This window comes from Micromonospora sp. NPDC005806, from assembly GCF_042871425.1.
Classification (GTDB): Bacteria; Actinomycetota; Actinomycetes; order Mycobacteriales; family Micromonosporaceae; genus Micromonospora.
Genome location: NZ_JBIAIL010000032.1, coordinates 1 through 55921, shown reverse-complemented (window position 1 = coordinate 55921; position 55921 = coordinate 1). Strand labels below are relative to the sequence as shown.

56 protein-coding genes and 2 pseudogenes (1 of these 58 cut by a window edge) are annotated in these 55921 nt (G+C 72.8%); 26 read left to right on the top strand and 32 right to left on the bottom strand.

Annotated elements, in window-relative coordinates; all coding sequences use genetic code 11:
- Together ACFYOS_RS27060 and ACFYOS_RS27055 are read left to right on the top strand one after the other, a co-directional pair.
- A protein-coding gene (locus ACFYOS_RS27060; protein ID WP_387147335.1) for a DUF418 domain-containing protein crosses the window boundary here: on the top strand, positions 1 to 1162 show its 3' portion. Its footprint begins 71 nt before the window's first position; 1162 of the gene's 1233 nt are visible here — the last part of the coding sequence; its start codon lies beyond the left edge, outside the window; the stop codon is at positions 1160 to 1162.
- A gap of 100 nt (positions 1163 to 1262) precedes the next feature.
- Complete coding sequence (locus ACFYOS_RS27055) at positions 1263 to 2444, top strand: YncE family protein (protein WP_387146988.1); 1182 nt, start codon at positions 1263 to 1265, stop codon at positions 2442 to 2444.
- Between the two features lie 70 nt (positions 2445 to 2514).
- Here the strand turns inward: ACFYOS_RS27055 and ACFYOS_RS27050 are convergent, their stop codons facing one another.
- Positions 2515 to 3006: a hypothetical protein gene (locus tag ACFYOS_RS27050; protein WP_387147333.1), complete on the bottom strand. Its 492-nt coding sequence runs from the start codon at positions 3004 to 3006 to the stop codon at positions 2515 to 2517.
- Positions 3007 to 3262: 256 nt separating this feature from the next.
- Here ACFYOS_RS27050 and ACFYOS_RS27045 point away from each other — a divergent pair.
- Positions 3263 to 3634: pseudogene (locus tag ACFYOS_RS27045) on the top strand (RNA polymerase sigma factor); the annotation flags it as partial.
- Positions 3635 to 3809: 175 nt separating this feature from the next.
- Positions 3810 to 4637 (top strand): hypothetical protein, encoded by an 828-nt coding sequence (locus ACFYOS_RS27040; protein WP_387147330.1) that lies wholly within the window; start codon positions 3810 to 3812, stop codon positions 4635 to 4637.
- Positions 4638 to 4674: 37 nt separating this feature from the next.
- Here ACFYOS_RS27040 and ACFYOS_RS27035 read toward each other — a convergent pair whose 3' ends face one another.
- Positions 4675 to 5268 carry a hypothetical protein gene (locus ACFYOS_RS27035; RefSeq protein ID WP_387147327.1) on the bottom strand — a complete coding sequence of 198 codons (594 nt, stop codon included), beginning with the start codon at positions 5266 to 5268 and terminating at the stop codon, positions 4675 to 4677.
- A gap of 220 nt (positions 5269 to 5488) precedes the next feature.
- On the opposite strand from ACFYOS_RS27035, the gene ACFYOS_RS27030 reads away from it, so the two are divergent.
- Positions 5489 to 6004: an SRPBCC family protein gene (locus tag ACFYOS_RS27030; protein WP_387147324.1), complete on the top strand. Its 516-nt coding sequence runs from the start codon at positions 5489 to 5491 to the stop codon at positions 6002 to 6004.
- A gap of 19 nt (positions 6005 to 6023) precedes the next feature.
- Here the strand turns inward: ACFYOS_RS27030 and ACFYOS_RS27025 are convergent, their stop codons facing one another.
- Complete coding sequence (locus ACFYOS_RS27025) at positions 6024 to 6731, bottom strand: DUF2786 domain-containing protein (RefSeq protein ID WP_387147321.1); 708 nt, start codon at positions 6729 to 6731, stop codon at positions 6024 to 6026.
- Between the two features lie 50 nt (positions 6732 to 6781).
- Positions 6782 to 7171: a hypothetical protein gene (locus tag ACFYOS_RS27020; RefSeq protein ID WP_387147318.1), complete on the bottom strand. Its 390-nt coding sequence runs from the start codon at positions 7169 to 7171 to the stop codon at positions 6782 to 6784.
- Between the two features lie 166 nt (positions 7172 to 7337).
- On the opposite strand from ACFYOS_RS27020, the gene ACFYOS_RS27015 reads away from it, so the two are divergent.
- Complete coding sequence (locus ACFYOS_RS27015; protein ID WP_387147316.1) at positions 7338 to 8687, top strand: ABC transporter substrate-binding protein; 1350 nt, start codon at positions 7338 to 7340, stop codon at positions 8685 to 8687.
- A gap of 64 nt (positions 8688 to 8751) precedes the next feature.
- On the opposite strand, the gene ACFYOS_RS27010 is transcribed toward ACFYOS_RS27015, so the two are convergent.
- Positions 8752 to 9495 (bottom strand): enoyl-CoA hydratase/isomerase family protein, encoded by a 744-nt coding sequence (locus ACFYOS_RS27010; protein ID WP_387147313.1) that lies wholly within the window; start codon positions 9493 to 9495, stop codon positions 8752 to 8754.
- 52 nt (positions 9496 to 9547) lie between these two features.
- Positions 9548 to 10405, bottom strand: coding sequence for a 3-hydroxyacyl-CoA dehydrogenase family protein (locus tag ACFYOS_RS27005; RefSeq protein ID WP_387147310.1), 858 nt, complete (start codon positions 10403 to 10405; stop codon positions 9548 to 9550).
- A 163-nt stretch (positions 10406 to 10568) separates the two neighbouring features.
- Here ACFYOS_RS27005 and ACFYOS_RS27000 point away from each other — a divergent pair, with 163 nt between their 5' ends.
- Positions 10569 to 10856 carry a hypothetical protein gene (locus ACFYOS_RS27000; RefSeq protein WP_387147307.1) on the top strand — a complete coding sequence of 96 codons (288 nt, stop codon included), beginning with the start codon at positions 10569 to 10571 and terminating at the stop codon, positions 10854 to 10856.
- A gap of 42 nt (positions 10857 to 10898) precedes the next feature.
- Here ACFYOS_RS27000 and ACFYOS_RS26995 read toward each other — a convergent pair whose 3' ends face one another.
- A complete protein-coding gene (locus ACFYOS_RS26995) occupies positions 10899 to 11675 on the bottom strand; it encodes a class I SAM-dependent methyltransferase (protein ID WP_387147304.1) in 777 nt (258 codons plus the stop codon).
- Between the two features lie 54 nt (positions 11676 to 11729).
- On the opposite strand from ACFYOS_RS26995, the gene ACFYOS_RS26990 reads away from it, so the two are divergent.
- Complete coding sequence (locus tag ACFYOS_RS26990) at positions 11730 to 12110, top strand: PPOX class F420-dependent oxidoreductase (RefSeq protein WP_387147301.1); 381 nt, start codon at positions 11730 to 11732, stop codon at positions 12108 to 12110.
- A 95-nt stretch (positions 12111 to 12205) separates the two neighbouring features.
- Here the strand turns inward: ACFYOS_RS26990 and ACFYOS_RS26985 are convergent, their stop codons facing one another.
- The gene (locus ACFYOS_RS26985) at positions 12206 to 12415 is read right to left on the bottom strand and encodes a BldC family transcriptional regulator (protein WP_007073996.1); all 210 of its coding nucleotides are present in this window, start codon (positions 12413 to 12415) and stop codon (positions 12206 to 12208) included.
- Between the two features lie 253 nt (positions 12416 to 12668).
- Positions 12669 to 13508 carry a hypothetical protein gene (locus ACFYOS_RS26980; RefSeq protein ID WP_387147299.1) on the bottom strand — a complete coding sequence of 280 codons (840 nt, stop codon included), beginning with the start codon at positions 13506 to 13508 and terminating at the stop codon, positions 12669 to 12671.
- 173 nt (positions 13509 to 13681) lie between these two features.
- On the opposite strand from ACFYOS_RS26980, the gene ACFYOS_RS26975 reads away from it, so the two are divergent.
- Positions 13682 to 14764 carry a Leu/Phe/Val dehydrogenase gene (locus tag ACFYOS_RS26975; protein ID WP_387147296.1) on the top strand — a complete coding sequence of 361 codons (1083 nt, stop codon included), beginning with the start codon at positions 13682 to 13684 and terminating at the stop codon, positions 14762 to 14764.
- Between the two features lie 303 nt (positions 14765 to 15067).
- Positions 15068 to 15283, top strand: coding sequence for a DUF3073 domain-containing protein (locus ACFYOS_RS26970; protein WP_265005172.1), 216 nt, complete (start codon positions 15068 to 15070; stop codon positions 15281 to 15283).
- A gap of 149 nt (positions 15284 to 15432) precedes the next feature.
- Here ACFYOS_RS26970 and amcA read toward each other — a convergent pair whose 3' ends face one another.
- From amcA to ACFYOS_RS26945, 5 genes are all read right to left on the bottom strand, one after another.
- Complete coding sequence (amcA, locus tag ACFYOS_RS26965; protein ID WP_387147293.1) at positions 15433 to 15669, bottom strand: multiple cyclophane-containing RiPP AmcA; 237 nt, start codon at positions 15667 to 15669, stop codon at positions 15433 to 15435.
- A complete protein-coding gene (gene amcB, locus ACFYOS_RS26960) occupies positions 15638 to 16741 on the bottom strand; it encodes a cyclophane-forming radical SAM peptide maturase AmcB (protein ID WP_387147404.1) in 1104 nt (367 codons plus the stop codon). The genes amcA and amcB overlap by 32 nt, the downstream gene beginning before the upstream one ends.
- 122 nt (positions 16742 to 16863) lie before the next feature.
- The gene (purM, locus tag ACFYOS_RS26955) at positions 16864 to 18018 is read right to left on the bottom strand and encodes a phosphoribosylformylglycinamidine cyclo-ligase (protein ID WP_387147290.1); all 1155 of its coding nucleotides are present in this window, start codon (positions 18016 to 18018) and stop codon (positions 16864 to 16866) included.
- Positions 18019 to 18078: 60 nt separating this feature from the next.
- Positions 18079 to 19668, bottom strand: coding sequence for an amidophosphoribosyltransferase (purF, locus tag ACFYOS_RS26950; RefSeq protein ID WP_387147287.1), 1590 nt, complete (start codon positions 19666 to 19668; stop codon positions 18079 to 18081).
- Positions 19669 to 19830: 162 nt separating this feature from the next.
- Positions 19831 to 20184, bottom strand: a complete 354-nt coding sequence (locus tag ACFYOS_RS26945; RefSeq protein WP_387147284.1) for a sterol carrier family protein — start codon at positions 20182 to 20184, stop codon at positions 19831 to 19833.
- A gap of 103 nt (positions 20185 to 20287) precedes the next feature.
- On the opposite strand from ACFYOS_RS26945, the gene ACFYOS_RS26940 reads away from it, so the two are divergent.
- Complete coding sequence (locus ACFYOS_RS26940) at positions 20288 to 22324, top strand: carboxypeptidase regulatory-like domain-containing protein (protein WP_387147281.1); 2037 nt, start codon at positions 20288 to 20290, stop codon at positions 22322 to 22324.
- A 109-nt stretch (positions 22325 to 22433) separates the two neighbouring features.
- Here ACFYOS_RS26940 and ACFYOS_RS26935 read toward each other — a convergent pair whose 3' ends face one another.
- From ACFYOS_RS26935 to purS, 4 genes are all read right to left on the bottom strand, one after another.
- Positions 22434 to 23183 carry a 2-phosphosulfolactate phosphatase gene (locus ACFYOS_RS26935; RefSeq protein ID WP_387147402.1) on the bottom strand — a complete coding sequence of 250 codons (750 nt, stop codon included), beginning with the start codon at positions 23181 to 23183 and terminating at the stop codon, positions 22434 to 22436.
- Positions 23184 to 23193: 10 nt separating this feature from the next.
- On the bottom strand, positions 23194 to 25839 hold the full coding sequence (purL, locus tag ACFYOS_RS26930) for a phosphoribosylformylglycinamidine synthase subunit PurL (RefSeq protein WP_387147277.1): 2646 nt from the start codon (positions 25837 to 25839) through the stop codon (positions 23194 to 23196).
- A gap of 67 nt (positions 25840 to 25906) precedes the next feature.
- Complete coding sequence (gene purQ, locus ACFYOS_RS26925; RefSeq protein ID WP_387147274.1) at positions 25907 to 26590, bottom strand: phosphoribosylformylglycinamidine synthase subunit PurQ; 684 nt, start codon at positions 26588 to 26590, stop codon at positions 25907 to 25909.
- A complete protein-coding gene (purS, locus tag ACFYOS_RS26920) occupies positions 26587 to 26850 on the bottom strand; it encodes a phosphoribosylformylglycinamidine synthase subunit PurS (RefSeq protein ID WP_387147271.1) in 264 nt (87 codons plus the stop codon). Before purS ends, purQ begins: the two co-directional genes overlap by 4 nt.
- 498 nt (positions 26851 to 27348) lie before the next feature.
- Here purS and ACFYOS_RS26915 point away from each other — a divergent pair, with 498 nt between their 5' ends.
- Positions 27349 to 27870 (top strand): YbjQ family protein, encoded by a 522-nt coding sequence (locus ACFYOS_RS26915; protein ID WP_387147399.1) that lies wholly within the window; start codon positions 27349 to 27351, stop codon positions 27868 to 27870.
- A 10-nt stretch (positions 27871 to 27880) separates the two neighbouring features.
- On the opposite strand, the gene purB is transcribed toward ACFYOS_RS26915, so the two are convergent.
- Complete coding sequence (purB, locus tag ACFYOS_RS26910) at positions 27881 to 29305, bottom strand: adenylosuccinate lyase (RefSeq protein ID WP_387147268.1); 1425 nt, start codon at positions 29303 to 29305, stop codon at positions 27881 to 27883.
- Between the two features lie 95 nt (positions 29306 to 29400).
- Between purB and ACFYOS_RS26905 the strand changes: the two genes are divergently transcribed.
- Together ACFYOS_RS26905 and ACFYOS_RS26900 are read left to right on the top strand one after the other, a co-directional pair.
- Entirely contained in the window at positions 29401 to 29655 is a 255-nt protein-coding gene (locus ACFYOS_RS26905; RefSeq protein ID WP_387147265.1) for a hypothetical protein, read from the top strand.
- Positions 29652 to 29999 carry a type II toxin-antitoxin system PemK/MazF family toxin gene (locus ACFYOS_RS26900; protein ID WP_387147262.1) on the top strand — a complete coding sequence of 116 codons (348 nt, stop codon included), beginning with the start codon at positions 29652 to 29654 and terminating at the stop codon, positions 29997 to 29999. The genes ACFYOS_RS26905 and ACFYOS_RS26900 overlap by 4 nt, the downstream gene beginning before the upstream one ends.
- A 57-nt stretch (positions 30000 to 30056) precedes the next feature.
- Here ACFYOS_RS26900 and ACFYOS_RS26895 read toward each other — a convergent pair whose 3' ends face one another.
- From ACFYOS_RS26895 to ACFYOS_RS26885, 3 genes are all read right to left on the bottom strand, one after another.
- Positions 30057 to 30851, bottom strand: coding sequence for a hypothetical protein (locus tag ACFYOS_RS26895; RefSeq protein WP_387147259.1), 795 nt, complete (start codon positions 30849 to 30851; stop codon positions 30057 to 30059).
- Positions 30848 to 31363 (bottom strand): SigE family RNA polymerase sigma factor, encoded by a 516-nt coding sequence (locus ACFYOS_RS26890; RefSeq protein WP_387147257.1) that lies wholly within the window; start codon positions 31361 to 31363, stop codon positions 30848 to 30850. Before ACFYOS_RS26890 ends, ACFYOS_RS26895 begins: the two co-directional genes overlap by 4 nt.
- Positions 31364 to 31426: 63 nt before the next feature.
- Positions 31427 to 32719 carry an acetyl-CoA C-acetyltransferase gene (locus ACFYOS_RS26885; protein ID WP_387147255.1) on the bottom strand — a complete coding sequence of 431 codons (1293 nt, stop codon included), beginning with the start codon at positions 32717 to 32719 and terminating at the stop codon, positions 31427 to 31429.
- Between the two features lie 55 nt (positions 32720 to 32774).
- Here ACFYOS_RS26885 and ACFYOS_RS26880 point away from each other — a divergent pair, with 55 nt between their 5' ends.
- The 3 genes from ACFYOS_RS26880 (at position 32775) to ACFYOS_RS26870 (ending at position 35980) form a co-directional block, all read left to right on the top strand.
- A complete protein-coding gene (locus tag ACFYOS_RS26880) occupies positions 32775 to 34133 on the top strand; it encodes a 3-oxoacyl-ACP reductase (protein ID WP_387147252.1) in 1359 nt (452 codons plus the stop codon).
- Positions 34134 to 34387: 254 nt separating this feature from the next.
- On the top strand, positions 34388 to 35278 hold the full coding sequence (locus tag ACFYOS_RS26875; RefSeq protein WP_387147396.1) for a MaoC/PaaZ C-terminal domain-containing protein: 891 nt from the start codon (positions 34388 to 34390) through the stop codon (positions 35276 to 35278).
- A gap of 84 nt (positions 35279 to 35362) precedes the next feature.
- A complete protein-coding gene (locus tag ACFYOS_RS26870) occupies positions 35363 to 35980 on the top strand; it encodes a DedA family protein (protein WP_387147249.1) in 618 nt (205 codons plus the stop codon).
- 30 nt (positions 35981 to 36010) lie between these two features.
- On the opposite strand, the gene ACFYOS_RS26865 is transcribed toward ACFYOS_RS26870, so the two are convergent.
- The gene (locus ACFYOS_RS26865) at positions 36011 to 36649 is read right to left on the bottom strand and encodes a TetR/AcrR family transcriptional regulator (protein ID WP_387147246.1); all 639 of its coding nucleotides are present in this window, start codon (positions 36647 to 36649) and stop codon (positions 36011 to 36013) included.
- A gap of 77 nt (positions 36650 to 36726) precedes the next feature.
- On the opposite strand from ACFYOS_RS26865, the gene ACFYOS_RS26860 reads away from it, so the two are divergent.
- The 4 genes from ACFYOS_RS26860 (at position 36727) to ACFYOS_RS26845 (ending at position 41805) form a co-directional block, all read left to right on the top strand.
- Positions 36727 to 37179, top strand: coding sequence for an SCP2 sterol-binding domain-containing protein (locus ACFYOS_RS26860; RefSeq protein WP_387147243.1), 453 nt, complete (start codon positions 36727 to 36729; stop codon positions 37177 to 37179).
- Between the two features lies 1 nt (position 37180).
- Entirely contained in the window at positions 37181 to 38395 is a 1215-nt protein-coding gene (locus tag ACFYOS_RS26855) for an acyl-CoA dehydrogenase family protein (protein WP_387147240.1), read from the top strand.
- Between the two features lie 214 nt (positions 38396 to 38609).
- Positions 38610 to 40175 carry an AMP-binding protein gene (locus tag ACFYOS_RS26850; protein WP_387147237.1) on the top strand — a complete coding sequence of 522 codons (1566 nt, stop codon included), beginning with the start codon at positions 38610 to 38612 and terminating at the stop codon, positions 40173 to 40175.
- A gap of 97 nt (positions 40176 to 40272) precedes the next feature.
- Positions 40273 to 41805, top strand: a complete 1533-nt coding sequence (locus ACFYOS_RS26845) for a N,N-dimethylformamidase beta subunit family domain-containing protein (RefSeq protein ID WP_387147234.1) — start codon at positions 40273 to 40275, stop codon at positions 41803 to 41805.
- A 37-nt stretch (positions 41806 to 41842) separates the two neighbouring features.
- Here ACFYOS_RS26845 and purD read toward each other — a convergent pair whose 3' ends face one another.
- The 4 genes and pseudogenes from purD to ACFYOS_RS26825 form a co-directional block, all read right to left on the bottom strand.
- Positions 41843 to 43090 (bottom strand): phosphoribosylamine--glycine ligase, encoded by a 1248-nt coding sequence (gene purD / locus ACFYOS_RS26840; protein ID WP_387147231.1) that lies wholly within the window; start codon positions 43088 to 43090, stop codon positions 41843 to 41845.
- A 90-nt stretch (positions 43091 to 43180) separates the two neighbouring features.
- A complete protein-coding gene (locus ACFYOS_RS26835; protein ID WP_387147394.1) occupies positions 43181 to 43867 on the bottom strand; it encodes an endonuclease domain-containing protein in 687 nt (228 codons plus the stop codon).
- Positions 43868 to 43960: 93 nt separating this feature from the next.
- Positions 43961 to 44077, bottom strand: a pseudogene (locus tag ACFYOS_RS26830) (type IV toxin-antitoxin system AbiEi family antitoxin domain-containing protein); the annotation flags it as partial.
- A gap of 204 nt (positions 44078 to 44281) precedes the next feature.
- The gene (locus ACFYOS_RS26825; protein WP_387147228.1) at positions 44282 to 45571 is read right to left on the bottom strand and encodes an adenylosuccinate synthase; all 1290 of its coding nucleotides are present in this window, start codon (positions 45569 to 45571) and stop codon (positions 44282 to 44284) included.
- Between the two features lie 122 nt (positions 45572 to 45693).
- Between ACFYOS_RS26825 and ACFYOS_RS26820 the strand changes: the two genes are divergently transcribed.
- Together ACFYOS_RS26820 and ACFYOS_RS26815 are read left to right on the top strand one after the other, a co-directional pair.
- Complete coding sequence (locus ACFYOS_RS26820) at positions 45694 to 46692, top strand: diacylglycerol kinase family protein (protein ID WP_387147226.1); 999 nt, start codon at positions 45694 to 45696, stop codon at positions 46690 to 46692.
- A 74-nt stretch (positions 46693 to 46766) separates the two neighbouring features.
- Positions 46767 to 48512 (top strand): chromosome partitioning protein, encoded by a 1746-nt coding sequence (locus tag ACFYOS_RS26815; RefSeq protein ID WP_387147223.1) that lies wholly within the window; start codon positions 46767 to 46769, stop codon positions 48510 to 48512.
- Between the two features lie 78 nt (positions 48513 to 48590).
- On the opposite strand, the gene ACFYOS_RS26810 is transcribed toward ACFYOS_RS26815, so the two are convergent.
- On the bottom strand, positions 48591 to 49019 hold the full coding sequence (locus ACFYOS_RS26810) for a DUF3151 domain-containing protein (RefSeq protein ID WP_387147220.1): 429 nt from the start codon (positions 49017 to 49019) through the stop codon (positions 48591 to 48593).
- Positions 49020 to 49280: 261 nt separating this feature from the next.
- Between ACFYOS_RS26810 and ACFYOS_RS26805 the strand changes: the two genes are divergently transcribed.
- Positions 49281 to 50495 (top strand): LOG family protein, encoded by a 1215-nt coding sequence (locus ACFYOS_RS26805; protein ID WP_387147217.1) that lies wholly within the window; start codon positions 49281 to 49283, stop codon positions 50493 to 50495.
- A 54-nt stretch (positions 50496 to 50549) separates the two neighbouring features.
- Here ACFYOS_RS26805 and fbaA read toward each other — a convergent pair whose 3' ends face one another.
- Positions 50550 to 51575 carry a class II fructose-bisphosphate aldolase gene (fbaA, locus tag ACFYOS_RS26800; RefSeq protein ID WP_387147214.1) on the bottom strand — a complete coding sequence of 342 codons (1026 nt, stop codon included), beginning with the start codon at positions 51573 to 51575 and terminating at the stop codon, positions 50550 to 50552.
- Between the two features lie 131 nt (positions 51576 to 51706).
- A complete protein-coding gene (locus tag ACFYOS_RS26795; protein WP_387147212.1) occupies positions 51707 to 52090 on the bottom strand; it encodes a phage holin family protein in 384 nt (127 codons plus the stop codon).
- Between the two features lie 197 nt (positions 52091 to 52287).
- On the opposite strand from ACFYOS_RS26795, the gene ACFYOS_RS26790 reads away from it, so the two are divergent.
- Positions 52288 to 52500 (top strand): hypothetical protein, encoded by a 213-nt coding sequence (locus tag ACFYOS_RS26790; protein ID WP_387147209.1) that lies wholly within the window; start codon positions 52288 to 52290, stop codon positions 52498 to 52500.
- A 35-nt stretch (positions 52501 to 52535) separates the two neighbouring features.
- Here ACFYOS_RS26790 and ACFYOS_RS26785 read toward each other — a convergent pair whose 3' ends face one another.
- The gene (locus ACFYOS_RS26785; RefSeq protein WP_387147206.1) at positions 52536 to 53594 is read right to left on the bottom strand and encodes an LCP family protein; all 1059 of its coding nucleotides are present in this window, start codon (positions 53592 to 53594) and stop codon (positions 52536 to 52538) included.
- The gene (locus ACFYOS_RS26780) at positions 53594 to 54076 is read right to left on the bottom strand and encodes a SigE family RNA polymerase sigma factor (RefSeq protein WP_387147203.1); all 483 of its coding nucleotides are present in this window, start codon (positions 54074 to 54076) and stop codon (positions 53594 to 53596) included. Before ACFYOS_RS26780 ends, ACFYOS_RS26785 begins: the two co-directional genes overlap by 1 nt.
- A gap of 173 nt (positions 54077 to 54249) precedes the next feature.
- On the opposite strand from ACFYOS_RS26780, the gene ACFYOS_RS26775 reads away from it, so the two are divergent.
- Positions 54250 to 55797 carry an LPXTG cell wall anchor domain-containing protein gene (locus ACFYOS_RS26775; RefSeq protein ID WP_387147200.1) on the top strand — a complete coding sequence of 516 codons (1548 nt, stop codon included), beginning with the start codon at positions 54250 to 54252 and terminating at the stop codon, positions 55795 to 55797.
- The last annotated feature ends 124 nt before the right edge of the window (positions 55798 to 55921 follow it).

The window sequence follows — 55921 nt, the reverse complement described above, 5'->3', positions numbered from 1 at the left end:
GTTGTTCGGCATCCTGCTGGTCAACATCTGGTACTTCGCCTCGGGCTACGCGTTCCACCGCATCCCTGACCCGGCGTACTCCTCCCGGCTTGACCACGGGATCCACGACAGCGTGGCGCTGCTGTTCGAGATGAAGTTCTACCTGCTCTTCTCATTTCTGTTCGGCTACAGCTTCACGCTCCAACTCGACGCCGCACGGCGCCGGGACACCGCCTTCCGGCCGCGATTCCTACGCCGGCTGGCCGGCCTGTTCGTGCTTGGCGGCCTGCACGCCGTGCTGCTCTTCCACGGCGACATTCTCACCACCTACGCCGTACTCGGGCTGGTTTTGCTCGCCGTACACCGGATCCGGCCGCGCACGGCGATGATCCTGACCGGCCTGCTCGTGGGGGTCGTCGTACTCTTCTTCGGCTCGATGGCCCTGGCGGAGGTGCCGTCGGTCGACCAGTCGGGCGCCCTCATGGCCGGGAAAAGCGTCACAGCGGCGCTGGCCGGCGGACCGGCCTCCGTCATCGCCCAGAACGTCCGTTCGATACCGCACATGATCGTCGGTACGGCGAAGCTGCAAGGACCGGTCGCCCTGGCCATGTTCCTGCTGGGGCTCGCCGCCAGCCGCCGCCGGATTCTGGTCGACGTGTCGGCACACACCCGCGGTCTGCGCCTGATCCAGCGCGTTGGATACCCGGTTGGTCTCGCCGGCGCGTTTGTCGTCGTAGCCGTGGGCGGCCGCACCACGGACGAGGGCCTTGCCTTAGCCACCCTCACCGGGACGGCTCTGGCGGCCGCGTACGCCGCCACGATGCTACGGCTGTTCCACACACCGACGGGGCGTCACATATCGGCCGCGCTCGCACCGGCCGGCCGGATGGCGTTGACCAACTACCTGAGCCAGTCCCTGATCTGTGCTCTGATCTTCACCGGGCTCGGTCTCGGGCTGATCGGCCAGGTGCCGCCGGCCGGCGTACTGGCCATCGCACTTGGCATCTTCGCCGCGCAGCTGGTGCTGAGCGCTCTCTGGATGAGGACCCACCGGTACGGCCCGGTTGAGTGGATCCTCCGGGCGGTGACCAACGCCGAGTGGCCGGCGTGGCGCCATAACTCCTACGCGGAAGCCACCGTAGTCGAGCCGGACGACGGCCAGCACCCGACCCGGACCCGGTGACCAAGGTTCGCGCAGTGGCTCGCACGGCACGGCATCATCGCCGTACTGGAGACGGCGACTCTCCCCGTCCCCGCAGGCATTTGTCCGTTATTGTGGGGCAATGTCCCGTAGTCGGTTGCTGGCCGTCGTGCCGGTCCTGTTCCTGTCGGCTGGGCTCCTGGCCTGCACCGATCGGGTACCCGCCAGGGAGGCGTTGACCAGCCCGTCCGTGGGTGCCTCGGCGGGTCGGTCGTTCGGGCCGCTGGTGGCGGGCATGCCGAGTTACCCGGCGGCCGGGAACGTGTACGCCGCTGCCGGCCCCGGCCAGGTGGCCGCGTCGGTGCGCGGTGACCGGCCGCTGGTGTACGTGCCGAACACCAAGAGCAACGACGTGTGGGTGATCGACCCGGCGACCTACAAGGTGGTGGACAAGTTCCCGGGCGGGCCGGAGCCGCAGCACGTGGTGCCGTCCTACGATCTGCGCACGCTGTATGTGGCCTCCAGCCAGATCCCCAACGGTGGTCTGGTCCCGATCGACGCCAGGACCGGCACGCCGGGCCCGTTCCGGAAACTCGACGACGTGTACAACCTCTACTTCACCCCCGACGGCACGCAGGCGATCGTGGTCGCCGAGGCGTACCAGCGGCTGGACTTCTACGACGTGAAGACCTGGCAGCGGGTGCGGTCGGTCCGGTTTCCCGAGTGCGGCGGCATCAACCACATGGACTACTCCGCCGACGGGAAGACCATGCTGTTCAGTTGCGAGTTCGCCAACCGGATGCTGGTCCTGGACACCGTCAGCCTGCGCAAGCTGCGCGAGTTCCGGCTCACCGAGACGGCCGACGGCATGCCCCAGGACACCCGGCTCACCCCCGACGGGCAGCACTTCCTGGTCGCGGACATGCGCGCCCACGGGGTGTACGTCTTCGACGGCCAGGCCACCCGGCAGACCGGTTTCATCCGCACCGGCCGGGGCGCCCACGGCATCTACTTCAACCGCGAAGCCACGCTCGCCTACGTCACCAACCGGGACGAGGGCAGCGTGACCGTCCTGGACCTGGCCGACCTGAAACCCAGAACGACCTGGCGCATCCCCGGCGGCGGCAGCCCGGACATGGGCGGCCTCTCCGCCGACGGCAAGCAGCTCTGGCTCTCCGGGCGCTACCACGACGAGGTGTACGTGCTGAGCACGCAAACCGGCAAGCTACTGGCCCGCATCCCGGTCGGCCGAGGCCCGCACGGCCTGACCGTCTGGCCGCAGCCCGGCCGCTACTCCCTCGGCCACACCGGGAACATCCGATAGGCCCGGCAGGGCCGGCCGCGGCAGCCGCTCACACCGGCCGGTACTCGACCTCCGGTCGGCCAGGCGTGAGCTAAGCCTTCAGCGGCTTCCAGCGCTTGATGACAACTGAGTCAGCATGCGGGGCAGGCCATACCTGTAGCCGAAGTCGCTCCATGGTCGCCGGATCGTCGTCGGAATCAATGCCTAGACGTCCTGCTTCGGCCAGGTTGCCTCTCGCGGCTCGTACACGAACCTGTCCCGCCGCTACCCCAAACCGTGCAGCCTCCGCCGCATAGTCGGTGCAGCCCATGACGACGAGTCGGCCCGAGGGAACTTGCAGGCTTCCCTCCACCACATGGTCGAACTCCGCGCTGTCGTCTTCTGGCGCTGCCTCCAACACCTCCACGGTCACGGCCACGTTGACGTTGACGGTGGTGCCGACCGCCATGGCGTCCATGGACACGGCCAAGTGGTCGAGCACGGCCTCTTCGGTCCAGGCGTCCCCAAGATCGGTCACGGAACCATCATCGAACAGGTGGATCTGGTAGTAGTCCGCGAAGAGCTCCAGCTCCGTCGAGATCAAGGCACCCTCCCAGTCTTTGCGCCCTGCGAAGTCTCGCCGCAGACCAAGGTCGACTGTCAAGACAGGCCGCGGATCAGCACAAACACTCCGCGCCAACGCGTCCGATCGCCCGCCGCACCGAGTGCGTACGAAAATCCTCGAAGACATCTCAGCGGAGCGTGTCGGATCGCGGCAGCGGCGTTCGTAGCAGGGGTGAAAGGCGGCCCGAGGGGGCGGCCACCCGACGACAGGAGATGATCCGGATGGCGCAGTACCGCCGGGGCGGTACCAGATTCTCGCCGCGATCAACGCCGTCCACACCGACGCCCGCGACGTCCGTGACACCGACTGGTCGCAGGTCGTCGCGCTCTACGACCAGCTGGTCCGCCTCGACCCCTCGCCGATCGTGCGGCTCAACCGGGCGATCGCGGTCGCCGAGCTCGACGGTCCGGAGGTCGCGCTGGCGGAGGTGGACGGTCTGCCGCTGGAGGGCTACCACGCCTACCACGCCACCCGCGCCGACCTGCTGCGTCGGCTGGGCCGGAGCGAGGAGTCGCGGGCGGCGTACGACCGGGCCATCGGGCTGGCCGGCAACACCGCCGAGACGGCGTACCTCATCCGTCGCCGCGACCAGCTGGCCGGCCCGTGAACCGCACCACTCCGGTCACCGGCCTGCTGCCCCTGGTCGGTGGCGGCTGGCTCGCCGTACGCGCCGCCCGCCGGATGCGCCAGCGCGGCTGACACGCCCCCTCGGGGTCGGCCTCCGGGGCGAGCCGGGGATCATCCCGATGGTGGCGGCACTGGACGCCGCGAAGACTGGGCGCATGACCTCAACCGGAGACCTACGCCGCATCCTCGGTCGTGTCCTCACCCCCTGGCGGGTCGCCTATGGGCCGGAGACCCGGCGACGGCTCGCCTGGTCCGTGGTCGCCGTACCGCGCGCCCTGGCCGCGCTGGCCGGGGCCGCCCGCCGGCCCGGACGGGTCCGTGGGGTGGCCCGCGCGCTGCTCGCCCTGCCGGTCGCCCTCGCCGGGTCGGCGCTCACCGCCATGCTCGCCTTCCTGGTGCTGATCAACGTGCTGGCGTACGGGTTCCGCCCCTGGCTCGGGCTGGTCGAAGGCACCCGGGTCGACTGGTACGCCGACGCCTGGGGCGGACCGACCCTGGCCGGCGCGTGGGCCACCCACGCCGCCGGTGTCCTGCTGCTGGTCCTGCCGGTGGTGGCCGGGGCCGTCCGGGGCCTCACCGCCCTCCAGTGGCGGCTGACCGGAACCGCCGCGAACCCGCCGGCCGCGCCGGTGAACCGCGAGGCATCCGCTGCCGCGGCCGTCGCCCGCCCGGCGGCCCACCGGTCGGCACGGCACGTCGCCGCACCGGTCGCGCCGGCCCGGGCCGTGGTGCGGCCGTCGGGACGGGCGGGCGTCCGGCCGGCGGGCCGGGGCCTGCGCCGGGGCGGCGCCGGGCTGGCGGCACTGGGCCTGCTGGTGGCGTTCTCGCTGACCGCGCACGCCAACGGGATCGGCGACAACCTGTTCTGGACCCCCCGGGACGCGACGAGCGGCGTCGCCCTCGCGGTGACCGTCGCGCCCGTCGCGGCCCTGCTGCTGCTTCGGCGTACGGCCTGGTGGGGGTCCGCTCCCGAGCGGCGCTGACGCGACCGCCGCGGGGGCGGCAGGGACGCCGTCCCGGCTAGCCCTCGGGGCGCTGCTGCCGGCTCTGGCTCATACCGGCCTGGATCACCTCCCAGACGCTCCGGCCCGCCTGCCGCAGCGTCTCCCCCGCCTGGCCGGCGAGTTGGGCCGCCCCGGACGGGCCGCCCTCGGACGGCTTCCCCGCCTGCGCTCCCTGCCCGGGCCCGGCCCCGCCGGTCGGCGGCTCCGGGTTCCGGGCCGCCCGGTTGACGTCCTCCAAGCCGGTCGCCGCCGTGCGGGCCAGCGCGTCGATGACCTGCGGGTTCCGGTCGATGGTGGCCAGCGCCCGGTCGAGGATCTGCACCAGCTTCTCCAGCCGCACCTTGAGCAGCGCCTCGGCGCTCACGCCGGTGACGTCCAGTTCCACGCCCTCCAGGTGAACCCGGACCCCGGCGTCGAGCTGGACCAGGTTCGCCAGCCGGGCGCGCAGCGACAGGTCCGCGTCGAGCCCGTCCACCGCCAGCCGGATCTGGTCGACCGTCACCTCCGGGAGGTCGAGCAGGACGTCCGGCTCCGACGGTCCCCCACCCCGGTGTCGGAGGCGCTCGCTGGTCGGGTCCGGTTCCTGCCCGGTGGCTGCGCTCTCGCTCATGGTCCCCGCTCCCCCGATGGCCCGTCCGCCCGGACCGGATCAGGCGCGGTTACCCGGTTTCGACCGGGGCATCCGTCCCGGCCCGGTCGCTCGTCGCGCGGCGGCCTGAACCGGTGTCAGTGCCCACGCTGGACAGTGTCGGAAAGACGGGCGCTCGGTGTCCGAAAGCGGGCGCACGCGAAGCTGCGCACCCGGGCATCAGCCGGTATGGTCCGGGCCTATGGGACAGGAGATGGCCGACCCGGATGAGGTCCGCCAGGAAGTCGACCGGTTCTCCCTCCGCAGCAGCCTCCTCGCCCCAGCCTCCGCCGAGCAGGCATTCGCCATCTTCACCGGGTCGCTGACCGACTGGTGGGTGCGCGAATACACCTGGTCCGGGCCCGAGGCCCTGGCCGAGCTCGGCGTCGAGCCCCGGGCCGGCGGCATGTTCTACGAGATCGGCCCGTACGGCTTCCGGAACGACTGGGGTCGGGTGCTCACCTGGGACCCGCCTCGCCGGCTGGTCTTCGCCTGGCAGATCGGCGCGGACCGGGTGCCGGTGCCGGACCCGGCGGGGGCCAGCGAGGTGGAGGTGCTCTTCCTGCCCGAGGGCCCCGAGCGGACCCGGGTCGAGGTCGAGCACCGCAACTTCGACCGGCACGGCGAGGCCGCCGAGGGCTACCGGAAGGCGCTCACCGCCGGCTGGCACGAACTCCTCAGCCGCTACCTTGCCACGCTCGTCCGCACCACGGCCTGAGGCCGGGCCCCGGGTCCGGTCAGCGTCCGATGCCGCGGGCGGCGGCCGCGCCGCCGGTCACTCCGGTGCCGCCCAGGTCGGCCCGGCGGCCCGCCGCCGCGCCCGGGCCGAAGCCGGTGCCCGCGAGCCGGCGCCGTGGGGCGGTACGCAGCCGCGGGTAGACCTCGGCCAGCCGACGCTGGACCCGGTCGGACCGGTCGGCGAGCACCAGCGCCACCGAGGGCGCCCCGGATTCGGCGACCGCGCCGGCCTCGGCGGCCCGCAGCCGCTCCGCCACCACGTGCGCGAAGCCGGCCAGCCAGGTACGCCGGAACGCCGCCGGATGCTCCCCGGCCGGCACGACGGCACCGACCAGCCCGTGCGCGGCCTGCACCAGGAGCGAGGTGAAGACCAGTTCGACCCGCTCCAGGTCACTGGCGAAGCCGAACAGGTGCATCGCGAAGCCGCTGCCCTGCCGGCGTCGTACGCAGCGGCAGCGCAGTGGGTCGGCGACCGCGGCCAGCAGGCCGGCCTTGTCCCGGGCGTACGGGGCGACCACGTCGACCACCCGGTCGCCGACCGGGTCGGTGGCCGGCTCCCGGGCGGCGAGCAGCGCCCGGTCGACGCCGTAGCGGGCGATCAACTCGGTCGCCTTGGCCATGAACGCCGCCGCCTCGGCGGGCGTGCAGGCCGGGTCCTCGGCCTGGGCGAGCAGCTTGCGGACCTTGCTCAGCATCGCCTCGGACATGCATCAGAGCTATCACAGCGGCGGTGGGCGGTCGGCGCAGCGCCACGCGGTCAGCCCACCCGGCTGCGCAGCGTCGCCACCGTGGACCCGGCGAGGGTGAGCAGGCAGTCCGGCAGCTGCCCGTCGGCCATCGCGGCGCCGAACAGGGCCTCCCCGGTGTCGGCGTCGTCGTTGGCGTACGCGCTGACGAAGCGGGCCACCCAGCGGGTGTCGTAGTCGGCCTGGTCGATCCCCGGAAAGTCGAGGGCGCAAGCGCCCGCCGGTGCGTCGTCGCCGACCATCGTGGCGGCCAGGCACCACGCCACCCCGTACGCGCCGGCCAGGCCGGAGCGGTCCACCACCGCGTCGAAGGTGCCCACGACTCCGTCCCCGTCACCCTGCAGCGCCGAGCGGAGCACGGCGGTCGCATCGTCCAGCGTCTGCTGTGCTTCGTCGGTCACCTGCCGAAGCGTAGGACCGGGGGTCAAGCGGTGACCCCGGAACGGGCCCACCATCACGCTCCGTGATACCCGCAGTCGGGGTAGCGACGGAGCCACCTCCGCGGTCCCGCTAACCGCGTCGGCACGCTAATGTGCGCAACGGACCTTCGCCGGAGGAAGGACGACAATGCTCGTATCACGCGCGTCGCGTGCGGCCATATCCGTGGCCTCCGCGGCGCTCCTGCTCGCCACCAGCGCCTGCGGGAGCGACAAGCCCCAGGAGGCGACCACCACCCAGGTGCGCCTCTACGGCTCCGACGGCAACATGCTGAACTCCTTCGCCACAGAGCTGAAGGACCGGGCCGACCTTCTGAACGGCATGAAGGGCACGACGCCGTTAACCCAGCTGCCACAGAGCTTCACGGAACGGCTACGCAGCGTAGACCCCAAGCTGACGGACTACCTCTACTCCGCGGAGACGTACGACGCGGTGGTGATCAGCTCGCTGGCCGCCCAGCTCGCCGGCACCACCGACCCGGCGGCCATCGCGAAGCAGATCGTGGGAGTGACGAACGGCGGTCGACGCTGCGATAGCCCGGCGACCTGCCTGCAGCTCGCCCGCGCCGGCCAGGACATCGAGTACCGCGGGATCTCGCTGACCCGGGCCGGGTTCACCGACGTCGGTGAGCCGGCCACCGCCAGCTACGCCACCCTGCACTTCGACGGGCAGAAGATCAACGACGGCCAGACCGAGTTCGTCGGCGCCGGTGACGAGTCGGCGGCGAGCAGCAAGACCCCGCCGCCGGCGAAGAGGCAGCGCGGCGGCAAGCCGGGCAAGGAGAGCGGTGCCCCGCTGGTCATCGGCGGACTGCTGCCGAAGACCGGTGACCTCGCGCTGGCGAATCCGCCGATGGCGGCCGGCGCGGCGCTCGCGATCCAGGAGGTCAACGCGGCCGGCGGGGTGCTCGGCGAGCCGGTGGTCTGGATCGACGGCGACGACGGCACCAACCCGGCGGTCGCGAAGGCGACCGTGGCCTCGCACGTCCAGCAGGGCGTGCAGGTCATCATCGGTGCCGGCGCCTCGGGCATCTCCCGGGCAGTTCTGCCCGACGTGGTCGCCGCGGGCCGGGTGCTCTTCTCCCCGTCGAACACCGACGCCGGGCTGAGCACGGTCGACGACAAGGGGCTCTACTTCCGCACCGCCCCGTCGGACATCCTGCAGGGCCGGGCGCTGGCCGACGTGATCCTGCGGGACGGCCCGCACAAGGTCGTCATCGTGGCCCGTAAGGACTCCTACGGCGAGGGCCTGCAGGAGAACGTCCGCGCGGACCTGGAACGGGCCGGCTTCGGCGCCGACCGCGTCAAGCTGCTCACCTACGTGCCGCCGACCGACGCGAAGGCGCCGCCGGTGGACTTCTCCGCCGGGGCCAAGGAAATCAAGGACTACGGAGCGGACGCCGTGCTGGTCATCGGCTTCGGTGAGTCCGCGAAGGTGGTCACCGCCCTGGCCGACGCCGGGGTGCAGTTCCAGAGCTGAACCGTCGGCGAGGGCCGCACCGGGCAAACCGGTGCGGCCCTCGTCGCGTCTCGGCGGGGCCCGGTCAGCGGGTCCGGCGCCGGTCCAGGAACTCGGTCATCCGCCGGTGCTTCTCCTCGTCCTCGAAGAGCACCGCCTGGCTCAGCAGGTCGAGCTGCGGGTGGGCGGCGGCCGGGGCGTCCACGGCCAGCTTGGTCAGCCGCACCGCCAGCGCAGAGCCCTTCGCGATCTCGTCGAGCAGGCCGTGCGCGGTGGGCAGCAGCTCCGCCGGCTCGGCCACCACCCGGTTGACCAGGCCGATCCGCAGCGCCTCGTCGGCGTCCACCCGCCGGCCGGTGAACAGCAGCTCCTTGGCCCGGGCCTCGCCGACCAGGGCCGGCAGGCGGTGGGTCGCGCCCGCTCCGGCCAGGATCCCCAATCGCACCTCGGGCTGGCCGAACACCGCACGCGCCGTGCACACCCGCAGGTCACACGCGTACGCCAGCTCGGCGCCGCCGCCCAGCGCCGGACCGTCGACGGCCGCCACGGTCGGCATCGGCAGCGCCCGGATCCGGGCGAAGGCGGCCTGGTTGATGGCGGCCAGCGCGTCCAGCCGGCCGCGCTCGCGGAGCTGGGCGATGTCCGCGCCGCCGGCGAAGATGCCCGCCGTCCCGCCGGTGAGCAGCAGCAGCCGCGGCCGCGCCTCCAGTTCGGCGCAGACCGCGTGCAGCTCGGCGATCAGGTCGGCGTCGATGGCGTTGCGCTTCTCCGGCCGGTCCAGCGTGACCACCAGCCGGTCCGGCAGCTCCTCGATCCGCAGCCCGCTCACTCTGCCAGCCTTTCGTTCGCGACTGCCGGGCTCGCAAGCTCACTCCTCGCGCTCACCGCTTCACCCCGCCTTCCCAGGTGTAGAAGCCCTGGCCGGACTTCTTGCCCAGCCTGCCGGCGGCGACCAGCTCCTCCAGCAGCGGCGGCGGCGCGAACCGGTCCCCGTACGCGGCCTGGAGGGTACGGGCGATGTCGAGGCGGACGTCCAGTCCGACCAGGTCGGTCAGCTCCAGCGGGCCGACCGGGTGCCGGTAGCCGAGCACCATGGCCTTGTCGATGTCGGCGGGACTGGCCACCCCGTCGGCGACCATCCGGATCGCCTCCAGTCCGAGGGTGACCCCGAGCCGGGAGGTGGCGAAGCCGGGCAGGTCGCGTACGACGACGGGGTCCTTGCCCAGCCGCCCGGCGAGCGCGGCGGCCGCCTCGGTGGTCCCCGGCGCGGTGGCCGGGCCGACCACGACCTCGAGCAGCGCCATCGCCCAGACCGGGTTGAAGAAGTGCAGGCCGAGGAAGTCCGCCGGCCGGTCCAGCCCCTCGGCCAGCTCGGCGATCGGGATGCTGGAGGTGTTGCTGCCGAGCAGGGCGGGACGCCGCGCCTCGGCCTCCCGGAGCACCGACCGCTTGAGGTCCAGCCGCTCGGGTACCGCCTCCACGATCACGTCGGGTCCCTCGGCGACGTCGGCGAGGCCGGCCCGCAGGGTGACCCGCCCCCGGTTCGCCGTCGCCTCCTCGGCGGTCAGCTTGCCGCGCTGCACCCCGCGCTCCCACAGCTCGCCGAGACGCCATACGGCGGCCGAGCCGCGTTCCGGATCCACCTCGACCAGCTCGACCGCGTAGCCGGCACCGGCCGCCACGTACGCGATGCCGAGGCCCATCGTGCCGGCCCCGACGACCACAAAACGACCACTCATGACGTCCCCTCGCCGCGTGCGGTGACGCGCGGGGTCTCCGCCACGCCGGCCGCGCGCTCCGCTCGTTCCTGGATGCGACCCTATGCAGGGCCGGCCGGGAGGCATGCGTGGGGGCGCGCCGGATCGGGTACAGACGCCCGTCAACGCCGAGGGAAGGATCGAGATGAGCCAGGCACCGGAGAGCGCGGAGAGCACCGAGACCGTGGAGACCCGCGGCGACGAGCGGGTGGACCTGCTCCGCGCGGACACCAACAACGACGGGCGGACCGACGTGTGGGTGGTGGACACCGACGGCGACGGCAAGGCCGACCTGTTCCAGTTCGACACCGACGGTGACGGCAAGGTGGATATCACGATGGTCGACATCGACGAGGACGGCACCCCGGACGAGGTGGTCGACGGCGACGGCGGCCTTCCGCCGGAGCAGCACTCCCCAACCGTCCAGGTCTGAGGCGTACGGCGCGGGCGCCCGGGCCGGTCCCGGGGCCCGCGCTCAGGCCAGCTTGAGCGTGGCGAGGTAATAGGGGCGGTCGCCCTCGTCCACGTCGACCAGCCGCCACGGCGAGCCGTGGACCAGCTCGGCCAGTTCGTCGACCGAGCACACCAGATAGTCGAACCACTCGGTGCCGAGCATCCGGTAGCGCAGCCGCAGTCGGAGCTGGCCGCCGAGCCGGCCCCGCCGCCGGTTCAGCTCGTGGTAGCTCGTGTGCACCGGGTCGGTGGTGCCGTACGGGTCGGTGCCGTGCGCGATCACCTGCGCGCCGGGCCGGGCCAGCGCGGCGAGCGCGGCCAGGAAGCCGGGTGCCCGCTCCCGCCCCTCGATCAGCCCCAGGTTGTTGCCGAGCAGCAGGAAGGTGTCGTACCGCCGCCCGTCGGCGACGTGCTCGTCGACGGTGCCGTGCACCAGGTCGCGGAGGCCCCGGTGGCGGCAGACCCGCAGCGCGCCGGCCGAGGTGTCCAGCCCGGTGACCGGCACCCCCTGCTCCTGGAGGTGCAGCGCGATCCGGCCGGCGCCGACGCCGACGTCCAGCACCTGACCGCGTACCCGGGCCACGGCCCGGTGGTCGTGCGGTTGCCAGTGCTCCGGCGGGTCCAGGTAGTGGGCGGCGGGGGCACCGTTGACCAGGCCGTCCTCCCGCTCGATGATCTCGATGACCGGTCGGGGCAGCCGCCCGCCGGCCAGCGGTCGGGGCCCGACCCCGGTGGCGACGGCGTACGCGTCGCGGATCATCTCGCCGAACACGTCGCCGATCGTGGGCTCCCCGGTCACAGCGATCACGCTATCCGGGCTCCGCGCGGCTGTCGCGCCCGTATCCTGGGCGGCGTGACCGAACTGGACCGCCTGGCGGCGGAGAAGTACGTGCTGCTGACGACCTTCCGGAAGGACGGTCGGGCGGTGCCGACACCGGTCTGGGCGGTACGGGACGGCGACGCGCTGGCGGTGTGGACCGTGTCGGACTCCGGGAAGGTGAAGCGGATCCGGCGGGACGGCCGGGTGACGGTGGCCCCGTGCGACGTGCGCGGGCGACCGCACGGCGAGGCGGTGCCGGGGCACGCGACGCTTTCCGACCTGACCGGAACCCGGCGGGTCCGGGGCCTGTTGAAGCAGAAGTACCGGCTGCTCGGCCGGCTGAGCCTGCTGGGCAGTCGGCTGCGCCGGGGCGAGGGCGGCACGGTGGGGCTGCGGATCGTGCTGGACGAGTAGGCCGGGCCCGGACACGACGAAGGGCGGCGGGATCGTCGCTGTCGCGTACGCCCGGCCGCCCCTGATCGGAACGCCTGAGAAAAACGTTTGGGTCCTCAGTCCCCCTGACGCTGCTGGGGGATCTGCCCCTGCAGCAGGGCCCGGACCTCCGACTCGCGGTACCTGCGGTGGCCGCCCAGGGTCCGGATGGCGCTGAGCTTGCCAGCCTTGGCCCACCGGGTCACCGTCTTCGGGTCGACACGGAACATCGACGCCACCTCGGCCGGCGTGAGTAGCGGCTCTGGTTCGTGCGTTCGCGATGCCATCGGGGTCACTCCTCCACAGTTATAGACATCGGCCGGGGTCCCGCCGGCCGACGCGTCTCCCATGGTCCGGCTAGTCCCCGATGTCCGACATGGGCCGAACGGCTGAAGGTCCCTAGACGGACGGATGAACCATGCCCGATTTTTACGACTTTTATGCCGCAGAAGCTACCTTATTTGGACTCATGATCACGGTTCGTGATGCGTCAACTACGAGACACTCTCGTAGTGAGAGGTCCCAATTGGACATTTCAGGCTAGTTGCAGCGCTCCAGCAGCTGCACCGCCCGCCACCGGGCGACCAGCTTGTCGTACGCCGCCGAGGCCTCTTCCGCCTCGCCCCGGGAGAGCCCGGCCAGCCCGGCGGCGACCAGCTCGGTCGAGTCGTCGGCCGCGAGGGTCTCGTCCGGCAGCAGCTGCACCAGGCCGCCGTAGTCCAGCTCCACCACCGAGCGCGGGTGGAACTCCTCCAGCCAGCGGGCGGCCTCCTCGACCGCCTCGGTGATCGGCGCCTCCCCGACGGACTTGCGCAGCACTGACAGCGCCCGGGACGACCGGCGGCGCGCCTTGGAGATCTCGGTCCGGTAGCGCAGCGCCCGCCGGTCGGGCTCGGTCACCAGCTGCCGCTCCTGCGGGTCGAAGAGCACGAACCAGCGCAGCGGCACGCCCCAGGTGGCGATCTGCTCGTGCACCCGGGGTACCCCGTGCTCCAGCACCCGGGCCCCGCTGCGCCAGTCCTCCACCACCGCCTTGGCCTGGCCGGCCAGGATCGGCGGGACGAACGCGTCGGCCAGCACCGAGGGGACGCCGTCCCGGGCGGTCAGCGCGGCCTCGGCGACCCGGACCCGCAGGTTCCACGGGCAGACCAGCAGCGTGTCGTCGGTCTCCAGCACGTACGCCTCGTCGGGCAGGTCGGGCAGCCGGGTCCAGCCCGCGCCGAGCGCCTCGATCACCGTGGTCCGTTGCCGGACCGGGCCCTCCAGCGGGGCGACCGCGCGGCCCTCGTTGACGTACCGGCGCCAGAACGACTGGCGCTCTCGATCGAAGGCGGTCAGCGGCTCGTACACGCGCAGGTAAGAAGCGAAGAGCGACGGCACGGCGCGATCCTCCCACGAGACGGGACCCGTACGCCGCCGCCGCGACGCGGGTGCGTGACGCGCGCGACAGTACGGGCTGGGCCGATATTAGGCTCAGCAGCACCGGCACCATCCCGCCGGCGTGCCACCAGGTCCGCACCTCACAAGGGCGCACACCGACACAGGAGTCAGTCATGGGCGTATTCGCCAGCACCGACGACCCGGGATCCACGGGTCACGAACAGGTCGTCTTCTGCCAGGACAAGCAGTCCGGGCTGAAGGCGATCATCGGGATCTACTCCACCGCGCTGGGCCCCGCGCTCGGCGGTACCCGGTTCTACCCGTACGCCAGCGAGGAGGATGCCCTCGCCGACGTGCTCGACCTCTCCCGGGGTATGGCGTACAAGAACGCCCTGGCCGGTCTCGACCTCGGCGGCGGCAAGGCGGTCATCTGGGGTGACCCGGAGCAGATCAAGGGCGAGCCGCTGCTGCGCGCGTACGGCCGTTTCGTGGAGTCGCTGGGCGGGCGCTACTACACCGCCTGCGACGTCGGCACCTACGTCGCCGACATGGACGTGATCGCCCGGGAGACCCGCTACGTCACCGGCCGCAGCGTGGAGCACGGCGGCGCGGGCGACTCCTCGATCCTGACCGCCTGGGGCGTCTTCCAGGGCATGCGGGCCGCCGCCGAGCACGTCTGGGGTGCCCCGACGCTGTCCGGCCGGCGGGTCGGCGTGGCCGGCCTGGGCAAGGTCGGCAAGTACCTGACCGGTCACCTGCTCGCCGACGGCGCGGAGGTCGTGGCGACCGACGTCAACCCGAAGGCCCTGGAGTGGGTGCGCGCCAACCACCCGCAGGTCGAGCTGGTGGACGACACCGCCGCCCTGATCGCCTCCGACATCGACGTGTACGCCCCGTGCGCGCTGGGCGGCGCCCTGAACGACGACACGGTGCCGGTGCTGCGGGCAAAGGTGGTCGCCGGCGCGGCGAACAACCAGCTCGCCCACCCGGGCATCGAGAAGGTCCTCGCCGACCGGGGCATCCTCTACACCCCGGACTACGTGGTGAACGCTGGCGGTGTGATCCAGGTCGCCGACGAGATCGAGGGCTTCAACTTCGACCGGGCCAAGCTGCGGGCCACCCGGATCTACGACACCACCCGGGAGATCCTCCGGCTCGCCGACGACGAGGGGGTCCCGCCGGCGGTGGCCGCGGACCGGCTCGCCGAGCGGCGGATGGCCGAGGTCGGCCGGCTCCGGACGATCCGCCTCGGCTGAACGTCACTCCCGGGGGCGGGGCACCGGCTCCGCCCCCGGGGCACCCAGCCCGAGGGTCGGCGTTAAGCTGACAATTGGGACGCTTCGTACCGGTATGCGCGCTGTCACGGCCGGTCCCGGCACCCGCTCCTTACCGGGTACAATTTGTGACGGCCGGGTAACTGCGACGCGCAGAGCCGGCTGACGGTAACCCGAGGTGCCGAACGGTGGCATCCCCATGTACCGTAAGAGCCACGAGAGATGCCTGACGTCATCGGGGCCCGCCTTCGGGCTGCCCCGCATTCTGTGCGAGGGGGTCGAGCCATGGGGCGCGGCCGTGCTAAGGCCAAGCAGACAAAGGTGGCCCGGGAGTTGAAGTATCACTCCCCGAACACCGACCTCGCCGCCTTGCAGCGAGAACTCGGCGGTGGCGGCAAGTCGGACCACGACTTCGACGACGACTACAAAGAGTATGTCGACGACGATGACGAGGACCACGCGGACGAGGACCCGGACACCTGGGCCCGTCCGACCCGCTGACCTCCGGTCACATCTGAGCACGCGGTAGGCCCGCGTGCTCACGCATGTGCTCTGCGGGAGCCGGCGTACCGACCGACGATCAGGGACCTGCCGCACCGGGCCACGGCTCCGGCGCGCGCCGGCAGGTCCTTGATCGCGGACTCGTACCGTCAGCGGGGCCGGTTGTTCCAGTTGTAGAACGTCGGGATGTTCTCGAAGTGGTTCCACGCGCACACCGCGCTGGCCCCGTCGCCGCCCGACACCTCCGCCCGCAACAGCCGCGCGGCCTCGGCCTCGTGGAGCAGTGCGGTCAACCCCACGGCGGCTTCCCGCACCCGGTCGGCGACCGGATCCGGGTCGGCTCCCCCGACGCGCTCAGGCTGCCGGTGACCCATGGTCTCGGGCATGCTCCAACACTCCCTCCAATAGGCGGATCTTGCTGTTGCGGCAGTGCTCGGTCTCCGTACCGTCAAAACGCCCCAGCTCGAAGTAGCGGTTGGCCGCGTGGCCACCGCCGCAGAAGCCGAAGTAAGGGCAGGACGACCGGCAGGCCTCGACACCCGCGAGGAACTCACCCACCCAGGGCGTCCGCCCGGCGCCGGCCAGGATCTCGGCCAACGGGGCGGTCAGCACGTTGCCGCTGCTGAAGTCCCCGTACCGGGGGTCGGTGAAGCCGGCCAGCTCCGGGGAGAGCACGACCACCGAGCCGTCGTGGGCGACGGTGGGGATCGGGTCCAGCCGGCGGGGCAGCAACTCGTCCGCCGTGCCGTCCAGGACGGCCCCGGCGTACCGCAGCGACCACTCCACCTCGCGCAGATGGATCCGGGGGTCCCGGCGCCACGCGGCCACCAGCTCCGCCCAGAACCCGGTCACCGTCGCCGCGTCCCGGGCGTTGGTCCGGGTGTTGACCCCCTCGGTCTCCTCGATGTTGACCCCGAGCACGTCGCAGCCGAGATCGAGGAAGTAGTCGTACAGCTCGGTGGCCAGACCCGGTTGCGGTCGGGAGACCACCGCCAGGGCCGAGAACGGCAGCCCGTGCCGGCGCAGCGCCGCCACCCCGGCCAGGATCCGGTCGTACGCCGGCCGCCCGCCCCGGGTGACCCGCTCGGCGTTGCGCGCCCGCGGCCCGTCCACGCTCACGCTGACCCGGACGCCGTGCTCGGCGAAGAACGCACACCAGGCGTCGTCGATCAGCGTGGCGTTGGTCTGGACGTGGTGCTCCACCTCCGGCGCGAACGGGGCGAGCAGGGCGGCCAGGTGCTCCCGGCCGGCCGCGAGCGGTTCCCCGCCGTGCCAGACGACCGAGAAGCGGCCGGCCGCCGCCCACGGGTTCACCGACGCCGCCACCGCCTCGGCGACCGCGACCGGCATCCGCCGGTCCACCGCCCGCATCGGCAGGTAGCAGTAGGCGCAGTCCAGGTTGCACAGCGTGGTCGGCTGCATCACCACGTACGAGGGGACGGCGGAGATACCCCGCATCCCGGCGTGCGTACGAGCAGCCATCAACCCTCCCCCGCCTAGCCTCAGACCCTTCAGGCTAGGCGGCGGTGGCCACTCGGGTGAACCCCCGATCAGGTGCCCGGATGATCACCAGAGCGTGATCAGCCGCGGGTGTGGTGGCCGATCATCTGCACGTTGCCCGAGCCCTCGATGATCTCGCCGGCCTGCCAGGCGTCGACGCCCCGCCCGGTCAGGGTGGCCAGCGCACGGTCGGCGTCCTCGGCGGAGACGATGGCGAACATGCCGACGCCCATGTTGAAGGTCGCCTCCATCTCCGGGTCCTCGATCCGGCCCTTGGACTGGATCAGGTCGAAGACCGGCTGCGGCTTCCAGGTCGACCGGTTGACCACCGCGTCGACGTGCTCCGGCAGGATCCGGACCAGGTTGCCCGGGATGCCGCCGCCGGTGACGTGGGCCAGCGCCCGCACGTCGGCCTCGGCGATCAGCTTGAGGCAGTCCTGCGCGTAGATCTTGGTCGGGGTGAGCAGCTCCTCGCCGAGGGTCCGCTGCCGGCCGAAGTCCTCGATCACCACGTCCAGCCGCATCCGGCCGGCGCCCAGCAGCACGTGCCGGACCAGCGAGTAGCCGTTGGAGTGCAGGCCGGAGGAGCGCATCGCGATGACGACGTCGCCGACCTCGACCCGCTCCGAGCTGAGGATCTCGCTCTCCTCCACCACGCCGACGCCGGTGGCCGAGATGTCGTACTCGTCGGGGCGCAGCACCCCCGGGTGCTCCGCGGTCTCGCCGCCGAGCAGCGCACAGCCCGCGTACCGGCAGCCGTCGGCGATGCCCGCGCCGATCTCGGCGACCTTGTCCGGGACGACCTCGCCGGTGGCGATGTAGTCGAGCAGGAAGAGCGGCTCGGCGCCGCAGGCGACCAGGTCGTCGACGACCATCGCGACCAGGTCGATGCCGACCGTGTCGTGGATGTCGAGCTGCTGGGCGATCACCAGCTTGGTGCCCACGCCATCGGTGGAGGACGCCAGGATCGGGTTCTTGTACTTCTTGGTGTCCAGCCGGAACAGGCCGGCGAAGCCGCCCAGGTCACCCATGACCTCCGGGCGCCGGGTCTGCTTGACCTTGGACTTGAGCAGCTCGACCGCGCGGTCGCCCGCGTCGATCGACACCCCGGCGTCGGCGTAGGAGACCGAACGTTTGCGCGTCGTACGGCTGGTGCCGGCCGTCCAGGGCTGGCGGTCGCCGCCGGCGCCCGTCGGACTGGTTCCTGCGCCGCTGCGCTCGGACACGTGCGTCACGGTTCTCCCCTTTGTGGTTCTCGCGGGCCGCGGTTGCGGACGGGCCCGCGTCGGGTGGTGCTATGGGCGGTTGGTCGCGCCGCCGGGAGTGGCGACCGACGGCTTCAGGTCGGGGCGCGGCGTCAGACGCGTCGAGCTGAAGTTGTCGTTGGATGCGGCGGTGGTGGCGGTGGGCTGGGCCGCCTCGGCGGTGACCCGACGACCCACTCCTTCGAGCACGTGCTTGCCGATCAGGTTCCCGGCCGGCAGCTCGATCGGGTACTCCCCATCGAAGCACGCCCGGCAGAGTCGGGTCTTCGGCTGCTCGGTCGCGGCGATCAGACCGGGAAGCGATACGTAACCCAGCGTGTCGGCGCCGATCGACCGTCGGATGCCTTCGTTGTCCAGCCCGTTGGCCAGCAGCTCCGCCCGGGTGGCGAAGTCGATGCCGTAGAAGCAGGGCCAGTTGACGGGCGGCGAGGAGATCCGGACGTGCACCTCCAGCGCCCCGGCCTCGCGCAGCATCCGCACGATCGCCCGCTGGGTGTTGCCCCGGACGATCGAGTCGTCCACCACCACCAGGCGCTTGCCCCGGACGTTCTCCCGCAGCGGATTGAGCTTGAGCCGGATGCCGAGCTGGCGCAGGGTCTGCGACGGCTGGATGAAGGTGCGCCCGACGTACGGGTTCTTCATCAGGCCCTGGCCGTAGGTGATGCCGGACTCCTCGGCGTAGCCGATGGCGGCCGGGGTGCCGGACTCGGGCACCGGGATCACCAGGTCGGCCTCGACCGGGTGCTCCCTGGCGAGCTGGCGGCCGATCTGCACCCGGGCGGCGTGCACGTTGCGGCCGGCGATGGTGGCGTCCGGCCGGGCGATGTACACGTACTCGAAGAGGCAGCCCTTCGGCTCCGGCGCGGCGAACCGAGTGGACCTGAGCCCGTCCTCGTCGATGGCGATCAGCTCGCCCGGCTCGACCTCGCGGACCACGCTGGCGCCGACGATGTCCAGCGCGGCGGTCTCGCTGGCGACCACCCAGCCGCGCTCCAGCCGGCCGAGCACCAGCGGGCGCACGCCGTGCGGGTCGCGGGCCGCGTACAGGGTCGACTCGTCCATGAAGACGAAGCTGAACGCGCCGCGCAGCTGGGGCAGCACCTCCAGCGCGGCGGCCTCGACGGAGAGATCCGGCCGGCTGGCCAGCAGCATGGTGACCAGCGAGGTGTCGTTGGTCGAGCCGTCGGAGTAGATCCCTCGCTCGGCCACCTCGCGCTGGAGCTCTGCGGTGTTGACCAAGTTGCCGTTGTGGGCCAGCGCGATGGTGGTGCCGGCGCTGGTCGCCCGGATGGTCGGCTGGGCGTTCTCCCAGGTCGAGCCCCCGGTGGTCGAGTAGCGCGCGTGGCCGATCGCGACGTGCCCGCGCAGGCTGGCCAGGGTCGGCTCGTCGAAGACCTGGGCGACCAGGCCGAGGTCCTTGTAGACCACCACGCCCGAGCCGTCGCTCACCGCGATGCCGGCGGCCTCCTGGCCGCGGTGCTGGAGGGCGTAGAGCCCGAAGTAGGTCAGGTTGGCGACCTCCTCCCCCGGGGCCCAGACGCCGAAGACGCCGCAGGCGTCCTGGGGGCCGGGTCGTTGGGGGTCAAGGTCGTGGCTCAGCCGGCCATCGCCTCGGGGCACCTGCCGCTCCCTCATGCTGGTCTGGACTGGCCTGGCGGAGTCCGGGGGCAGCTCCGCGTGGTCGGCCAGGACCGTCGTCGCCTGACAGTGTACGCGAATCAGGGTCGATACCGACAGTCACGATCCGCGTGCCGACGGTGACCCCAGCTCGCGTACGCCCAGCTAGAGCGGGAGGTGCTCGGAGAGGTCGGCGCGGATGCCGCTGACCCGTACGCGACCCTCGGTGACCGCCTCCGCCCAGCCGAGGCGCCCGGTGGCCAACTCCAACCAGGTGGTGGGGTCCGTTTCCACCACGTTCGGCGGTGTTCCTCGGGTGTGTCGCGGTCCCGCCACGCACTGCACCGCGCCGTAGGGTGGGACCCGCACCTCCACCGATCGGCCGGGAGCGCGCTCCGCGAGGACGACCAAGAGGGTACGGACCGCCTCCCGGAGCACCGGCCGTTCGGGCGTACGCCCCTCATCCAGTGCCGTCAACGTTGCAGTGACAGCGGCCGAATAAGCGTGCGGAGAGGACACGACGGGACGATACGACCCGGCAGCAGCCCGCTTGACGCCGGCCCTGGGTAGAGATGATCCGGTCAGACAAGGCATAGTTGCCGACGGCGTATTCGTACCGTGAGTGATCAACTCGGCCCGGCCGGCCGGCCGGCGGGGAGATCAGACCCGGAAGGCGGTGGACGTGTCAACACACCGACGTGCCTGGAAGCAGCGGGCCGGTGTGGTCGTGGCGTTGGTTGTCGGCGCCCTGCTCACCGTCCCCGCCACACCCGCCCTGGCGGCCGACCCTCAGGTGGCGATCACCGGCCTGTCGACGGGCACGCTGCAGAGCGGCCAGTCGACCCAGATGACGTTCTCCGTCACCAACAAGAACGACACGCCGAGCCCCTTCAGCATCAACGTCGACACCTTCAACGGCCTGTCGTGCCAGGGCGAGTGCAACGTACCGGCCCGGGTCCTCACGCCGAACAGCCCGATCTCGATCACCGTGACCCTGGTCGCCGACAACCTCGCCCAGGGCGACACCAAGTCCGGCCAGGTGCGGGTCACCGCCAAGTCGGGCGGCGACCAGGCCAGCGACTCGCGCGACATGACCGTGAGGGGCGCTCCCGCGCCGCCGGCGCAGCCGCAGACGGTCCGGTCGGTCTCCGGCAAGGTCGTCATCGCGGCCAACAGCGAGCCGATCTCGGGCGCGCTCGTGATGCTCCGGGACAGCCAGGGCAAGCAGCGCTCGGCCACCACCGACGGCAGCGGTAACTTCCGCTTCTCCGGCTCGACGTCCGACCCGATCGCGCCCGGCCGGATCGACATGGGCGCCAGCAAGGACGGCGCCCAGATCACCAAGTCGATCGAGGCCGCGGCCGGCGAGGCGAAGACCGGCGTACGGCTCGCCGTGCCGATCGAGGTGAAGGCCACCCCGAGCCCCACCCCGTCGGCCAGCGAGGAGGCCCTGCCGACCGACGAGCCGACCGACGACACCGTCACCGACGCGCCGGCCAGCGACGCCGCCCAGCAGCCCGCCGCCAACCAGGACTCCGGCGGGTTCAGTTCCTGGCTGCTGATCCTGCTCGGCGGTCTCTTCGTGGCCGTCGGCGTCGGCACCATCGTGCTGCTCTACATGCGCCGTAAGAACGAGGGCGACGACGCCGACGGGGACGGTCCGGGCGGGGCCGCCGGGGCGGGCGCCGTGCCGGCCGCTCGGGGTGGCTACCGGGGCGTCGACGACCAGACCCGGGTGGTCAACGGGATGGGTGCCGGGGCGGCGCCGACGATGGTCGGCGGCGGCTCGCTCAGCGACGCGCCGACGATGATGCACCGCCCCGTCGTGGACGACGTCCCGCCGGACCCGTACGGCGCGCCGCCCGGCCCCGGGTACGGCGGCGGGCAGGGCGGCTGGGCCGGCAGCGGCGGCTACGGCGACGACGCACCCGGCCAGGGCGGCTACGGCAACAACGCCTACGGCAACGGCCCCTCCTCGGGCGATGGCTACGGGAACGCGCCGTCCTCCGGCGGCGGTTACGGCAACGCGCCCTCGTCGGGCGGCGGCTACGGCAGCCGGGACTACGGCGCCGGGGCCGGCGGCTACCCGCCCGCGCACGGCGGCGGCTACGGCGGCGAACGGTACGACGAGCCGACCGGCCGCTACACCGGCGACAGCACCCAGTACGCCCCGCCGGCCGACCCGTACCCGACCAGCACCTACCAACCGGACCAGGGCTCGGGTTACGGCCAGCAGGACCAGGGCCGCCACGGCCGTGGCTCGGAGCAGGGCAACAGCTACGGTGCGGGCGGCGGGTACGGCGCCCAGGGCGGCTACGACAACGGCCCGTCCGGTGGCTATGACAACGGCTCCTCGGGCGGTTACGACAACGGCCAGCAGGGCTACGACGGCTACGACCAGCGCGGCGGCTACGGCGGCAACGACGGTTACGGCCAGCAGGGCGGCTACGGCCAGCAGAGCGGCTACCCGCAGCAGGGTGGCCACGGCCAGCAGGGCGGGTACGGCCAGGAGCAGCCGCCGCCGCAGCGCAACGGTGGCTACGACAACCACGGCTACGACCAGGGTGGCCACTACGGCGACCCGGCCCAGACCGGACGCGGTCGCTCCGATGGCCCGCAGGACCGCGGCGGTCGCCGCCTGGACTGGCTGGACGACTGAGCGCCGGGGCCGAGGCCCCGACCGACAACGACAGTGGCCGCCCGGATCCTCCGGGCGGCCACTTCACGTATCGGGGCCCACGAGCGCGGGCCGGTCACAGCTGCGCGGCTCAGGCGGCGGTGAAGCAGCCCTGCCGTAGCACCGGCACCACCTCGGAGACGCCGACCTGGACGGCGACCTCCACGTCGCCGCCGAAGCCGCCCTCGACCAGTTCCCGGCCGGAGACGCAGCCACGGACCGCAGCCGGCACGTCGGGCGTGCTGGCCAGCGCGGCCAGCGCCATCGCCGCCTCCACCGAGAGCCCACCCGGTACGCCGGAGAGGGCGTCCAGCACGCTGGCCGCCCCCAGTTGGTCCTCCACGCACGGCCGCAGCGAGCCGTCCGGCCAGCGCTCCCCGGCGGCCACCACGCCCACCGGGGCGTCGGTCGAGCCGTACCCCTGGGCGCGCAGCCAGCGCCCGACGGCGCGGGCGTTACGCAGGCACGCCGCCACCACCGGCACGCCGGTGGCGCTCGCGGCGGCGCTGATCGCCGAGCCGTTCGGCGACGGCAGCACCAGGTCGGTGACGACCGGTGCGGTCCGCAACGCCGCCGGCGAGAGCGACCAGGGGTGCTCCGGGGTCATCTGCCGACGGCCGACCGCGGCGACGGCGCCCACGCGGCGGGCGTACTCGGCCGCCTGCTCCCCCCAGGGGAACGGGTGCACCCGCATGCCGCGGCTGACCGCGACCTCGACGGCGGTGGTGAACGAGAGCACGTCCACCACCACCAGGGCCGCGCAGACCCGGCCGAGCTCCGCCGCCCCGGTCAGCCCCCAGTCGAACCGGGCGCCGGACCCGGGTTGGGCGAAGACGGCCAAGGCCAGGGCCTCAGCGCTGATCGGGCGCGGAGCGCTGGTCCGGTTCACCGGCAGCCGTCGCGGACTCCTCCGGACCGGCCTCGGCCGGGTCGGACGCCGCCTCGCGAGCGTCCGCGGCGCCGTCGGGCGTGGTGTCGACGGCGGCCGGAGCGACCGCCGCCTCCGGCGACGCGTCCGCAGCCTCGGTCGGGGCGTCCCCGGCCTCGGTCGAAGCCTCCGTCGAGGTGGCCTCGGCATCCGCCACGTCGGCCTCGGCCGCCAGGACCTGGGCCGCTGCCTCGCCGCCGAAGAGGCGCGGCAGGGTCGCGGTGTGCGCGGCGCGCAGCTCGTCCAGGCCGATCCGGAACTGGCCGTGCACCTCCAGGGCGCCGCCGGCCGGATCGGTGACCCCGATGAGCTCCCACGGCACCCCGTGCTCGGCGCAGAGGGCGGTGAACGCCTTCTCGTGCCCGCGCGGCACCGACACCAGCACGCGGCCGGCGGACTCGCTGAACAGGAAGACGAACGGCATCGACCCGTCGGCGAAATGCTCCGGCACCGCGACGCGCGCACCCACGCCGCGCCGCAGGCAGGACTCGACCAGGCTCTGGGCGAGGCCACCGTCGGAGAGGTCGTGCGCGGAGCTGAGGTGCCCCACCCGGGCCGCGTCGGCCAGCAGCTCGGCGAGCTGCCGCTCGCGGGCCAGGTCGACCTGCGGCGGGATGCCGCCCAGGTGCTCGTGGGTCACGCAGGCCCACTCCGAGCCGGAGAGTTCGACGTGCGTCTCGCCCAGCAGGAAGAGCTGGTCGTGGTCACCGGCCGGACGCGGCATGAAACCCATCGGCACCCGGTCGGCGACGTTGTCCAGCACGCCCAGCACGCCGACCACCGGCGTCGGGTGGATCGCGGCCGCGCCGGTCTGGTTGTAGAAGCTGACGTTGCCGCCGGTCACCGGGATGCCCAGCTCCAGGCAGCCGTCCGCGAGGCCGCGGACGGCCTCGGCGAACTGCCACATCACGCCCGGGTCCTCCGGCGAGCCGAAGTTGAGGCAGTTGGTCACCGCGATCGGCTTGGCGCCGGTCACCGCCACGTTCCGGTACGCCTCGGCCAACGCGAGCTTCGTCCCGTGGTACGGGTCGAGGCGCGCGTACCGGCCGTTGCCGTCGACGGAGAGGGCGACACCGAGGCCGGTCCGCTCGTCGATCCGGATCACGCCGGAGTCCTCCGGCTGGGCGAGCACGGTGTTGCCCAGCACGTACCGGTCGTACTGCTCGGTGACCCAGGTCTTGTCGGCCAGGTTCGGCGAGGCGATCATCCGCAGCACGGTCTCGCGCAGCGAATCCGGGGTGTTCGGCCGGGGCAGCGTCTCGGCCCGGTCGGCCTGGAGCAGGATGAGGTCGGCCGGCTCGCGCATCGGACGGGCGTAGACCGGCCCGTCGTCGACCAGCGAGCCCGGCGGCACGTCGACCACCACGCGGTCGCGCCAGCTGATCAGCAGGCGGCCCGGCTGGCCGTCCGGCGCCGGCGGGGTGACCTCACCGATGGCGGTGGCGAGCACGCCCCACTTCTCGGCGGTCTTGAGTACCGCCTCCAGCTTGTCCGGGGCGACGACCAGCAGCATCCGCTCCTGGGACTCGCTGGCCAGGATCTCGTGCGGCTCCATCGAGGGCTCGCGCAGCGGGACCCGCTCCAGCCACACCCGCATGCCGGTGCCGGCCGCCGCGGCGGTCTCGGTGAGCGCGCAGGTCAGGCCGGCGCCGCCGAGGTCCTGGATGCCGACGACCAGCTCGGCGTCGTACAGCTCGAGGCACGCCTCGATCAGCAGCTTCTCGGTGAACGGGTCGCCCACCTGCACCGACGGGCGGCGCTGCTCGCTGCCCTCGTCGAAGGTGGCGCTGGCCAGCACCGACACGCCGCCGATGCCGTCCCGGCCGGTCTTGGCGCCCATCAGCACCACCACGTTGCCGGGGCCGGCGGCCTCCTTCTTCTGCAGCCGGTCGACCGGCAGCACGCCGAGGCAGAGCGCGTTGACCAGCGGGTTGCCCTGGTAGCAGGGGTCGAAGACGACCTCGCCGCCGATGTTCGGCAGGCCCAGGCAGTTGCCGTAGCCGCCGACGCCGGCCACCACCCCGGGCAGCACGCGGGCGGTGTCCGGGTGGTCGGCCGCGCCGAAGCGCAGCGGGTCCATCACCGCGACCGGGCGGGCACCCATGGCGAGGATGTCCCGGACGATGCCGCCGACGCCGGTCGCCGCGCCCTGGTAGGGCTCGACGAAGCTCGGGTGGTTGTGCGACTCGACCTTGAAGGTCACCGCCAGTTCGTCGGAGACCCGGACCACGCCGGCGTTCTCGCCGATCCCGGCGAGCAGCCGGTCGCTCGGCGGGGCCTTCTCGCCGAACTGGCGCAGGTGCACCTTGCTCGACTTGTAGGAGCAGTGCTCGCTCCACATGATCGAGTACATGGCCAGTTCGGCCTGGGTGGGCCGGCGGCCGAGGATGTGCCGGATCCGGTCGTACTCGTCGTCGCGGAGACCCAGCTCCGCGTACGGCTGAAGCTCGTCCGGGGTGTCCGTGGCCCGGGGCACGGTGTCCACACCAGGCGCCCAGTCGTCGGCCGGGCCGGCCTGCGGCACCACGCCCGGCGTCTCCCGCAGCCCCGCGTCCGGATGGGTGGTCATGACCTCTCCTCGCTGCGCTCGCCGCCGTACGGGCGGGTGAGCCGACCGTTGATCCCGCCGCGCACGGTCACGCCGGCGCCCCCACCAGGTGCTTGAGCACCGAGGTGAAGAAGCCGAGACCGTCCAGGGAGGGGCCGGTGAGCGCCTCCACCGCGTGCTCAGGGTGCGGCATGATGCCGACCACGTTGCCGGCCTCGTTGGTGATCGCGGCGATGTCGCGCTGCGATCCGTTGGGGTTGCCACCGAGGTAGCGGGCGACGACCCGGCCCTCGGCCTCCAGCCGGTCCAGGGTCGCCGGGTCGGCGACGTAGCAGCCCTCGCCGTTCTTGACCGGGACCAGCACCTCCTGGCCCGGCTGGAACGCGTTGGTCCAGGCGGTGCCGACGGACTCGATGCGGAGGATCTGGTCCCGGTTGCGGAAGTGCAGGTGCTGGTTGCGGGTGAGGGCACCCGGCAGCAGGTGGGCCTCGCAGAGGATCTGGAAGCCGTTGCAGATGCCGAGCACCGGCAGGCCGCCCTTGGCGGCGTCCACGATCGTCTCCATCACCGGGGCGAACCGGGCGATGGCCCCGCAGCGCAGGTAGTCACCGTAGGAGAAGCCACCGGGCAGGACGACGGCGTCCACCCCGTGCAGCTCCGGGTCGCCGTGCCAGAGTCGGACCGGTTCGGCGCCGGCGATCCGGACGGCACGGGCCGCGTCCCCGTCGTCGAGCGAGCCGGGGAAGGTCACCACACCGACGCGGGCGGTCACGGGTGCGCGTCCACGGTCTCGTCGCTCTCGACCAGGCGGACGGTGTAGTCCTCGATGACCGGGTTGGCGAGCAGCTTGTCGGCGATCTCCCGGGCCCGGTCCAGGTCCGGTTCACCGGTGAACTCGATCTCGATCCGCCTGCCGATCCGGACCGAGGCGACGTCGCTGACGCCGAGCCGGGGCAGCGCGTTTGCGACGGCCTGGCCCTGAGGATCGAGGATCTCGGGCTTGAGCATGACGTCGACGACGACGCGAGGCACGGGGCACTCCTGACTGTGTACGCAGTTGGGTGCCGGCCCACAACGGGGCGAGCGCAGCCAGCCTACCTGGCAGATACCGTCCCGCCCGAACCGGCCGGGGGCAGTTCAGGCAGTGATCGGCGTAACCGGCTGTCGGGATGGAACGACGATGCGGGTTCGTTGCGACCTCGATACGGATTCGTTGCCCGGCACCGGCAACGGATCGCGGCGGCAGGCCTCCCACCAGGCATTTTCGGACCCGACGCCGGCCCGGCGACCGGTTTCCGACAGACGGCCCGGACAGGTGCCGCCGACCGATGGCGTTGATCGACGGTGGATGATCCGAATCTGGTGACAGGCAACCGCTGAGGTGTCGTCGAGCGTCGATGGAGACAGCCTCGGCCGTCGCGAACAACCGGGCCTGGATCACCTTGATGGCCGGTGTCGGACGGTTAGCGCCCGGAGCGACGCGGATGGGTCGGTGGCACCCCGCCCGTCCGCGCCGCGCCGTTTTTCAGCATCCGATCAGGTGAACAAGGCACCCGTTCGGGCCGCCGACCGGCTGACAGCATCGGAAACGTGCTGGTCGTGACGACGGATCAACTGCCCGGCTACGAGATCCGCCAGATCCTCGGCGAAGTGGTGTCCTCCATGGCGAGGACCCGCAACCCCTACCGCGAGGGGGTCAAGAACCTGCGTGGTGGTGCCTACGACCCGATGGCACCGGACAACCTCACCCGCTGGCGTACCGACTCGGTGGCGCGGCTCGGCGAGGAGGCTCGCCGGCTCGGCGCGAACGCGGTGATCGGCATGCGCTTCGACAGCCGGGACTGCGGCGAGATGTGGATGGAGATCTGCGCCTACGGCACGGCGGTGATCGTCGTACCCAAGATGCCTGACGTCATGCCGCCCGACCAGCCCATGGTCGCGGCCGAGACCGCCCACGAACCGGAGATCGCCGAGGCCCCCGGTGGCATCGCCGAACCCGCGAGCGCCCCCAACCTCTCCTCGTCGGCCGAAACCCCCACCCCCGGCTCTTAACCGACTCGGGTCAGAGGATGGGGGGTGGGGAGTAGGCGGCGGCCTCGGGGTGGGCCTCGACGATCTTGCTGATGCGGGCGGTGACGCGATCGACCTGGGTGGCGGCGGCGCCGACGAAGGCGTTGCGGTCGGCAACCAGGGCGTCGATCTCGGCCCGGGTCAGGCCCAGGCGACCGTCGGCGGCGAGGCGGTCGAAGAGGTCGTTCTCGGCGGCGCCCTTCTCCCGCATGGCCAGCGCCACGGCCACCGCGTGCTCCTTGATCACCTCGTGCGCGGCCTCCCGGCCGACGCCGCGACGAACCGCCGCCACCAGGATCTTCGTGGTGGCCAGGAACGGCAGGAAGCGCTCCAGCTCCCGGTTGATCACCGCCGGGTACGGCCCGAACTCGTCCAGCACGGTGAGGAAGGTCTGGAACAGCCCGTCGGCGGCGAAGAAGGCGTCCGGCAGGGCGACCCGGCGGACCACCGAGCAGGAGACGTCCCCCTCGTTCCACTGGTCGCCGGCCAGTTCGCCGACCATCGACAGGTAACCCCGGATGATCACCGCGAAGCCGTTCACCCGCTCCGACGACCGGGTGTTCATCTTGTGCGGCATGGCGCTGGAGCCCACCTGGCCGGGCTTGAAGCCCTCGGTGACCAACTCCTGGCCGACCATCAGCCGGATCGTGGTGGCCAGCGACGACGGCGCGGCGGCCACCTGGGCCAGCGCCGCGAGCACGTCGAAGTCCAGCGAGCGCGGGTAGACCTGACCGACGCTGTCCAGCACCCGGGCGAAGCCCAGGTGGTCGGCGACCCGACGCTCCAGCTCGGCCACCTTGTCGGCGTCGCCGTCGACGAGGTCGAGCTGATCGGCGGCGGTGCCGACCGGCCCCTTGATGCCGCGCAGCGGGTAGCGGCCGATCAGGTCCTCCAGCCGCTCGTACGCGATCAACAGCTCCTCGGCGGCGGAGGCGAAGCGCTTGCCCAGCGTGGTGGCCTGCGCCGCGACGTTGTGCGACCGGCCGGTCATCACCAGGCCGGAGTACTCGTGGGCGTGCCACGCGAGCCGGGCCAGGGTGGCCACCACCCGGTCCCGGGTCAGCTCCAGCGAGGCGCGGATCTGGAGCTGCTCGACGTTCTCGGTGAGGTCCCGGGAGGTCATCCCCTTGTGCACGTGCTCATGCCCGGCGAGCGCGCTGAACTCCTCGATCCGGGCCTTCACGTCGTGCCGGGTGATTCGCTCGCGCTCCGCGATAGAGGTCAGGTCGACGGCGTCAATGACCCGCTCGTACGCCTCGACCACCCCGTCCGGCACCGGCACGCCGAGGTCCCGCTGAGCCTTGAGCACGGCGAGCCAGAGCCGCCGCTCCATCCGCACCTTCTCCTCCGGGGACCAGAGGGCGACCAGTTCGGGCGAGGCGTACCGGTTGGCGAGCACGTTCGGGATCGTCGTCACGGCCCTCATTCTTTCGTACGCGGCTGCCGCGCCCGAACGCGGTCACCGACGCGGGGGCGAGACGGAGGCGTATACAGAAACGTATACTCCAAGGCATGACGGCGATGATGCGGGTGAGTCCGGAGACCAGGGAGCAGGTGCTCCGGGTCGCTGCCGAGGACTACGGCGGCGTCAGCGCGGACGAAGCCGTCAAGCGGCTGCTCCAGGAGCACTGGCAGGCCAAGGCGGTGGCCGCGATGGACCACTACCGCGCCGTCGACCAGGAGGGGTGGGCCGAATATCTGGTGGAGGCCGACCGCTGGCACCGCGCCGACGCCCCGGTCGGCGACCCCTGGGACGAGGAGGCGTGACGCGACGGGTGCGCCCGTGGGAGGTCTGGTGGCTCGACTTCGACCCCACCTCCGGGCACGAGCAGCGAGGACACCGCCCGGCGCTGGTGGTGTCGTCCGCCTTCCACCTCGCCCTCACCGGCAGCGCGCTGGCCAGCGTCCTTCCGCTCACCAGCCGGGAGCGCCCCGGCTGGCTGCACCGGGTGAAGATCGAGCTGCCCGGTCAGCACCGCGGCTGGGCGATCACCGAGCAGCTCCGCACCGTCTCGACCGGGCGATTCACCGGCCGCGGCCCGATCCATCGGTTGACCCCCGAGCAGATCACCGAGGTACGAGAAGTCCTCCGGCAGATGATCGACCTCTGATCAGGACGGAGTCCCGGCCGCCGAGGGACCCGACGGCCGGGACGCCGGAGAACCTGGTCACCAGGTGGGACGGAGGACCGGGTCGAGGGCCAACTCCCGGAGCTGTTCCTGGGTGAGCAGGAACCGCCCGTCGCCGCACATCAGGTTGAGCACGATCCAGGTGCCGTCGGGGTAGAGAACGTCGACCCGCCGGTAGTGCAGCTGCACCTCGGGGTCCTTGGGGCGACGGCTGAGGTTCTCGACCGACGCGATCTCCCGGATGTGCGCACCGCCCGGTCCCGTGGACAGAGCGCAGGAATCCTCGTGGTCCCGGCCGCACTCCTTGATGTACCGGAACAAGCCCAGCTGCGGCTCCGCCAGAGCCGAGACCCACAGCTGGTTACCGAACGCACCCTGGGGGTCGACCGGATAGGCACGGAGCGAAAAGCCGACGTTGCGGTAGTCCTCGGAGTCGGTGGCGAACGGGGTGTCGCTCGTCGGGCTCGTCGGGAAGTCAAGGCCGCGGACCGCGCTAGGTTGCGTCCACCGGACCCCGGGCACCCGCGCCGCGACAGCGGCCGCCACCCCGTCCCGGTACCGGGCGGAGTACTCCGACGGCCGTTGGTTGTTGCTGATCCGGTACGGGGGCCGGGAGGCGTGGGCGGACGGCGCGGTCGTGGGCAGCTTGTGCTGCCGGTCGACCATCAGGCCGGCGCCGAGGGTCACCGCGAGCACCGCGCCGGCCGCGACCCCGCACACGGCGACCCGGCGGACCCGGACCAACCGCCGCTGCCGCTTGATCACCCGGTCCAGGTCGATTGCGGTCGGCGGCGTCTCGCCGATCGCCGCGTCGAAGAGCTCCCGGTACGTCACGCGAACCTCCCTGCCTGCAGTGCCGGCTGGTCGGCGGCCAGCACGCGGAGCGTCTCCAGCGCCCGGGCGGCCTGGCTCTTCACCGTGCCGGTGGTGACGCCGAGGATCTCGGCGGTCTCCTCGACCGACAGGTCGCAGTAGAAGCGCAGCACCAGCACCGCGCGCCGCCGCTCGGGTAGCCGGCCAAGCAGGTCGAGCAGCAGTTCGCGGTCGGCCAGCGACGGTCCGGTGTCCGGCGCAGGGCCGTCCGGGATCTCGTCGGTGCTGCGTTCCCGCCGCCACGGCCGGCGCCGTTCGTCCAGCCAGGCGTGGGTGAGCACGCGTCGGACGTACGCGTCGACGTTCTCCGCCGCGCGGACCCGCCGCCACCCCCGGTAGAGCTTGCCCAGGGTAATAGAGACGAGGTCGTCGGCGGTGTGCCAGTCCCGGCAGAGCAGGTACGCCGTGCGGCGCAACTGCTCCAGCCGGGCGGTGACGAACTGCCGGTACTCGTCCTCGTCCGCCCGCTTCACCCGGTCCGCCTTCGACGCCTCATGTCCAAGGGACGGAGCACGGGGCCGTCAAGGTTGCTCGGCTCAGCGTTCGAGGATCGCGGTCACGCCCTGCCCGCCGGCGGCGCAGATGGAGATGAGGCCGCGCCCGCTCCCCGTCTGCTCGAGGAGCTTGGCCAGGGTGGCCACGATCCGACCGCCGGTGGCCGCGAACGGGTGCCCGGCGGCCAGCGAAGACCCGTTGACGTTCAGCTTGTCCCGGTCGATCGAGCCGAGCGGCGCGTCGAGGCCCAGCCGCTCCTTGCAGAACTCGGGCGACTCCCAGGCGGACAGGGTGGCCAGCACCTGCGAGGCGAACGCCTCATGGATCTCGTAGAAGTCGAAGTCCTGCAGGGTCAGGCCGGCCCGGGCCAGCATCCGCGGCACCGCGTACGCGGGGGCCATCAGCAGCCCCTCGTCGCCGTGCACGAAGTCAACCGCGGCCGTCTCGGACCAGGAGAACCAGGCCAGCACCGGCAGCTTGTGCTCCCGCGCCCACTCCTCCGACGCCAGCAGCACGGTCGACGCGCCGTCGGTGAGCGGGGAGGAGTTACCGGCGGTCATGGTGGCCCGCTCGGCGTCCGGGCCCTTGGTGGCGAAGACCGGCTTGAGCGAGCCGAGCTTGTCCAGGGTGGTGTCCGGCCGGAGGTTCTGGTCGCGGGTCAGCCCGAGGTAGGGGGTCATCAGGTCGTCGAAGAACCCTGTCTCGTACGCGGCGGCGAGCCGCTGGTGCGAGCGGAGCGCCAGCTCGTCCTGGGCCTGCCGGTCGACGTTCCAGCGCAGCGCCGTCTTCGCCGCGTGCTCCCCCATGGACAGTCCGGTACGCGGTTCCGCGTTGCGCGGGATCTCCGGCTTGAACGGCTGGAGCGGGCGGAGCTTCGCGGCGACCTTCAGCCGCTCGCCGAGGGTGCGGGCGGAGTTGAGCTGGATCAGGGTGCGGCGCAGGTCCTCGTTGATGGCCAGCGGCGCGTCGGAGGTGGTGTCCACGCCGCCGGCGATGCCGACCTCGAGCTGCCCGAGGGCGATCTTGTTGGCGACCAGGATGGCGGCCTCGAGCCCGGTGCCGCAGGCCTGCTGGATGTCGTACGCCGGGGTGTGCGGGTCGAGCCGGGAGCCGAGCACCACCTCGCGGGTGAGGTTGAAGTCCCGGGAGTGCTTGAGCACCGCGCCGGCGACCACCTCGCCGACCCGCTGCCCGGCCAGGCCGAACCGGGCGACCAGACCATCCAGGGCCGCGCCGAGCAGGTCGGAGTTGGACGCGTGCGCGTAGCGCGAGTTGGACCGGGCGAAGGGGATGCGGTTGCCCCCGATGACCGCGACCCGCCGGACACTCTGCACGATCGGCCTCCTCTGAAGCTGTTGCCCGAACCCTACTCGCCAGTAGGCTACGCCTATGACCGACAGGTACGCGAGCTTCGTCCAGACGGGGGCCGGTCGCGCGCTGGTCAAGCGCCTCGGGCTGCCCGATCCGCCTCGACTGCGCCGGCACACGCCGGGCGACCCGCTCGTCCCCGGGCCGGTCCTGCTCGGCGCCGCGACCGGCGGCCGGCTCGCCGAGCAGGTCACCAAGATGCTGACCTTCGCCGGGGTCGAGCTGCGCGACCCGGTCGCCGCCACCGATGCCACGGCACGCTACGCCGGCCTGGTGTACGACGCCACCGGCATCACCGACTCCACCGGGCTGCGCCAGCTCTACGACTTCTTCCACCCGCACGCCCGGGCGCTGCTGTCCAGCGGTCGGGTGGTGGTGCTGGGCACCCCGCCGGCCGAGTGCGGCTCGCCCCGCGAGGCGACCGCCCAGCGCGCCCTGGAGGGGCTCACCCGCAGCATCGGCAAGGAGTTCGGGCGGGGGGTCACCGCCCAGCTCGGGTACGTCACGAAGGACGGTGACGCCGGCACCCCGGTCAGCCTGGAGGCCACGCTGCGCTTCCTGCTGTCCGGCCGGTCCGCGTACGTCTCGGGCCAGGTGATCCGGATCGGCACCGGCACCGCCGTCGCACCGGCCGACTGGGACCGGCCGCTGGACGGGCAGGTCGTGCTGGTCACCGGGGCGGCGAGGGGCATCGGCGCGGCGCTGGCCAAGGTGCTCGCCCGGGACGGCGCCAAGATCGTGGCGCTGGACGTGCCGGCCGCCGGGGACGCGCTGGCCGCGGTCGCCAACGAGGTCGGCGGCAGCGCGCTGCAGCTCGACCTGACCGCGCCGGACGCCCCGACCCGGCTGGCCGAGCACCTGGCCGGCCGGCACGGCCGGGTCGACGTGGTGGTGCACAACGCCGGCATCACCCGGGACAGGACCCTGGGCCGGATGGACGCCGACCGCTGGGACCAGGTCATCGATGTGAACCTCTCCAGCCAGGAGCGGATCAACGACGTGCTGCTGGAGCGCGACCTGATCCCGGCCGGCGGCCGGATCGTCGCGGTCTCCTCGATCGCCGGCATCGCCGGCAACCGGGGGCAGACCAACTACGCGACCAGCAAGGCCGGCGTGATCGGCCTGGTCGACTCGCTCGCCCCGGTGCTGCGCGAGCGGGGCGTCAGCCTCAACGCGGTCGCGCCCGGCTTCATCGAGACCCGGCTGACCGCGCGGATCCCGCTGATGATCCGGGAGGCCGGGCGGCGGATGAACAGCATGGCTCAGGGCGGTCTGCCGGTGGACGTGGCCGAGACGATCGGCTGGCTGTCCTGGCCGGCGACCGGCGCGGTCACCGGCAACATCATCCGGGTCTGCGGCCAGAGTCTGCTGGGGGCGTGATGGCACGGCGTAAGCAGCGACGGTCGGAGGAGCCGGCCGAGGAGCTGTCGGTGCACGAGCTGATCGACGGCCCGACCCAGGACCTCACGGCGGCCCGGAACGCGGTCGCGGCGGCGGGCGACGACCCCGGGTCCTCCGTCGAGGCGACCCAGGACCTCTCCGGCCTGGCCGACGAGCTGACCCGGGACCTCTCGGCGGCGGCCGCGGCGGCCACCCGGGACGGGTCGGCCGGCGGGCAGCCATGGGCGGCGACGCTGACCGCCCCGGGCCGGACCGGTCCGGAGGGGCGGGTCCGGATCGACCTGCCCCGGATGCCGGCGGCCGGCGCGCTCTACCGGCGGGCCCTGCTCGGCGCGCTGCCGGGGACGGGGAGGCGGCGCGGCCGGGACGTGCCGGAGGTGGAGCTGGCCGTGACCGGGGTGACCGTGGACCCGGCGCACCTGGCCGACTACGACCGGGTGTGCGGGTTCCGGCTCGCCGACCGGCTGCCGGCCACGTACGTGCACGTGCTGGGCTTCCCGCTGGCGTTGCGGCTGATGACGCTGGCGGAGTTCCCGATCCCGCTGACCGGGGTGGTGCACGTGGCGAACCGGATCACGGTGCACCGGCCGGTCGAGGCCGGCGAGACCCTGGACTTCCGCACGTACGCGGAGAACCTGCGCCCGCACGAGCGGGGCCGGCAGCTCGACGTGGTGCTGGTCGGCTCGGTCGACGGCGAGGAGGTCTGGCGGGGCGTCTCGACGTACCTCGGGAAGGAGCGCACGGCGGGCGGTGGCCCGCGGCGCGAGCGGGGTGACCGCCCGACCCCGCCGGCCTCGTCCGCGCAGTGGCGGGTGACCCCCCGGGTCGGCATCGACTACGCCCGGGTCTCCGGGGACCACAACCCGATCCACACCTCGCGGCTGGGAGCGCGGCTGTTCGGCTTCCCGCGCCCGATCGCGCACGGGATGTGGAGCAAGGCGCGGTGCCTGGCGGCGCTGGAGAGCCGGCTGCCGGCGGCGTACACGGTGGACGTGGCGTTCAAGCTGCCGGTGCCACTGCCGTCCACGGTGGCGTTCAGCGCCACCGCCACCGGCGAGACCTGGGACTTCGCCCTGCACGACGCGCGGTCCGGCGGGCCGCAGCTGGTGGGCGCCGTCCGCTGACGTTCGCCGACCGCGGCGGACTAACTGCCGGCCTGATCCGGCGACTCGGCCCGCGACCCGTCCGCGAGCACCGAGCATGAGGGCATGGGGGACGTGCTCGACCTGCTGCACCAGACGGTGACCTCGCCGTGGGTGTACCTGGTGATCATCGCGGTCACCGCGGTCGACGCGTTCTTTCCCGCGGTGCCCGGCGAGACCGTGGTGATCACCGCCGGGGTCTTCGCGGCCGGCGGAGAGCCCCACCTGGCCGGGGTGATCGTGGCCGCCGCCCTCGGCGCGCTGGTCGGCGACCACGTCTCGTACGGCATCGGGCGCGGCGGCGGCGCGCACCGGCTGGCCCGACTGCCCGCCGACAGCCGGCGGCGGGCCGGGTCCGAATGGGCCCGCCGGGCGGTCGACCGGCGCGGCGGGGTGATCCTGACCACGGCTCGGTACGTCCCGGGCGGCCGGACCGCGGTCACCCTGACCATGGGCGCGGTCGGCTATCCGCTGCGCTGCTTCCTGCTGTACGACGCGCTCGCCTGTGGCAGCTGGGGGATCTACTGCGGGCTGCTCGGCTACTTCGGCGGCCTCGCCTTCGAGCGTGACCCGGTCCGGGGCCTGGTCGCCGGCATCGGCCTGTCCCTGACGGTCACCGGCCTGTTCGAGGTGGCCCGGTGGGCCCGCCGCCGGTCCCGCACCCGCGCCGCCGTCCGGCGCTGAGCCCGGGCGGGGTGGACGCCGGCGGCCCGGTCAGCCGGCCGGCGGGTGCCAGGTGACGCCGCGCAGGAGCTGGTCGGCGCCGAGCCAGGCGACGTTCATCATCCGGGTGGCGGTCTTCTCCGGGTCGGCTTCCGGGTGGTCGGCGAGCCAGTCGGCCAGCGACTCGCTGGCGCCGACCAGGGCGTACGCGACGACCTCCAGGTCGGTGGCGCCGACCTCGCGCCCCTTGGCGCGCAGCGCGTGGTCCAGCATCCCGGCGACCACCTCGACCAGCCGGTCGCGCATGGTGGCCAGTTCGGCGGCGAACGGCTGGGAGCCGCGTGCCTGCCGGTAGAGCACCGCCCAGCCGTCCCGGTGCGCCCCGACGAAGCCGAAGAACGCGCGCAGCCCGCGCCAGAGCCGCTCGTCGGCGGGCAGGTCCGGGGCGGCCGCCCCGGCGATGGCCTCCATCATCCGGGTGCCCTCCCGGTGCAGGCAGGCGACAAAGAGCTCCTCCTTCGTCCCCAGGTACGCGTAGACCATCGGCTTGGAGATGCCGGCGTCGTCGGCGATCTCGTCCATGCTGGCCGCGTGGAAGCCCCGGCGCGAGAAGACCTTGACCGCCGCGTCGAGCATCTGCTGCTCGCGTACGGCCCGGGGCAGGCGCTTGAAGGCGGGTGTGCTGGACACCCTTGCGAGCATACCTACTCGTGCGTAAGGTTACGCCTGAGTAACCAAAGTCGGCCCGCCCCGAGAGGTGCATCCCCATGACTGACTTCGACCCGGCCAGCTTCGCGAACCTCGGCCCCAAGGAGTTCGCGCAGCTGGTCAAGTCCACCCCCGACGGCAAGATCGCCGAGATCATGTCCGGTGACCTGCGCGGCAAGGTTCTGAGCGAGGTCTTCAACCGGATGCCGACGCTGTTCCGCGCCGACCGCGCCGGTTCCACCAACGCGGTCATCCACTGGAACATCACCGGTCGCCCGGACGGTGGCACCGACACCTACGAGATCGTCATCGAGAACGGCACCTGCACGGCCGCGGAGACCGCGACCCGCGACCCGAAGCTCAGCCTCACCATGGGCCCGGTCGAGTTCCTGAAGATCGTCTCCGGTGGCGCCAACCCGGTCATGATGTTCATGACCGGCAAGCTGAAGGCCAAGGGCGACCTGGGCCTGGCGGCCAACATCGCCAACCTGTTCGACATCCCCAAGGCCTGAGATGGCTGAGTTCTCGCTCGACCTGAACGAGGAACAGCGGGACCTCCGCGACTGGGTGCACGGCTTCGCCGCCGAGGTCGTGCGCCCGGCCGCGGCCGAGTGGGACGCGCGGGAGGAGACTCCCTGGCCGATCATCCAGGAGGCGGCGAAGGTCGGCCTGTACGGCTTCGAGTTCCTCGCCACCTGCTGGGCCGACCCCACCGGCCTCTCGCTGCCGATCGCCAGCGAAGAGCTCTTCTGGGGCGACGCCGGCATCGGGCTGGGCATCTTCGGCACCTCCCTCGCCGTCGCCGCGATCTACGGCGCCGGCACCCCGGACCAGCTCGTCGAGTGGGTGCCGCAGTGCTTCGGTGACGTCGACCGGCCCGCGGTCGCCGCGTTCTGCACCACCGAGCCGGAGGCCGGCTCCGACGTCGGATCGATGCGCACCCGCGCCGTCTACGACGAAGCCACCGACGAGTGGGTGCTGAACGGGCAGAAGGCGTACGCCACCAACGGCGGGATCGCCGGGGTGCACGTGGTCACCGCCTCGGTCGAGCCCGAGCTGGGTTCGCGGGGGCAGGCGGCGTTCGTCGTACCGCCGGGGACCCCGGGACTCAACGCCACCCGCAAGCTGCGCAAACTCGGGCTGCGCGCGTCCCACACCGCCGACGTCTTCCTCGACGACGTCCGGGTGCCCGGGCGCTGCCTGCTCGGCGGCAAGGAGACGCTGGACGAGCGGCTGGCCCGGGCCCGCTCCGGGCAGCGCGCCTCCGGCCAGGCGGCGATGCGCACCTTCGAACTGTCCCGCCCGACCGTCGGCGCCCAGGCGCTCGGCGTGGCCCGCGCCGCGTACGAGTACGCCCTGGACTACGCGAAGGACCGGGTCCAGTTCGGGCGGCCGATCATCGAGAACCAGGCGGTCGCGTTCGCGCTCGCCGACATGAAGACGGAGATCGACGCGGCCCGGCTGCTGGTCTGGCGGGCCTCCTGGATGGGCCGCAACAACCGGCCGTTCAGCGCGGGCGAGGGCTCGATGTCCAAGCTCAAGGCCGGCGAGGTCGCCGTCTCGGTCACCGAGAAGGCGGTCCAGCTCCTCGGCGGCGCCGGCTTCCTGCGCGACCACCCGGTCGAGCGGTGGTACCGGGACGCCAAGATCTACACCATCTTCGAAGGCACCTCAGAGATCCAGCGGCTGGTCATCGCCCGGGCCATCTCCGGGATGCAGATCCGCTGATCGCCGGCGGGCCCCGACCCGACCCGCGACGACACCCGCTGTGCCGAGCGGTGAGCCGTCGCGGGTCGGGCCGCCGGTCTCCTTCGTCACCATCCGTACCGGCGACCGAGACCCAGGGTGTCCGCAGGCTGGGCAGTGATCACGCTGGCTGGGCTACCCGCCGTGACCCGTGCATGATCGAGGGATACTGCCCGCGCAAAAGGAGGGTTGCGGCTTGGACCTGCCGTTCATCGTCGCCACGCTGACCCGGCGCGGGCTGCTCAACCCGGGCCGCCCGATCCGGGTCGCCTCCCAACTCGGCGCGCTGCGCAAGTGGGGCTGGAGCCTCGCCGGCGAGCTGCGCCAGGCCGCCGCGCGCGACCCGGGGCGGGTTGCCGTCGTCGACGAGCATGGCGACACGCTGACGTACCAGGAACTGCTGGACCGGTCCGAACGGCTGGCCCGGTCGATGCGGGCCGGGCTGGGCGTGCAGGCCGGCGACCGGATCGGCGTGCTCTGCCGCAACCACCACGGGCTGATCGAGGCGGTCGTGGCGGCGATGCTGCTCGGCGCGGACGCCGTACTGGTCAACACCGGGCTCTCCGCGGCGCAGCTCGCCACCGTGGCGGAGGAGCAGGCGCTGCGGGTGCTGGTGCACGACGCCGAGTTCGCCGAGCTGATCCTCGGCCTCCCCGCCGAGCTGCACCGGGTCGACGAGCGCCGCCAGGAGGAGTTGATCGCCGGTGCCCTCCCCGGGGACCAGCTCCAGCCGCCCGAGCGGGACGGCCGGACCATCGTCCTCACCTCCGGCACCACCGGCGCGCCGAAGGGGGCCCGGCGACCCACGCCGCACGGCTTCGGCCCGCTGGTCTCCATCATCGACCGCATCCCGCTGCACGTCCACGACACCGTGCTGATCGCCGCGCCGCTCTTCCACACCTGGGGGTACGCCGCCCTCCAGGTGTCGTTCGCGCTGCGCGCCACCATCGTGCTGCACCGCCGGTTCGACCCGGCCACCACGCTGGCCGCCCTGGCGGCGCAGCCCTGCGACGCGCTCTTCGCCGTACCGGTGATGCTGCAACGGCTGATGGAGGTGCCGGCGCCGGACCCCCGGCCGCCGCTGCAGGTGGTCGCGGTCAGCGGCTCCGCCCTCCCCGGCGGGCTGGCCACGGCCTTCATGGACCGCCACGGCGACTGCCTCTACAACCTCTACGGCTCGACCGAGGTCTCCTGGGCCTCCATCGCCGGCCCGGCCGACCTGCGCCAGGCGCCCAACACCGCCGGCCGCCCGCCGCACGGCACCCGGTTGCAGATCCTCGACAACGCCGGGGAGCCGGTCCGGGACGGGCAGGTCGGGCGGATCTTCGTGGGCAACGAGATGCTCTTCGAGGGGTACACCTCGGGGGCCACCCGGGAGAGCCACGACGGCCTGCTGAACACCGGCGACCTGGGCCGGATGGACGCCGACGGGCTGCTCTTCGTCGACGGGCGGGCCGACGACATGATCGTCTCCGGCGGCGAGAACGTCTTCCCCTCGGAGGTGGAGGACCTGATCGCCCGGCTGCCGCAGGTGCGCGAGGTCGCGGTGATCGGCGTACCGGACGCGGAGTACGGCCAGCGGCTGGCCGCGTTCCTGGCCCTGCACCCCGGCGAGCAGCTCGACCCGGAGGCGGTCCGTGAGTACGTGCGGCACTACCTGGCCCGGTTCTCGGTGCCCCGGGACGTGATCTTCGTGAAGTACCTGCCGCGGAACGCCACCGGAAAGGTGCTCGCTCGGGAGCTACGCCGCTACTACGGGTGAGACAACGCCCACAGGGGACGCTCAGAATTGCTCCGTACGGTACCGTCTGACCGCCGGCGGTACCCGGCGGATCCGTTCTCTCGTGCGGGAGTGCTCCATGGTTCGACTCCGCCGGCGCTGGGCACTGGGTCTCCTCCTCGGTGGTGTCTCCGCGGCCGCTCTCGGGACCACCGAACCCGTCCTCGGCCGCCACCGCACCGGCACGCTGGTCCGCCGCCCGGGCCCACCCGTCCCGGCGGAGAACCGCGCCCCCGGAGAGCCCTGGTGGCCGGACAGCGGCGGTCTGGCCGCCGACGACCGGCAGCGGCAGATCCAGGGGTACGCCTCGGCGACCAGCGTCGCCCCCGGCGAGTCCATCGACTTCCACGTCGCGGTCAACTCCGCCAGCCGGTTCCGGATCTCGATCCACCGCCTCGGCTGGTACGGCGGCGCCGGCGCCCGCACGCTGCTGACCAGCCGGGAGTTCCAGGGCTCGCCGCAGCCGGTGCCGCCCTCCGACCCGCGGACCGGGGCGATCGCCTGCCAGTGGCCGGTCTCCTGGACCCTCCGGGTGCCCGGCCACTGGACGTCCGGCCTCTACCAGGCGGTCTTCCAGTCGACAGACGGCTGGCGGGCCTGCACCCCCTTCGTGGTACGCGACGACCGGCGGGCCGCCGCGCTCTGCGTCGTGCTCCCGGCGACCACCTGGCAGGCGTACAACCAGTGGCCGATGGACCGGCGCAACGGCAAGAGCCTCTACAACGGCTACGGCGCCACCGGGCTGCGGAATCCCCTGCTCCGGGCGCGGGAGGTCTGCTTCGACCGGCCGTACGCGGACGAGGGCATGCCCAGCCAGTTCGACAAGGACCAGGACGCCGTCCAGTGGCTGGAGCGCAGCGGGTACGACGTCAGCTACGCGACCAGCCTCGACCTGCACACCGGCCGGCTCGACCCGACGCGGCACCGGGGGATCGTGTTCTGCGGGCACGACGAGTACTGGTCGCGGGAGATGCGCCTGGCGGCGGAGGCGGCTGTGGCGGCCGGCACCAGCCTCGCCTTCTTCGGCGCCAACAGCATCTACTGGCACGCCCGGATCCGCCCGGCCGACGACGGGCGGCCGGAGCGGGTGGTCGCCTGCGCCAAGGCCGTGGCCGACCCGGACGCCGACGGCTCCGGCCCGACCACCACCTGGCGAGCCCTGCGGACGCCCGAGCAGGCGCTGATCGGGGTGCAGTACAACGGCGTCGTGCTGACCCCGCAGCCGCTGGTGGTGCGGTCGGCGGACCACTGGGTCTGGGCCGGCACCGGGGTGGCGAATGGCGACCGGATCCCCGGGCTGGTCGGCGGCGAGGCGGACGGGCTCCGCCGCGGCACCCCGCAGCCGACCGGGGTGGACGCGGCGATCCTCAGCAGGTCCCCGTACCCGGCCGCCCAGGGCGGGCGCCGGGTGCAGAACGCCCACGTGTACGAGACGCCGAAGGGCGCGGTCGTCTTCGCCACCGGCACCCTCAACTGGACCATGGCACTCAACCGGCCAGGCGTCCAGGACGAGCGGATCAAGCGGGCCACCGCCAACGTCCTCGACCGGATGGTCGGCCGGTCGGCCGGCGCCACCGGCCAGGGACGACCGACCCCACCCACGCCGGCATAGCCTCCGCGCGCCCTGGCGACGGCGGTCGGTTGTCCGGTCAGGCGGGGACGGTGATCTCCCCCGCCACAGCGGCGGCGGCGATGTCGGTGCGGTGCTGCGAGCCGGCCAGTTCGATGCCGCGTACCAGGGCGTAGGCGGCGTCCCGCGCGGCGGCCAGGTCCGGGCCGGTGGCCGTACCGCAGAGGACCCGACCCCCGGCGGAGCGCAGGATGCCGTCGGCGTCCCGGCGGGTGCCGGCGTGGATGACCCCGGGGCGGTCCGCGCCGGTGATCACGTCGCCGGTACGCGGTGCCGCCGGGTAGCCCTCGGCCGCCACCACGACGGTGACCCCCGCGCCGTCCCGCCAGCGCAGCGGCGGGTGCGCCGCGAGCGTGCCGGTGGCCGCGGCGTGCAGCAGCCCGGCGAGCGGGGTCTCCAGCAGCGCGAGGACGACCTGGGTCTCCGGGTCGCCGAAGCGGGCGTTGAACTCGATGACGCGGGGGCCGACGGCGGTGATCGCCAGGCCGACGTAGAGCAGGCCGGCGAAGGGTGTCCCCCGGCGGCGCATCTCGGCCAGCGTCGGGTGCACGACGTCGCGCATCACCTCGTCGACCAGCCCGGGCGGCGCCCAGGGCAGCGGCGCGTACGCCCCCATGCCGCCGGTGTTCGGGCCGGTGTCGCCGTCGCCGACCCGCTTGAAGTCCTGCGCGGGCAGCAGCGGCACGGCGGCCTCCCCGTCGGTGACCACGAACAGGGACACCTCGGGCCCGGACAGGTACTCCTCGATCACCACCCGGCCGCACTCTTCGGCGTGCCGCATCGCGGTGCCGCGGTCGTCGGTGACGACGACGCCCTTCCCGGCGGCCAGCCCGTCGTTCTTCACCACGTACGGCGGCCCGAACTCGTCCAGCGCGGTGCCGGTGCTCTCCCCGTCCGTGCAGGTGTACGCCCGCGCGGTGGGCACACCGGCGGCGGTCATCACGTCCTTGGCGAACGTCTTGGAGCCCTCCAGCCGGGCCGCCTCCGCGGATGGGCCGAACGCGGGGATGCCCTTGGCGCGTACCGCGTCGGCGACCCCGGCCACCAGCGGCGCCTCCGGACCGATCACCACCAGGTCGGCGCCGACCTCGACGGCGAGCGCCGCCACGGACGCCGGGTCCATGGGGTTCACCGCCCGCAGCTCGGCCACCGCCGCGATGCCGGGATTGCCCGGCGCCGCGACCAGCGCTTCCACGGAAGGATCGCCGGCCAGCCCGACGGCGAGCGCGTGCTCCCGCCCACCGCCACCCACAAGAAGAACCCGCACGACCCCGCATCCTACTGACCGCCCCGCCCCACCCCGTTGATCAAGGAGTTTGCGTCTCATTTTCGGCCTCCGTAGACGCAAACTCCTTGATCAACCGCTTCTCCGGAGGGCGCGTTTGACGGTTTCGCGGATGTAGTCGGGGCGGAGGGTGTCGGCCCAGGTGAAGCGGAGGATCTTCCAGCCGGCGTTGACCAGGCGGTTCTGTCTCAGCCTGTCCTCGTAGATCGCCCGCGGTGTGCGGTGCGGGTCCCGGCCGTCGGCTTCGGCGATCAGCCGGGCGTTGCGCCAACCCAGGTCGCCGATGCCGAGCAGGTAGCCGTCGGCGTCGCGGACCTCGACTTGCAACACGTCGGGCGGCACACCGCCGTCCACGCACCTCAGCCGGGTGCGGGTCTCCAGTGGCGACTGCGCACGGCTGTCCGCCTCGGCCAGGTGGCTTCTCGCCGCGACCGCCCCACGTCGTCCGGCGATCAGCGCCAGCACCAGCGATAGGTCGGGCTCGGTCAGGAGTTGCCGATTGAGCGCTGAGTCGAGGACGCATACCGCCGGATGGCGATCCGCGCGGAGGATGACGTCGGCCACCGTGCGGACCGGGGTGGTGACCGGCACGCCGCCGATCACGCAGACGTCGGCCGGGCCGAGGGCGAGCTGGTGCACCACGAGGTCGGGATCGGCACGACGCTGCACGTGGGGGCGGCCCGCCGGAACCGACACGTGAATTGCGGCTGTCGCCCTGAGACCGCTGATCCGGTGCAGCTCGGCGGCGGTGTCGAGCACGACGACCGCTCCCGAACCCAGACTGCAGACGGCAGCGCGGATCCGTGCCCCGCGGAATGCGGGCACCTCCGGCTCGGGGACCGGTAGGAAGCAGCCTCGCGCGACTCGTGTCCAACGCCCGGACCGAGCCAGATGCCGGATCTGGTCCCGACTGAACCCCAGGCGCAACGCCTGAGCGGCGGTCACCACCCCACCCTGCCGGGCAGCCACCCGGCTCAAGCGAACGAGATCACCCACCCACCCAGCCTGCCGACCTCACTGCCCACCTCGACACCCCCTGTGGACAACCAGCCGGTCCTGTGGATAACTCCGCCGTCCATTCATGTTGATCAAGGAGTTTGCGTCGGATCAGGGGCCTGATCCAGACGCAAACTCCTTGATCATCGCCGCGGGGGAAGGCCGGGAGGCCGGGGGTTAGGGGAGGAGGGGGTGGCGGACGACGTTTTCTTCGCGGCCGGGGCCGACCCCGACGACGCTCACCCGGGTGCCGCAGAGTTCCTCGATGCGGGCGATGTAGCGGCGGGCGTTCTCGGGGAGTTCGTCCTCGGTCCGGGCCTTGGTGATGTCTTCCCACCAGCCGTCGAGCTCTTCGTAGATCGGAACCGCGTGGTGGAAGTCGGTCTGCGTCATCGGCATGTCGTCGAAGCGCTCGCCGTTGATCTCGTACCCGACGCAGATCGGCACCTTCGGCAGGCCGGTGAGCACGTCCAGCTTGGTGATCACCAGGTCCGTGACGCCGTTGAGGCGGGAGGCGTACCGGGCGACGACGGCGTCGAACCAGCCGGCGCGGCGCTCCCGGCCGGTGGTGGTGCCGTACTCGCGGCCGATCTTGACCAGGTGCCGGCCGTTGTCGTCGAAGAGCTCGGTCGGGAACGGCCCCGCGCCCACCCGGGTGGTGTACGCCTTGCTCACCGCGATCACCCTGGTGATCGCGGTCGGCGGGATGCCCGCGCCCACGCACGCCCCACCGGCCGTCGGGTTCGACGAGGTGACGAAGGGGTACGTGCCGTGGTCCATGTCGAGCATGGTGGCCTGGGCGCCCTCGAGCAGCACCGTCTCGCCGCGGTCCAGGGCGTCCCAGAGCATCGCCCGGGTCTCCGCGATGTACGGCTTGAGCCGCTCGGCGTACTCCAGGTACTCCTCGATCGTCGCGTCGACGTCGATCGCCTTGCGGTTGTAGACCTTGAACAGCACCTGGTTCTTCTCGCGGAGCGTCAGCTCCAGCTTCTTGCGCAGGATGCCGGGGTCGAGCAGGTCCTGGATCCGGATGCCCATCCGGGCGACCTTGTCGCCGTACGCGGGACCGATGCCCCGGCCGGTGGTGCCGATCCGCGAACTGCCCAGGTAGCGCTCGACCACCCGGTCCAGCGCCCGGTGGTGCGGCATGATCAGGTGCGCGTCGCCGGAGATGCGCAGCCGGGAGACGTCCACACCGCGCGCGGAGAGACCGTCGATCTCCTCCAGCAGCACCTTCGGGTCGACCACCACGCCGTTGCCGATGACGATCATCGCGTTCGGCGAGAGCGCGCCGGACGGCATGAGGTGCAGCGCGTACTTCTGGCCGTCCGGGGTGATCACCGTGTGCCCGGCGTTGTTGCCGCCGGAGTAGCGCACGACGTAGTCGACCCGCTCACCCAGCAGGTCGGTAACCTTGCCCTTGCCCTCGTCGCCCCACTGAGCGCCGATGAGCACGATCGCTGGCATCTTCTCCGCCTCCAGAAGGCTCGGGTGCCAGGTGGCGACCGGTCAGCGAGCCCGGGGTGTCAGGCTAACAAGTGGTGACGACGGGACCGGCAGGGGTTCGTCGAGAAGCAGGAGGCTCCTTCGTGTACGACGTGGTGCTGCTCACCCTCGGCTCGGAGCGGGACGCTTCCGGTGGGGGCTGTGGCAGCGGTGGAGCCTGCTGCGGTGGCGCCGCCGAGGCGGCCGGGGAGAAGTCCGAGGAGCGCTGCGAGACGCCCCGCGTACCGGTGCTGGCCTGCGCGGACGCGCTGACCGCCCGGGGTGCCCGGGTGGCGACGGTCACCGCCCGCTCGGACGCCGAGATCGACGAGGTGCTGGCCCGCCTCGACGGGCCGCCGCGTCCCGACGGCCTCACCTGGCCGGACCCCGACTCCAAGACCCGCCTGGTGGTCGCGACGGCCAGTGACGGTCAGTTGCGCGCCGTCCTGCGCCGGCTGGTCCGCCGGTACGCTCCGCCACCCAGCCGCCGCCCGGCGGACCTGCCCGGCAACCGGACCGTCCCCGACCTGCCGCCGGTCGGCGTACTCCCGCTCGATCCGGCCCGGAGCGGGTCGGCGCGGGACCTGGCCGCGCAGCTCGGGCTGCCCCGCGATCCGGCGGCGGTGGCCGCGGCGGTGCTGGACGGCACGGCGCGCCGGCTCGACCTGCTGCGCAACGACGGCGGCTCGGTGACCCTGGACGGGGTGCTGTTCGGCGCGGCCGACGACGCGGGCCGGCCGCTGCACTGGCGGGCCCGGGTGGAGGTGGACGACGCCGTCCTCTCCCACGGCGAGGACCAGATCATGGCCTGCGCGATCGGCAACGCCGGCGGGTACGCCCGCCTGGACGACGTGGCGCTGCTGGCCGACCCGGACCCGGCCGACGGCCGGGTCGAGGTGGCGGTGGCCGTTCCGGTGGTCACCCGGTCCGCCTTCGGCCGGAAGCGGGTACGACTCGAGGTGCGCCGGGCCCGGGGCCGGGCCGTGGCGGTCGTGCCGCGCGACGAGAAGGTGCCCTTCCTCGACGACGGCGTCGAGGGCGAGCTGGGCCGCAAGCGGTCCTGGTGGACCGAACCCGGTGCCTGGGCGGTCTGGACAGCCTGACCTCCGTCGATCCCCGGTCGGGCCGCCCGAGCAATCGGACGGCCTATCCTCGGCGGGAGGAATGGGGAGGAACCGTGGTGCACGAGAACGCCGACCGGGCCCACGTGCCGGGTCAACCGCAGGTGCCGGAGCGGGACATCGAACCGCTCTGGCCACCGGAGCAGACCGACCAGGCCGCCACCGCCCCGCCGTGGGCGGCCTCGGCCCCGCACGACCCGGCCGCCGCCGGGCGCGCCCCGAACGAGGTACGACCGGCCGACCCGGTGCCCGCCACGCGCCCGCAGCCGCCGGTCGACCTGGACCTCCCGTTCACCCTCGACCAGCCGTCGACCACTCCGAACCCGACGCCGACAGCCCCGCAGCAGGGCGACGCGGCGTCCACCCACCCGGCGACGGTCGACCGCCCGGACGGCCCGCAGTCGACCGCCGACCCGGACGGCGGGACGCTCGCCGCCGGCGCGTCGGGCAGTCGGGCGGAGTCGCCCTGGGCCGAACCGCCGCAGCGGTCGACCATCGCGACCGAGCCCGCCGACGTGACGGCGACGCCCACCGAGCCGACGGCGGCGGCCCAGGCGCCCGCCGGTGACGCACCGCCGCGGCTCGGGCCGTTCCCGCCCTCGCCGGGTGTGCCGCTCGCCCGGCCGCCGTACGGGAACGGGTCGGCGTACCCGCCGGGGCCGGTCGGATACGGGCAGCCCGGGTACCCGCCGCCGCAGGCGGCCGGCCCGACGCCCGGCTGGTACCCACCGGGCTGGCCGCAACAGTCGGCCGCGCCCGGGCCGCAGCAGCCGGGGCCGCAGCAACCCGCCCCGGTGTCGCAGCCGCCCACCTCGCCGCAGCAGCCGCCGGTTCCGGCCGGATACCCGGAGCCGGTCTGGACGCCGGAGACCGGGGCCACCCCGACGGCGGAGGACTTCGCCCGGCGCCGCCAGGTCAGGCCGGTCGACCCGGTGGCCACCATGGGTGTCCGGGCGGTGGTGAACAAGATCGGCCTGGTCCGGCTCCCGCCGGGGCGGCACGAGCAGGAACTGAGGCGCGACATCGAGATGGTCCGCCGCAACTTCGGCGGGCTGCGCCAGGTCACCGTGGTCAACCCGAAGGGCGGCGCCGGCAAGACGGTGGCGATCCTGCTGCTCGCCATGACGTTCGGCCAGAAGCGCGGCGGGTACGTGCTGGCCTGGGACAACAACGAGACGCAGGGGACCCTGGGCATGCGGGCCCAGCAGGACTTCCACTCGCGTACGGTCCGGGACATGCTGCGCGACCTGGCCCAGTTCCAGGGCGCGCACGGGCGGGTCGGCGACCTGTCGCAGTACGTCCGCTCGCAGGGCGAGGGGATGTTCGACGTGCTCGCCTCGGACGAGTCGGCGACCGGCGGCGAGATGCTCACCGCCGCCGCCTTCGCCGAGATCCGCGAGGTGGTCAGCCGCTTCTACAAGCTGATCTTCGTGGACACCGGGAACAACGTCCGCGCGCAGAACTGGCAGGCCGCGATGGACGCCACCGACCAGCTCGTGGTCACCATGTCGGCCCGGAACGACTCGGCGGAGACCGCCGCGCGGATGCTCGACCACCTGGAGCAGAGCGGCCGGCAGCGGCTGGTCCGGCAGGCGGTGACGGTGGTGTCGATGCCGCCGTCCCGCAAGGAGATCGACCTGCCGGCCATCCAGGCGCACTTCGCCGCCCGGACCCGGGCGGTGCTGCTCGCGCCGTACGAGCGGCTCATCGACACCGGCGAGCCGATCCGCTACGGCCAGCTCTCCTCGGCCACCCGGGACGCCTGGTTGAAGATCGCCGCCGCGGTCGCCGAGGGGCTGTGAACGCCGGCCGCGGCCCGAGGGGTCCGGGCGGTACGACGGCCGGCCCGACCGGGCGGTCGGACCGGCCGTCGACGTGGGTCAGAGGCTGGCGAGGGCGTCCGCGGCGGCCGGGTCGCAGTCGCGGAGGAACTGGGCGCAGCGGGCCGCCTCGTCCGCCTCGCCGATCTCGCCGGCGGCCCGGGACAGCAGGTAGAGGCAGCGGAGGAAGCCCCGGTTGGGCTTGTGCGACCAGGGCACCGGCCCATGGCCCTTCCACCCGCTGCGGCGGAGCTGGTCCAGGCCACGGTGGTAACCGGTGCGCGCGTAGGCGTAGGCCGGGATGACCTGGCCGGCGGCGAATGCCCGGGCGGCGAGCGCCGCCCAGGCCGCGCTGTTGGTCGGGAAGCGGGCCGCGACCTCGGCGTACGCCTCGTCGGTGTCCTGCTCGGCGGCGGCCGCCAGCGCGGCGTCGGCTTCCTCGTTCGCCGGCAGCAGGGTGGCCGGTGGCTCAGGCAACAGGTTCTGCATCGCCCCATTCAACCCGCTTCACGCGGGGGTACGCGAGGGGGTCCGGCAAGCCGGTCGGCTGAACGGCTGAGGGTTTCGTCACGCCTGCGGCCTGAGGCCCGATACCCGCGGCCCATGCCACCCGGAGATGTTTTCCACTACAACTATTGGTCCGGAGCCTCCCCAGGACCCGGTTACGCAGGAGCCCGGCGGCCAGACCCGCTGGGCTCCTGTCGTCAGCCCCACATTTGCCGGCTTGCCCGCCGGGGGCAGGATTATCTGGTGCCGACCCCACCTCCCGCGGACGTCATCGAGCCGCACGACACCAGCAGCGACGAGATCGAGACCCGAGCCGAGTTCGACCGGCGGATGGCCGAGGGGAGCCTCGCCGGGCTCACCGTGCAGGGTCTCCGCCTCGACCTCCACCCGGTCCCCGACCTGCGTGACGTCGAGGTCGCCGGCGCCCTCTTCGTGGGGTGCCGGTTCGCCGACCGGGAGGTCGGCGCGGACCTGGTACGCCGCGGCGCGAACGTCGTCCCGCCCTTCTCCGGGCTGCCCTACCCGACCCAGCCGTCCCACCTCTACACCCCGGACGACCTGGCCGCCGGCTTCGCCGAGGGGGGCTTCGCCGGGATGTACGACACCCGGGTGTACGCGCACTTCCGCGCGCACGGCGGGGCGCTGCCGGACGTGCGCGAGGCGCTCGGCCAGCGGTTGCACGACCACGGGGTGGACAACGCCCTGGCGGACGCCACCCGGAGCTGGCTCGCGGCGCACGGGCCGCAGTCCGTGGTCGGCGTGATGGGCGGGCACGCCGTGCCGCGCGGCAGCGCCGCGTACCGGATGGCGGCGGTGCTGGGTTGGGAGCTGGCGCGGGCCGACCGGCTGGTGGTGACCGGCGGCGGTCCCGGCGTGATGGAGGCGGCCAACCTGGGCGCGTTCCTCGCGGCCTGGCCGGCGGAGGAGCTGACCGCGGCGATCGACGTGCTGGCCACCGCGCCGGACTTCACCGACCACGATCGCTACACGGCGGTGGCGCTGCAGGTCCGGGAGAAGTACGTGGCCGGGCCGACGCTGCCCAGCCCGCGCCCGGCCGCCGCCGGCACCGAATGGGCCCGCTCGGGCGGGCTGGCCATCCCCACCTGGCTGTACGGGCACGAGCCGGCGAACCTGTTCGCCGGGCGGATCGCCAAGTACTTCTCCAACGCCATCCGGGAGGACACCATCCTGCGGCTGGCCCGGGGCGGGATCGTCTTCGCGCCCGGCCGGGCCGGGACGGTGCAGGAGGTGTTCCAGGCGGCCACCAAGACCTACTACGGGACCGACGGGGCGAGCGGGGCGTACGTCTTCCTCGACCGGACGTACTGGACCACCGAGCTGCCGGTCGAGTCGCTGCTGCGCCCGCTCTTCGCCGCCTCCCCGTTCGGTGACCTGTCGGCCACGGTGCACCTCACCGACGACGTACGCGAGGCGGTCCGGGTGCTGACCACCGGCTGACATGCGCGGAGGCCGGCTCCCCGGGCGGGGAGCCGGCCTCCGGCCGAGCGGGTGTTACTTCTTCATCGTGGTGCCGGTGGACCGCAGCGCCTCGCAGGCCTCGACGACCCGGGCCGCCATACCGGCCTCGGCCGCCTTGCCCCAGACCCGCGGGTCGTACATCTTCTTGTTGCCGACCTCGCCGTCGACCTTCAGCACGCCGTCGTAGTTGCGGAACATGAAGTCCACCACCGGCCGGGTGAAGCAGTACTGGGTGTCGGTGTCGATGTTCATCTTCACCACGCCGTAGTCCAGCGCCTCGCGGATCTCCGACAGCAGCGAGCCGGACCCGCCGTGGAAGACCAGGCTGAGCGGCTTCTCCTTGCCGTACTTGGCACCCACCGCCACCTGGATGTGGTTCAGCACCTCGGGGCGGAGCTTGACGTTGCCCGGCTTGTAGACGCCGTGCACGTTGCCGAAGGTCAGCGCCGCCATGTAGCGGCCCTTCTCACCGAGGCCGAGCGCCTCGACCATGGCCAGGCCGTCGTCGACGGTGGTGTAGAGCTTCTCGTTGATCGCGTTCTCGACGCCGTCCTCCTCGCCGCCGACCACGCCGACCTCGATCTCGAGGACGATCTTGCCCTTGGCGGCCTCGGTGAGCAGCTCCTCGGCGATCTGCAGGTTCTCCGGCACCGGCACGGCCGAGCCGTCCCACATGTGCGACTGGAACAGCGGCTCCTCGCCGCGCTGCACCCGCTCCTGGGAGATCTTCATCAGCGGCCGGACGAACTTGTCCAGCTTGTCCTTCGGGCAGTGGTCGGTGTGCAGGGCGATGTTCACCGGGTAGTTCTTCGCCACCTCGTGGGCGTACTTGGCGAACGCGACCGCGCCGCTGACCATGTCCTTCACGGACGGGCCGGACAGGTAGTCGGCGCCACCGGTGGAAACCTGGATGATGCCGTCGCTCTCCGCGTCGGCGAAGCCCTTGAGCGCCGCGTTCAGCGTCTGCGACGAGGTCACGTTGATCGCGGGGTACGCGAAGTGGCCGGCCTTGGCCCGGTCCAGCATCTCCGCGTAAGCCTCGGGGGAAGCGATGGGCATGTCGAACGCTCCTTACTTACCGCTCTCGGCCGTGCAGGCCGCTGTCTTCCTTGGGTGCGCCGGACCGCGCTGTCCACCGCGGGAAGTATCCCGTAGGAGCAGGCGGGGGGCACCACCGACCCGGGAACCGCTCACCGGCTCTCCAGCCTGTCCGGCATTACGACACTGATCAGCCAGCTCACCACGGCCATCACGATGGCCCCCCAGAAGGCGGCCCAGAAGCCGTCCACGTGGAACGGCAGGTGCAGCTGCCGGGCGATCCAGTTGGTGAGCAGGAACAGCAGAGCGTTGACCATGAGCGCGAACAGACCGAGCGTGAGCAGGTAGAACACGCAGCCGAACACCTTGATGACCGGCTTGAGCACCGCGTTGACCACGCCGAAGATGAGCGCCACCGCGATCAGGGTGAGCACGTTGTTCGCCCCGTTGCGGCCCGTCACCTCCACCCCGGGGACGATCAGCGTGGTGATCCACAATGCGATCGCGGTGATCGCCAATCGGATCAGGAAGCCCACCTGACCATCCTGGCACCGGGCGCCGCGCCCGGAGGGATAATCCGCCGACTCGGCGTGGCCGCCGCGGTTCGGCTCGGCACCGAGCCGCACTGCCCGGCACCGGCCCCCGGCCATGGTTCGGCTCGGCACCGAGCGGCGGCCGGCACCAGCCCGTACGGTGTGTGGTGACTGTCCGCACCGAGATCCAGGGAGGGACGATGGGTCAGCCCGACGAGGACTTCGCCCCGAGCGACCACCTCGCTCCGGAGGAGCGGGACCTGGAGGCGGAGCCGGCCGACGCGGTCGAGCAGGCCGTGGTGATCACGCCGGACGACGGCGACGCCGAGCCGCACCGCGGCCTGGAGGTCGGCGACTGGGACGCGATGGAGCAGGCCCGGGTGGTCGCCGCCGACGAGGACGACTACCGCTGACCGGGCGGGAGGGGCCGGCTCGGCCCCTCCCGCGTTCAGCGCATTCCGACGACCTGGTCCGGGTGGGCCGCCGTCCACTCGTCGAGCCGGTCGGCGCGCAGCGCGTCGAGGAATCCCGGGGCCAGCGCGGGGTCGAGCCCGAACCCGTAGGTCGGTTTCTCCACGGGCCGGACCGGCAGGCCGACCGCGACCGGCTCGCCGGTGGCCGCCTTCCCGACGACCTGAACCAGCGTCGGTAGGGATATGTCCCCGGTGTCGACCGCCAGACCAGAGCCGGCCTGCGTGATCAGCTTGCTGAGCAGCGCCGGGTTCGTCAGCGCCCCCTGCTCGTGGATCCGGCGGAGCAGCCCGGCCGCGTACCGCTCGGCGTTCCGGTCGCGATCCAGGCTGCCGTCTTGCATGTTGAAGCGCTGCCGGAGCACGTCGACCGCAGCGGCGCCGTCGAGCTGCTGGCAGCCGGCGGGATAGGCCCGCATGGTGTGGTGCGAGCGGATCCTCGTCGGCAGGCAGACGCGTACGCCGCCGACCGCGTCGGTGAGTTGGCGTGCCGCCCGGTAGGTCAGCACCGCGCCGGCGTCGATCCGTACGCCGGTGACCTGGGAGACCACCTGCCGGGTGGCGTCGTAGCCGGCGGCCAGGTCGGTCTTCGCGGGCGTGGCACCGCCGACGAATGACTTGTTGATCTTGCCGGTCCCCTGGCCGGGGATCGGCGCCAGCAGGTCGCGCGGAATTGCGACGAGGTAGAGCCGGCTCCGGTCGGCCGGGACGTGCACCAGCAGGATGGAGTCGGCCCGCCGGGAGCCGTCCGGACCGGCCGCGTCCAGGCCGAGCATCAGCAGGTTCAGCGCGCCGGTGGGTGCCGGCGTGGCCGGCGCACCGATCAGTTGCGCGGCCTCCGGCTGCCGCGGCGCCATCGCCGTGAAGCCGACCAGGGCGGCGGCGACCAGCGCCAGCGCCGTACCGCCGAGCCGGAGCCGGAAGCGGCGACGCCGGCGGCGGACCACGGCCCGGTCGATGGCGGCGCGGAGCGGGCCGGTCGGCGGGGCGAGTTCCTCGTGCCGCGCGAAGGCCGCCCGCAGGTCGTCCTCGATCATCAGTGCACCTCCACGGTCTCGGCTCGAAGGGTGGCCAGCGCCCGCGAGATGCTGGACCGGACGGTGCCGACGGCGCAGCCGAGGATCTCGGCGATCTCCGCGTCGGGCAGGTCCTCGTAGTAGCGGAGCACCAGCGTGGCGCGCTGCCGTCGGGGCAGCCGGGACAGCCAGGACCAGATCTGGTCCCGGTCCACCGCGGACTGCGCGTGGTCGGTCGGCGCCGGCACCGCCTCGTCCGGCTCGCCGCGCAGCAGCACCCGGCGCGCCCACGAACCACGCCGCCAGTCGACGTACTGGTTGGTGAGCATGCGGCGGACGTACCGCTCCGGGGCGTCGCTACGCGCCACCCGTCGCCAGTTCAGCTGGACCCGCACCATGGTGTCCTGCACCAGGTCCTGCGCCTGGTGCGGATCGCCGGTCAGCATGACCGCGTACCGCAGCAGGGCACTCAGCCGCGTGTCGGCGAACTCCTCGTACGTCACTGCACCTCCCGGTGTCCCGCCCTGTTGACGGGTGCGGCCGGCCGGAACGTTGCGTCCGGCCCGGGGTCGACCGAACGGTCCTTTGTCGATGTCCCGGCCCGTCGGGGCAGCGGACGGGGTGGTCGCCCCCGTACGCTCCGTGAATCGCGCCCGCCAGCCCTTGGAGGAGAAGCGTGCCGTCCCCACGGACCTTCCGGCGATGGCTCGCCGGTCTCGGTGCCGCCACCGCCCTGGTCGCCGCCGTCCCCGCAGCCGCCACGGCGGCCACCGATCTCCAGCTCTACGCCAACGATGTGATAATCGCTCCGACTGGCACGATCTACACCATCACGGTCTATCCGCTGACCGACGTGCCGCTCTCGGCCGGCTCGACCCTGACGATCGACCGGAGCGAGGTGGACGGCTTCGCCGTCGTCCAGCTCCCGTTCCCCAATCGGTCCTGCACCGAATCGGGTGCGGTCATCCGCTGCGTCGTCACCAGCGCCAGAGAGGACAATCCCACGCACCTCTCCGTCAGCGCCCGGCCCGGCGCCACGGCCGGGCAGCAGGCGGCGCTGAGGCTCACCCTCGACACACCCGACCGGGGTACGACCACCGCCCGCCCGACGATCACCGTCGGGGAGGGGGTGAACCTGGTGGCCGGGCCGGGCCTGCCCATCGCCGGGCCGCCGAACGCCCTGGTCAAGGCCCCGTTGTCGGTGACGAACCAGGGCGAGAAGGCCACCCGGGGCCTGGTCCTGCTGGTCTACGGCCCCTACCCGCTGGTGCCGGGTCGCCGGTACGATAACTGCGAATACGGCTCGCGGCCGGGACTCATCCCGGACGAGACGGTCTTCGCGTGCACCTTCCCAGACGTGCTGGAGCCGGGCACGACGGCCCGGCTCGACGACAGCTTCGCCCTGCGGATCCGGCCGGACGCCTGGGCACCGAACCTCCTGCGCGGCAACGCCGAATGGGTCACCCCGGCCGAATGGGACGAGTTCCTTTCGTACAACCGGATCGACCGGCTCGGCCCGAACGGCGACGACGGGGTGCTCACCCTGGACCTCGGCACGACGGCGCGGGCGAACGAGCTGCCGCAGACCGACCTCGAGCCGTTCGACAACCTCAGCGGCCTCTTCATCCGGGTGACCGGTAACCACCGGTCGGATCTGGCGGCGGAGGGCGCGACCGCCAGGGGCCGGGTGGGTGACACCGTCGAGGTGACCGTGGGCTGGAGGAACAACGGGCCCGCGACCGTCGCGTTCGACGGCAGCGCCCCCTTCGTGACCGTGGCGATGGTGACCGTGCCGCCGGGTACCACCGCCGTCGCCGTACCCGACACCTGTCGCGACGCGTACGCGGGAGAGGACCAGGGCTGGGGTCATCCGGGTTCGGAGCTCTACGAGTGCACCTCGGCCCAGCGGCTCACCCGCGGCGACCACGCACGCATCCCGATGCGACTGCGGGTGGAACGCGCCGGCAGCCTGACCGGCCAGGTCCGCCTGCGCCACAGGTTCCGGGAGCCGGACAGCCCGGACCTGAACCCGGCGAACGACACCGCGGCCATCCGGATCAACCCGGCCACGGGCGGAGGCGGCGGTGGCGAGGACGACGGCGGATCCCTGCCGATCACCGGCGCCCCTACCGGGCTGATCGCCGGCGTCGGCGCGCTGCTGCTGGTCGCCGGCGCGGCCGGCTACGTCCTGACGCGACGTCGCCGCACCCGCTTCGTCGCCTGACCGACCCACCAGGAGGTGGGCCCCCCCCCCCCCCCCCCGCGCCCCCCCCCAAAACCCCCCCCCCCCCCCCCCCCACCCCCACACCCCCCCCCCCCCCCCCCCCCCCCCCCCCCCCCCCGCGGGC

Coding starts and splice junctions, on each gene's coding strand:
- ACFYOS_RS26905 (WP_387147265.1), top strand. CDS start 29,401: ATGACGGCGATGATGCGGGTGAGTCCGGAGACCAGGGAGCAGGTGCTC.
- ACFYOS_RS27030 (WP_387147324.1), top strand. CDS start 5,489: ATGGGACAGGAGATGGCCGACCCGGATGAGGTCCGCCAGGAAGTCGAC.
- ACFYOS_RS27055 (WP_387146988.1), top strand. CDS start 1,263: ATGTCCCGTAGTCGGTTGCTGGCCGTCGTGCCGGTCCTGTTCCTGTCG.
- amcB (WP_387147404.1), bottom strand. CDS start 16,741: ATGCGGGGTATCTCCGCCGTCCCCTCGTACGTGGTGATGCAGCCGACC.
- ACFYOS_RS26880 (WP_387147252.1), top strand. CDS start 32,775: ATGACCGACAGGTACGCGAGCTTCGTCCAGACGGGGGCCGGTCGCGCG.
- ACFYOS_RS26810 (WP_387147220.1), bottom strand. CDS start 49,019: ATGCAGAACCTGTTGCCTGAGCCACCGGCCACCCTGCTGCCGGCGAAC.
- ACFYOS_RS27005 (WP_387147310.1), bottom strand. CDS start 10,405: ATGAGTGGTCGTTTTGTGGTCGTCGGGGCCGGCACGATGGGCCTCGGC.
- ACFYOS_RS26870 (WP_387147249.1), top strand. CDS start 35,363: ATGGGGGACGTGCTCGACCTGCTGCACCAGACGGTGACCTCGCCGTGG.
- purL (WP_387147277.1), bottom strand. CDS start 25,839: ATGACCACCCATCCGGACGCGGGGCTGCGGGAGACGCCGGGCGTGGTG.
- ACFYOS_RS26985 (WP_007073996.1), bottom strand. CDS start 12,415: ATGGCATCGCGAACGCACGAACCAGAGCCGCTACTCACGCCGGCCGAG.
- ACFYOS_RS26975 (WP_387147296.1), top strand. CDS start 13,682: ATGGGCGTATTCGCCAGCACCGACGACCCGGGATCCACGGGTCACGAA.
- ACFYOS_RS26845 (WP_387147234.1), top strand. CDS start 40,273: ATGGTTCGACTCCGCCGGCGCTGGGCACTGGGTCTCCTCCTCGGTGGT.
- ACFYOS_RS26790 (WP_387147209.1), top strand. CDS start 52,288: ATGGGTCAGCCCGACGAGGACTTCGCCCCGAGCGACCACCTCGCTCCG.
- ACFYOS_RS26855 (WP_387147240.1), top strand. CDS start 37,181: ATGGCTGAGTTCTCGCTCGACCTGAACGAGGAACAGCGGGACCTCCGC.
- ACFYOS_RS27000 (WP_387147307.1), top strand. CDS start 10,569: ATGAGCCAGGCACCGGAGAGCGCGGAGAGCACCGAGACCGTGGAGACC.
- ACFYOS_RS27035 (WP_387147327.1), bottom strand. CDS start 5,268: ATGAGCGAGAGCGCAGCCACCGGGCAGGAACCGGACCCGACCAGCGAG.
- ACFYOS_RS27025 (WP_387147321.1), bottom strand. CDS start 6,731: ATGTCCGAGGCGATGCTGAGCAAGGTCCGCAAGCTGCTCGCCCAGGCC.
- fbaA (WP_387147214.1), bottom strand. CDS start 51,575: ATGCCCATCGCTTCCCCCGAGGCTTACGCGGAGATGCTGGACCGGGCC.
- ACFYOS_RS26825 (WP_387147228.1), bottom strand. CDS start 45,571: ATGCCAGCGATCGTGCTCATCGGCGCTCAGTGGGGCGACGAGGGCAAG.
- ACFYOS_RS27040 (WP_387147330.1), top strand. CDS start 3,810: ATGACCTCAACCGGAGACCTACGCCGCATCCTCGGTCGTGTCCTCACC.
- ACFYOS_RS26860 (WP_387147243.1), top strand. CDS start 36,727: ATGACTGACTTCGACCCGGCCAGCTTCGCGAACCTCGGCCCCAAGGAG.
- ACFYOS_RS26785 (WP_387147206.1), bottom strand. CDS start 53,594: ATGATCGAGGACGACCTGCGGGCGGCCTTCGCGCGGCACGAGGAACTC.
- ACFYOS_RS26970 (WP_265005172.1), top strand. CDS start 15,068: ATGGGGCGCGGCCGTGCTAAGGCCAAGCAGACAAAGGTGGCCCGGGAG.
- amcA (WP_387147293.1), bottom strand. CDS start 15,669: ATGCCCGAGACCATGGGTCACCGGCAGCCTGAGCGCGTCGGGGGAGCC.
- ACFYOS_RS27015 (WP_387147316.1), top strand. CDS start 7,338: ATGCTCGTATCACGCGCGTCGCGTGCGGCCATATCCGTGGCCTCCGCG.